The organism is Vibrio sp. VP6, from assembly GCF_028823755.1.
GTDB classification, from domain to species: Bacteria; Pseudomonadota; Gammaproteobacteria; order Enterobacterales; family Vibrionaceae; genus Vibrio; species Vibrio parahaemolyticus.
Genome location: NZ_JAPEID010000030.1, coordinates 1 through 57,671 on the forward strand (window position 1 = coordinate 1; position 57,671 = coordinate 57,671).

Annotated in this window: 44 protein-coding genes; 19 read left to right on the top strand and 25 right to left on the bottom strand. The window is 46.3% G+C overall.

Going from position 1 to position 57,671, the window contains the following annotated elements; genetic code table 11:
* The first annotated feature begins 426 nt into the window (after nucleotides 1-426).
* On the top strand, nucleotides 427-1,791 hold the full coding sequence (locus OU793_RS17440) for a YjiH family protein (protein WP_005462024.1): 1,365 nt from the start codon (nucleotides 427-429) through the stop codon (nucleotides 1,789-1,791).
* Nucleotides 1,792-2,236: 445 nt separating this feature from the next.
* The gene (locus OU793_RS17445) at nucleotides 2,237-4,108 is read left to right on the top strand and encodes a methyl-accepting chemotaxis protein (RefSeq protein WP_020835035.1); all 1,872 of its coding nucleotides are present in this window, start codon (nucleotides 2,237-2,239) and stop codon (nucleotides 4,106-4,108) included.
* Nucleotides 4,109-4,154: 46 nt separating this feature from the next.
* Here the strand turns inward: OU793_RS17445 and OU793_RS17450 are convergent, their stop codons facing one another.
* The 3 genes from OU793_RS17450 to OU793_RS17460 all read right to left on the bottom strand — a co-directional run bounded on the left by OU793_RS17450 (nucleotide 4,155) and on the right by OU793_RS17460 (nucleotide 6,880).
* Nucleotides 4,155-4,484: a hypothetical protein gene (locus tag OU793_RS17450; RefSeq protein ID WP_020835034.1), complete on the bottom strand. Its 330-nt coding sequence runs from the start codon at nucleotides 4,482-4,484 to the stop codon at nucleotides 4,155-4,157.
* A 215-nt stretch (nucleotides 4,485-4,699) separates the two neighbouring features.
* Complete coding sequence (locus OU793_RS17455; protein WP_005462067.1) at nucleotides 4,700-5,857, bottom strand: amino acid permease; 1,158 nt, start codon at nucleotides 5,855-5,857, stop codon at nucleotides 4,700-4,702.
* Nucleotides 5,858-6,568: 711 nt separating this feature from the next.
* Entirely contained in the window at nucleotides 6,569-6,880 is a 312-nt protein-coding gene (locus tag OU793_RS17460) for a hypothetical protein (protein WP_021448112.1), read from the bottom strand.
* A 143-nt stretch (nucleotides 6,881-7,023) separates the two neighbouring features.
* Here OU793_RS17460 and OU793_RS17465 point away from each other — a divergent pair, with 143 nt between their 5' ends.
* Complete coding sequence (locus OU793_RS17465) at nucleotides 7,024-7,359, top strand: helix-turn-helix transcriptional regulator (RefSeq protein ID WP_005462056.1); 336 nt, start codon at nucleotides 7,024-7,026, stop codon at nucleotides 7,357-7,359.
* 65 nt (nucleotides 7,360-7,424) lie between these two features.
* A complete protein-coding gene (locus OU793_RS17470; protein ID WP_029816797.1) occupies nucleotides 7,425-8,171 on the top strand; it encodes a hypothetical protein in 747 nt (248 codons plus the stop codon).
* Nucleotides 8,172-8,247: 76 nt separating this feature from the next.
* Here OU793_RS17470 and OU793_RS17475 read toward each other — a convergent pair whose 3' ends face one another.
* The 7 genes from OU793_RS17475 to OU793_RS17505 form a co-directional block, all read right to left on the bottom strand.
* Nucleotides 8,248-8,994 carry a phosphatase gene (locus tag OU793_RS17475; RefSeq protein WP_025540800.1) on the bottom strand — a complete coding sequence of 249 codons (747 nt, stop codon included), beginning with the start codon at nucleotides 8,992-8,994 and terminating at the stop codon, nucleotides 8,248-8,250.
* Between the two features lie 25 nt (nucleotides 8,995-9,019).
* Nucleotides 9,020-9,754, bottom strand: a complete 735-nt coding sequence (locus OU793_RS17480) for a nucleoside/nucleotide kinase family protein (RefSeq protein ID WP_021487054.1) — start codon at nucleotides 9,752-9,754, stop codon at nucleotides 9,020-9,022.
* A 9-nt stretch (nucleotides 9,755-9,763) separates the two neighbouring features.
* Nucleotides 9,764-10,282 (bottom strand): MltR family transcriptional regulator, encoded by a 519-nt coding sequence (locus OU793_RS17485; RefSeq protein ID WP_021487057.1) that lies wholly within the window; start codon nucleotides 10,280-10,282, stop codon nucleotides 9,764-9,766.
* Between the two features lie 59 nt (nucleotides 10,283-10,341).
* Nucleotides 10,342-11,613, bottom strand: coding sequence for a zinc-binding dehydrogenase (locus tag OU793_RS17490; protein WP_140103740.1), 1,272 nt, complete (start codon nucleotides 11,611-11,613; stop codon nucleotides 10,342-10,344).
* 47 nt (nucleotides 11,614-11,660) lie between these two features.
* On the bottom strand, nucleotides 11,661-13,088 hold the full coding sequence (locus tag OU793_RS17495; protein WP_075110107.1) for a PTS mannitol transporter subunit IICB: 1,428 nt from the start codon (nucleotides 13,086-13,088) through the stop codon (nucleotides 11,661-11,663).
* A gap of 12 nt (nucleotides 13,089-13,100) precedes the next feature.
* Nucleotides 13,101-13,544: a PTS sugar transporter subunit IIA gene (locus tag OU793_RS17500; protein WP_005487743.1), complete on the bottom strand. Its 444-nt coding sequence runs from the start codon at nucleotides 13,542-13,544 to the stop codon at nucleotides 13,101-13,103.
* Nucleotides 13,545-13,943: 399 nt separating this feature from the next.
* Nucleotides 13,944-15,701 carry an SgrR family transcriptional regulator gene (locus OU793_RS17505; protein WP_025507446.1) on the bottom strand — a complete coding sequence of 586 codons (1,758 nt, stop codon included), beginning with the start codon at nucleotides 15,699-15,701 and terminating at the stop codon, nucleotides 13,944-13,946.
* Nucleotides 15,702-16,190: 489 nt separating this feature from the next.
* Between OU793_RS17505 and OU793_RS17510 the strand changes: the two genes are divergently transcribed.
* Entirely contained in the window at nucleotides 16,191-16,532 is a 342-nt protein-coding gene (locus OU793_RS17510) for a helix-turn-helix transcriptional regulator (protein WP_140103741.1), read from the top strand.
* A gap of 84 nt (nucleotides 16,533-16,616) precedes the next feature.
* On the top strand, nucleotides 16,617-17,672 hold the full coding sequence (gene arsB / locus OU793_RS17515; protein WP_140103742.1) for an ACR3 family arsenite efflux transporter: 1,056 nt from the start codon (nucleotides 16,617-16,619) through the stop codon (nucleotides 17,670-17,672).
* A gap of 42 nt (nucleotides 17,673-17,714) precedes the next feature.
* Here the strand turns inward: arsB and OU793_RS17520 are convergent, their stop codons facing one another.
* Together OU793_RS17520 and OU793_RS17525 are read right to left on the bottom strand one after the other, a co-directional pair.
* The gene (locus OU793_RS17520; RefSeq protein ID WP_025791401.1) at nucleotides 17,715-18,494 is read right to left on the bottom strand and encodes a helix-turn-helix transcriptional regulator; all 780 of its coding nucleotides are present in this window, start codon (nucleotides 18,492-18,494) and stop codon (nucleotides 17,715-17,717) included.
* A 21-nt stretch (nucleotides 18,495-18,515) separates the two neighbouring features.
* Nucleotides 18,516-19,049 (bottom strand): YbhB/YbcL family Raf kinase inhibitor-like protein, encoded by a 534-nt coding sequence (locus tag OU793_RS17525; protein WP_025791403.1) that lies wholly within the window; start codon nucleotides 19,047-19,049, stop codon nucleotides 18,516-18,518.
* 188 nt (nucleotides 19,050-19,237) lie between these two features.
* On the opposite strand from OU793_RS17525, the gene OU793_RS17530 reads away from it, so the two are divergent.
* Nucleotides 19,238-20,029 (top strand): PhzF family phenazine biosynthesis protein, encoded by a 792-nt coding sequence (locus OU793_RS17530; RefSeq protein ID WP_020842334.1) that lies wholly within the window; start codon nucleotides 19,238-19,240, stop codon nucleotides 20,027-20,029.
* A gap of 92 nt (nucleotides 20,030-20,121) precedes the next feature.
* On the opposite strand, the gene OU793_RS17535 is transcribed toward OU793_RS17530, so the two are convergent.
* A complete protein-coding gene (locus OU793_RS17535; RefSeq protein WP_159404306.1) occupies nucleotides 20,122-21,150 on the bottom strand; it encodes a lactonase family protein in 1,029 nt (342 codons plus the stop codon).
* 544 nt (nucleotides 21,151-21,694) lie between these two features.
* Here OU793_RS17535 and OU793_RS17540 point away from each other — a divergent pair.
* The 4 genes from OU793_RS17540 (at nucleotide 21,695) to OU793_RS17555 (ending at nucleotide 26,595) form a co-directional block, all read left to right on the top strand.
* On the top strand, nucleotides 21,695-23,326 hold the full coding sequence (locus OU793_RS17540) for a methyl-accepting chemotaxis protein (RefSeq protein ID WP_021821443.1): 1,632 nt from the start codon (nucleotides 21,695-21,697) through the stop codon (nucleotides 23,324-23,326).
* Nucleotides 23,327-23,619: 293 nt separating this feature from the next.
* Nucleotides 23,620-24,567 carry an HlyD family secretion protein gene (locus OU793_RS17545; RefSeq protein WP_017447876.1) on the top strand — a complete coding sequence of 316 codons (948 nt, stop codon included), beginning with the start codon at nucleotides 23,620-23,622 and terminating at the stop codon, nucleotides 24,565-24,567.
* Nucleotides 24,568-24,571: 4 nt separating this feature from the next.
* Nucleotides 24,572-25,498, top strand: a complete 927-nt coding sequence (locus tag OU793_RS17550) for an ABC transporter ATP-binding protein (protein ID WP_005487744.1) — start codon at nucleotides 24,572-24,574, stop codon at nucleotides 25,496-25,498.
* Nucleotides 25,498-26,595, top strand: a complete 1,098-nt coding sequence (locus OU793_RS17555) for an ABC transporter permease (RefSeq protein WP_061529360.1) — start codon at nucleotides 25,498-25,500, stop codon at nucleotides 26,593-26,595. Before OU793_RS17550 ends, OU793_RS17555 begins: the two co-directional genes overlap by 1 nt.
* 109 nt (nucleotides 26,596-26,704) lie before the next feature.
* On the opposite strand, the gene OU793_RS17560 is transcribed toward OU793_RS17555, so the two are convergent.
* From OU793_RS17560 to fdhF, 3 genes are all read right to left on the bottom strand, one after another.
* Nucleotides 26,705-27,076, bottom strand: a complete 372-nt coding sequence (locus tag OU793_RS17560; protein WP_005482732.1) for a hypothetical protein — start codon at nucleotides 27,074-27,076, stop codon at nucleotides 26,705-26,707.
* A gap of 176 nt (nucleotides 27,077-27,252) precedes the next feature.
* On the bottom strand, nucleotides 27,253-28,194 hold the full coding sequence (locus OU793_RS17565) for an endonuclease/exonuclease/phosphatase family protein (RefSeq protein ID WP_193237398.1): 942 nt from the start codon (nucleotides 28,192-28,194) through the stop codon (nucleotides 27,253-27,255).
* Between the two features lie 78 nt (nucleotides 28,195-28,272).
* Nucleotides 28,273-32,541, bottom strand: a complete 4,269-nt coding sequence (gene fdhF / locus OU793_RS17570; RefSeq protein WP_159404304.1) for a formate dehydrogenase subunit alpha — start codon at nucleotides 32,539-32,541, stop codon at nucleotides 28,273-28,275.
* Nucleotides 32,542-32,783: 242 nt separating this feature from the next.
* On the opposite strand from fdhF, the gene OU793_RS17575 reads away from it, so the two are divergent.
* The 5 genes from OU793_RS17575 to OU793_RS17595 all read left to right on the top strand — a co-directional run bounded on the left by OU793_RS17575 (nucleotide 32,784) and on the right by OU793_RS17595 (nucleotide 40,451).
* Nucleotides 32,784-33,203 carry a hypothetical protein gene (locus tag OU793_RS17575; RefSeq protein WP_140103697.1) on the top strand — a complete coding sequence of 140 codons (420 nt, stop codon included), beginning with the start codon at nucleotides 32,784-32,786 and terminating at the stop codon, nucleotides 33,201-33,203.
* A gap of 218 nt (nucleotides 33,204-33,421) precedes the next feature.
* Nucleotides 33,422-34,843, top strand: a complete 1,422-nt coding sequence (locus OU793_RS17580) for a TolC family protein (protein WP_180793907.1) — start codon at nucleotides 33,422-33,424, stop codon at nucleotides 34,841-34,843.
* 103 nt (nucleotides 34,844-34,946) lie between these two features.
* Entirely contained in the window at nucleotides 34,947-36,662 is a 1,716-nt protein-coding gene (locus OU793_RS17585; protein ID WP_140103696.1) for an efflux RND transporter periplasmic adaptor subunit, read from the top strand.
* Between the two features lie 2 nt (nucleotides 36,663-36,664).
* Nucleotides 36,665-39,805 carry an efflux RND transporter permease subunit gene (locus OU793_RS17590; RefSeq protein ID WP_140103695.1) on the top strand — a complete coding sequence of 1,047 codons (3,141 nt, stop codon included), beginning with the start codon at nucleotides 36,665-36,667 and terminating at the stop codon, nucleotides 39,803-39,805.
* Nucleotides 39,806-39,869: 64 nt separating this feature from the next.
* The gene (locus OU793_RS17595) at nucleotides 39,870-40,451 is read left to right on the top strand and encodes a cupredoxin family protein (protein ID WP_021450693.1); all 582 of its coding nucleotides are present in this window, start codon (nucleotides 39,870-39,872) and stop codon (nucleotides 40,449-40,451) included.
* A gap of 119 nt (nucleotides 40,452-40,570) precedes the next feature.
* On the opposite strand, the gene OU793_RS17600 is transcribed toward OU793_RS17595, so the two are convergent.
* Nucleotides 40,571-41,920 carry a ferric reductase-like transmembrane domain-containing protein gene (locus OU793_RS17600; RefSeq protein WP_180772681.1) on the bottom strand — a complete coding sequence of 450 codons (1,350 nt, stop codon included), beginning with the start codon at nucleotides 41,918-41,920 and terminating at the stop codon, nucleotides 40,571-40,573.
* A 242-nt stretch (nucleotides 41,921-42,162) separates the two neighbouring features.
* Between OU793_RS17600 and OU793_RS17605 the strand changes: the two genes are divergently transcribed.
* Both OU793_RS17605 and OU793_RS17610 read left to right on the top strand, forming a co-directional pair.
* A complete protein-coding gene (locus OU793_RS17605) occupies nucleotides 42,163-43,014 on the top strand; it encodes a carbenicillin-hydrolyzing class A beta-lactamase CARB-18 (RefSeq protein ID WP_005459715.1) in 852 nt (283 codons plus the stop codon).
* 302 nt (nucleotides 43,015-43,316) lie between these two features.
* Entirely contained in the window at nucleotides 43,317-44,384 is a 1,068-nt protein-coding gene (locus tag OU793_RS17610) for a sensor domain-containing diguanylate cyclase (RefSeq protein WP_140103693.1), read from the top strand.
* 127 nt (nucleotides 44,385-44,511) lie between these two features.
* On the opposite strand, the gene OU793_RS17615 is transcribed toward OU793_RS17610, so the two are convergent.
* Complete coding sequence (locus OU793_RS17615; protein WP_005459713.1) at nucleotides 44,512-44,664, bottom strand: hypothetical protein; 153 nt, start codon at nucleotides 44,662-44,664, stop codon at nucleotides 44,512-44,514.
* A 273-nt stretch (nucleotides 44,665-44,937) separates the two neighbouring features.
* Here OU793_RS17615 and speG point away from each other — a divergent pair, with 273 nt between their 5' ends.
* Nucleotides 44,938-45,468: a spermidine N1-acetyltransferase gene (gene speG / locus OU793_RS17620; protein WP_005488166.1), complete on the top strand. Its 531-nt coding sequence runs from the start codon at nucleotides 44,938-44,940 to the stop codon at nucleotides 45,466-45,468.
* 182 nt (nucleotides 45,469-45,650) lie between these two features.
* Here speG and OU793_RS17625 read toward each other — a convergent pair whose 3' ends face one another.
* From OU793_RS17625 to OU793_RS17655, 7 genes are all read right to left on the bottom strand, one after another.
* On the bottom strand, nucleotides 45,651-46,448 hold the full coding sequence (locus OU793_RS17625; RefSeq protein ID WP_005459709.1) for a hypothetical protein: 798 nt from the start codon (nucleotides 46,446-46,448) through the stop codon (nucleotides 45,651-45,653).
* Nucleotides 46,449-46,624: 176 nt separating this feature from the next.
* Nucleotides 46,625-47,734, bottom strand: a complete 1,110-nt coding sequence (locus tag OU793_RS17630; RefSeq protein ID WP_069515346.1) for an OmpP1/FadL family transporter — start codon at nucleotides 47,732-47,734, stop codon at nucleotides 46,625-46,627.
* Between the two features lie 120 nt (nucleotides 47,735-47,854).
* The gene (vmeQ, locus tag OU793_RS17635; RefSeq protein ID WP_005459706.1) at nucleotides 47,855-50,995 is read right to left on the bottom strand and encodes an efflux RND transporter permease subunit VmeQ; all 3,141 of its coding nucleotides are present in this window, start codon (nucleotides 50,993-50,995) and stop codon (nucleotides 47,855-47,857) included.
* Between the two features lie 10 nt (nucleotides 50,996-51,005).
* Entirely contained in the window at nucleotides 51,006-52,148 is a 1,143-nt protein-coding gene (gene vmeP / locus OU793_RS17640; protein WP_005391278.1) for an efflux RND transporter periplasmic adaptor subunit VmeP, read from the bottom strand.
* A 90-nt stretch (nucleotides 52,149-52,238) separates the two neighbouring features.
* Nucleotides 52,239-53,030 (bottom strand): hypothetical protein, encoded by a 792-nt coding sequence (locus OU793_RS17645; RefSeq protein WP_005479226.1) that lies wholly within the window; start codon nucleotides 53,028-53,030, stop codon nucleotides 52,239-52,241.
* 530 nt (nucleotides 53,031-53,560) lie between these two features.
* Nucleotides 53,561-55,720, bottom strand: coding sequence for a prolyl oligopeptidase family protein (locus OU793_RS17650; protein ID WP_140104114.1), 2,160 nt, complete (start codon nucleotides 55,718-55,720; stop codon nucleotides 53,561-53,563).
* 206 nt (nucleotides 55,721-55,926) lie between these two features.
* The gene (locus OU793_RS17655) at nucleotides 55,927-57,498 is read right to left on the bottom strand and encodes an ATP-binding cassette domain-containing protein (protein ID WP_140104115.1); all 1,572 of its coding nucleotides are present in this window, start codon (nucleotides 57,496-57,498) and stop codon (nucleotides 55,927-55,929) included.
* Nucleotides 57,499-57,671: the final 173 nt, after the last annotated feature.

Below are 57,671 nucleotides of genomic sequence, written 5' to 3' on the forward strand. Positions count from 1 at the left end.
GACTCTGCTTCATTCCAATCCACCTTCGACTGTCTCAACTTTCTTTATATAACACTCAATACAGCCTTCTATAGCCCTTAGTACTATTAAGGTTAAGCCTAAAAACCAAGGTAATTTACGTGAGATCGTAATCACATTTGCCCGTCTTTTTATTATTCCAGTCACACTGCGCCCCATAAGAATCTGCACAGCACGCCTCTCGTGCTACAATTTTCTAACACACGCAACATTTTCATATACACAATGGCGTTATTTGGCAATTTATCCGATAAATCGGCTGAATAACTACATGTATTTAATGAATAGTATTGCAATGGATGCAGTTTGCGGGTACCCTCCGCATCACTGTGATTAAATACGGATGTTTAGTGAATATTTATGTCATGGAATATGGCGAGTATTGACTAGTAGTAACACGAGAAAACTATGCATAACAACACCAATGCTACTGAAGCACCTAAGGGCAACTTTTGGATGTTCTTCATTCCATCCCTAATCGGTCTTCTGCTGTTTATGGCGCCTATTTCTTACAATGGCGACCTCACTATCCCTGTTGCAGTCATGGCAAAAGTCATTCCTGCCTTACTTGGCGATGCACTTATTGCTATCGTTACCGCTATTATCGCTTTCATGGCTGTCGCTTCTGTTCTTTGTAAAATTTTCAAGCCAGCAGCGATCCTTCGTAACGGTTTCTTAAACGGACTTTTCAACCCGTCTCCACTTTGGCTTGTTGTTCGCCTAATCGGTGGTGCTGCGGTATTGATGACGTTCTTCCAAGTAGGTCCAAAAGCGATTTGGGAAGAAAACACCGGCGGCCTTGTTTTAACTGGTCTTCTACCAACGCTATTCGCAGTATTCATTTTTGCTGGCCTTCTGCTTCCTCTACTACTTAACTTCGGTCTTCTAGAACTATTTGGCGCGCTATTAAGTAAAGTAATGCGTCCGGTATTTAACCTACCTGGCCGTAGTGCGATCGACTGTATGGCATCATGGTTGGGTGATGGCAGTGTGGGTATCCTACTGACAAGCAAGCAGTACGAAAACAAGTTCTACACTCAACGTGAAGCGGCAGTTGTTGGTACAACGTTCTCAGCGGTATCGATCACATTCAGCTTAGTTGTTATTGCTCAGGTTCAACTTGAACACCTGTTCCTACCTTTCTACGGAGCTATCTGTTTAGCAGGTATCGTGGCTGCGGTTATCATTCCTCGTTTGCCGCCTCTAAGCCTGAAAAAAGACCGCTACATTGACGGCAGCAAGCCAGCAGAAGATGTAGATGCAGTGCCAGAAGGTCACACGACATTCTCTTGGGGCATGGACTTAGCTCTAAAACGCGCTGCAGAAGTAAAATCTGTTCAGTCCGTATTCAAAGAAGGTGTGCACAACGCTATCGATATGGTGTTTGGCGTACTGCCTGTGGTTATGGGTTTGGGTACCGTTGCACTAGTGATTGCTGAATACACGTCAGTGTTTGAGATCCTTGGTCAGCCATTCATTCCTTACTTAGAGTTGCTACAAATTCCTGAAGCGGTACAAGCATCGCAAACTATCGTGGTTGGCTTTGCAGATATGTTTATCCCTGCGATTCTAGCGGCATCTATCGACAACGAAATGACTCGTTTTGTTATCGCAGCAATGTCTGTTACTCAGTTGATTTACATGTCAGAAGTTGGTGCACTACTACTAGGTAGCAAGATTCCAGTCAACATCGTAGAACTGTTTGTTATCTTCATTCTGCGTACGCTGATTACACTTCCTGTGATTGCTGGTGTTGCGCATCTGATTTTCTAAAATCAAAGCATACACAAAGGCTCCGCTCTGTCGGGGCCTTTTTTACAACTAAAATTTGGCTTACTTCCCCACTTAACTTCGCTCCCAACGTAAACTCTATAATTTACAAAGAAAAAACCTCAATAAATGCTTATTTATAATAAATAAAACTTTACTAAACTCCTCAATCAAACCTGTTAGCAACAGTACTCTTTAAGCAATTCCTTTCATTATGACGCTTTCATTAAGATGGCTCACTAATCAGATCAAACTCACAAGTTTTAACTCAAATCACCGTTTTGTTTAATTTTGGTTAAAAAAGACAACAAATGGATTCATGTTTTTGATAAAGATGTCGATAAGAAAGTAATCAAACACAACAGGTTTCTTTTTCTGCCGAATTCACCCGAACCCAAAAAGAGGTGGAAGCAGAAGAAAACTATCCGGGAGACTTAGAGGAAAACTCATGAAATTCAGACATAAGGTTGTCACCGCCTCTTCAATTTTGCTGCTAATTACTGTGTCGCTACTATCGACGCAACAAGTTATGACGATTCGTTCTCAAACTCAGGAGCACATCAGTTCAAGCGTTAAAGAGATTTTGACCAGTGTGAGCAACACCGTTCAATCCGAAATGAACGCGAAGAAAGATCTCGCACGCTCGATCACAGAGATCATAGAACTATCACCAAACGACCGCACATACGTAAAAGACATTCTTGAAAAGCCAACTCCGAAATCGAGCTTCCTAGCGATTGGTTTTGGTTATGAAAGTAATGGCTTCGTGATTGAAAACGACGACGGTTGGGATGCAGGGCCTGATTATGATCCTCGCCAACGCCCTTGGTTTATCGCAGCCAAAAACAAAGGCGATTTGGTGGTTACCGACCCTTATGTTGATGCTTCATCTAAGAATGTGATCATCTCTGTTGGTACGCCAGTAAAACAAAACGGTCAGTTCTTAGCGGGCATGTTTTACGACCTAGAGCTAACTACCCTTTCCGACCTAGTTAACCAAGTGAACCTGTTTGATGCTGGTTACTTGTTCTTAGTCACTGACGATGGCACGACGATTGCGCACCCGCAAAGTAAGTACAACGGTGAAAAGCTCAATAGTTACCTACCGCAAGTTGACTTAAATAAGGCGACTCAACACATCGAAGTTGATAACAATCCTTACATGGTTAGCCTTACTCATATCCCAAGTGAGAACTGGTACGTGGGTGCAATCATTGATGAAACGGCAGCTTACTCAGTGGTTGGAGAGCTACGTAATAGCGCGATCATTTACTCAATCATCGCTGTACTTGCTTCAGTTATCGCATTAACACTTCTGATCAGAACCCTAATGCGCCCGCTAGATACACTAAACACGGCAATTAAAGACGTCGCATCTGGCAAAGGTGATTTAACGCAACGCCTAGAAACCGACACCGATCAGGAGTTTTCTGAGCTAGCGAAAAACTTCAACACCTTCATGGAAAATCTTCAGCAGCAGATCATTGAATCGAAATCGATCTCTGATCAGATTCTTACTGGCACTCAAATCACGGCAGAAGGCGCACGCGACTCCGCTGGTGCCATTCAAACTCAGCTTCAAGAATTGGAGCAACTGGCAACCGCAATGCACGAAATGTCTGTCACCGCGACAGAAGTTGCGAACAACGCACAAGGCGCCGCAAGCGCTGCGAAAGAAGCCGATCAAGCAACCATTGAAGGCTCATCAGTGGTGAGCGAATCAACACAAACCATTAATATGCTCTCAGACAGCATCGATTTGGCTGTTGAAGAAGTTCAAGTGTTAGAGTCAGCAACAGCAAACATCGAAACGATTCTTAAAGTTATCAACGATATTGCAGACCAAACCAACCTACTTGCATTGAATGCTGCAATCGAGGCTGCACGTGCAGGTGAATCTGGTCGTGGTTTTGCTGTAGTGGCCGATGAAGTTCGCACACTGGCACAACGTACACAGGAATCGACAACAGAAATTCGCAGCATGATTGAGCAGCTACAATCTGGTGCTTCTTCAGTGGCAAGCGCAATGCATCAAAGCAAAGGCAGTGCTGTAGAAGCGGTAGAAAAAGCTGATTTGGCGAATGATGCGCTACAACGCATTCGTGATGCGATTCAACGCATCTCAGACATGAACTTGCAAATCGCCTCTGCGGCAGAAGAGCAAAGCCTTGTCGCGGAAGAAATCAACAACAACACGGTCAATATTAAAGACCTATCCACTCAAGTTGCTGATTCTGCAAACCGCACTAACGAAGCGATGCAATCTCAACACGACAATGTACGCAAGCAGGATGAAATCCTAAATCGCTTTACGGTTTAGACCTTTCATCAACAAAAACAGCGAGCCTAGCTCGCTGTTTTTGTATCTATAGTTTTACATGGATGTATCGGTCACTTGAACGACGATAATAATGGTCATCCACTTTTAAATACGTAAAGTTACCAATTTGAATGTAAGTGCTATTACGAGGAATGCGGTCGTAATAGTAGTATTGGTGCCTTGGCGGCCTTGGGTTCACCACAATCACATCATGATGTCGGTGTTTATGCTTGTGCTTACGTTTATGGTGGTGATGGTCATGATGATGCTCGTGTTTATGACCATGTCTGTGTTTTGGATCTGCCATCGCTTCCGCACTGAACACACCCAAAGACAGCATAACGCCAACCATGGCAACAGATAATTGCTTTGACACAACGATTCCCCTTATCGATATAACTATCACCATATTAGTCAGCATCTGCTTACCACATGTCAGTCGTTCGCTAATGAGTATCACCTCTCGGTCAGAGCTTATGAACAAATATCAGCACGACGTCAAAGCCGTCATCTCTCGTAAAACTTATGTCATTGCCATTAAAAAAGCCGCTCGTTTTTCAACGGGCGGCTCATGTATTCAATGTGCTTGTATTAGACAGCTTGCGCAAATAGTAGGAAGCAGCCAAACAGGAAGATCATACTCATGCCCATCACACCGCCACCAGCTTCATAAACGCTGTTATCTTCGACAGGAACACGGCGCACTTTCATTGTCATCGACAGTGGAACAAAAACCGCCAAGAACACAAGAATAATGCCTGCGTAGCTTAAAATTGCTAAGAAATGTTCCGGAGCAAATACAGCACCAAGTAGCGGCAGAATAAATGTGGTGACGAATACCACTGGCTTGCTGGTTTTGAGCAAGTCCGCGTTTTGGTCGTAAAGCGCCATTGCCACACCCAAGAATGAAGTTAGCAATGCCAAACCAGTAAACATGGACAGAATAAACTCCAAGCCATTGTACTGTTGACCAAGAACCGAGATAAGTTCAGTGACGTTTGAGTACTGCACCAACTCATGTGGCGGCAAGTTACCCACAACCGCAAACAACCACAATAGGTAACAAACCAAAGGAATCGTAGAGCCGACAACGATCATGTTGCGCAGCTGAGTTTTGCTCGCTTCTTTGTTGTAAGTCACCAACGAAGGAATGACGACCATAAAGCCAAAACTGGTGAATAGCACAGAACTGGTTTTGATCAGTGCCATTTTGTCGCTACTCACGACTTCGTTTAGGCCTTCGAATGAAACACTAGGAGCAAGAGCAAACAGCGTTAAAACAAGCGCAACAATCATACCGATAAACAGACCACGGTTCAGCTTGTCGACCACACCAGTGCCAGCAGAAACAATCAGACCCACTAAGATAGTAAAGCCAACTTGGCTAGAAACAGTGGAAACAGAAAGGCCGACTGATGCCGTGATTTTTTGCACTAGATCGCCAGCGCCAATGATGTAAGCCATCAATAGACAAACAAGCAACGCGTAAAGCAGACCATTGGTCACTAACTGACCGCCTTTACCCAGTGTTTCGCGGGCGATTGCGTTCATACTTACGCCACCACCGACTTTGCAACTCGCTTCAAGTAGAAGCAAAGCGGCATAAGTGGTTCCAGCCCAGATGAACAACATAAGAAGAGTGCCCCAAAGGAGGCCAAATTGAGCAAGCACCATAGGTATGGCAAGCATACCGGCGCCAAGAGCAGTACCTGCAACGATCAGGGAGCTGCCGACAAGTTTTAGGTTCACGGTTAATACCTCTAAATTCAATCCGTTTATCTCTCGCCTGCTGTGCAGCATCCAGAGCACAGACACAAAACGACCCTACTTCTCTCTTAGCCAGAAAATGGATACAAGAACCCCTGTCACAAGAAACATGCAGCAAAAGGTGGTTAGTTCAATTGCACATGAATGAATCGGGAGTCGTTTTGGGCGATGTTAATGGCTGATGAGATGTGACAACTTTGGGTTCGAAGCAAAATCGTTCATCTGGAATCATCAACCCCATTCTTTATGAATGGATTTGGTTCAAAAAAGATTGTAAGGCATAACTAGGACGATTGAAAAGCAAAAGGTCAGTCTTACAGCGATATATTTTAACAACCCTTTGCTAGAGCAATAGATATGTTGCTATTTTCATCGCTAGTTAGTCTTTTATCGCTTAATGAGAAAAAGAACGTGCTGGAGCGCTCAATTATTGGCGTGTGTACAAATTAATTTACAGTTTAGATTAAGGTATTAGATTCCAAGGACGTAGCCTAGATCAGACAATATCGCTATTATTCGCTGCGTACCGACTCGCTTCGGTTCACATACCTCTAAACACTGATTTACGGTTCGAAAATTTAGGTAAATGAGTGTCCGAATGCTGGGTGTGGTTCCCCAGCATTTGCATCCCTTCTTTGTTTATTATTCCCTTTATTCAACACAATCCAATCGTTGACGATATTGTGCAATGCGTTAGCACGCTCTATCTAGCGCTTCAATGGCATAAGTTAGTTCTGATAGCCCCATATCAGCTATCTGTTTCTCGGTATCACTCATGCTTTCATACGCCAACAGCAATTCACTTTCGGCTATAGCCTCACGGTGAAGATAAAGCTCTTTATAGCTCATCAGACGATGCTGTGACTGCCGAGTCAATGTCACAACATTCTCTTTTGAAGCGCGGTGTTTCTCATCAATTTCATTCAGCAGCTGATCTAAAATGCGTTGCATTTTGCGAATAGAGACTTTTGCTGTAATTGATTTATATGACTGATGCTTTTCCATTTTTATAAGAACTGACTGAAATAATTGCACATTTAATTAGAACGCCATTCTTATACCCTTTTTAAAATCGGGTAAAGATAGGGTGGTTAAAGTGGTCCACTTCTTGCGTTGATTAGGTCAAAACTGTCCTATCTGGAGAAGCCATGCACGTAGACCCTATCGTTGAAGCGCTCATTATTAGACGAAAAGAGCACGGTTTGTCGCGTGAACAAATGGCAAATATCGCGGGGATGAGCGTCAAAACCTACCAACGCATCGAGCGAGGTGAATCGGATCTCAAACTTTCGCAATACCGCTCTATTTTGCGCTCTCTAAATCTGACTGACCTCGATATCGCGCTCGATATTAGAGGGATAGAACACGTGACCGCAGAAGATTTGGTGACGGTTGCTCGGCTGCTATCACCTGAAGCACAGTCCCTACTGGTGCGCCTCTTATCTCTAGTACTTGAACAACGCTCAGATCCTAACGCTTCCTAATTGTTTCGCTCTGTTATACTTATGTTTTGAGCACCCTACTCTCCAATATCAAGGGGAGGCGTTTTATGAACTACATATCAATTTTCAGAGGGCTTGCGACCAGTGTGTTTGTCATGATACTTGGCACAACAACATTACAGGCAAAACCTCATCCGCAACATTCGGTGAAACCCATTACTCAACCGGGCAATAAGCACCACAGTCATCCTGTAAATCGTCCGGAGCGACCGATTCGGCCGCCGCATCGCCCTTCACACGACTACAGACCGCCTTACTACCATCGTCCACCCGTCGTAATAAGACCGCCGCGATACCATTCCTCTTTCATTTATGTGCGACCTGGTTATTGGTATCCACCTTATCGTGGTCGTTATTACTATTACCATAACGATCTGGTTGGCATCGCTACGTTTGCGATTTTCGCTGGGGTGACCTACGCCATTGTGCAAGACGCCTATTATCAACAGCGCGGCAGTCGTTACGTGTATGTCCAAAATCCACCAGCCGGAAATTACACAGTCATCAGTGGTAGTGATGTTTTACCTAACTCAGCGTCAACAACAACGAACTTAAGTACTGTGACAACCTCACCTGCCTCTCCTAACCAAGTGAGTACCACGACAACAGAGACAAGCAAAACGATCACTAAGAAAGCCTCAAGTCCTTATAAGCTTGGCGAAATTGTTGACTCACTTCCCCACACCAAGCAGACGGTAGTGATAGACGGGCAAAGCTATTTCAAATACCAAGACACATGGTTTGCGCCACTTAGGGCAGATCGTAAATATGTAGTCGTTGAGTCACCTTTGTAAGTAAGCAAGTTTGTACATAACTAATACAAACCCCGCCGATTGGCGGGGTCTACTTTTGATTATTCATGCACATACATCAGTAAAACGCGTCGAACTCAGGAATGCGTGGTTTACCTCTGAGTAGTAAGAACTTCAAGAAACGACAGGTTGAAGTCGTTAGGATTTTGTCCTTCTCCACGCCATGTTTTTCCAGCAATTCGATGGCGAGATCCAGTTTTGAAATCTCTTCGCAAAAGTGCGCATCAGAGCCGGTACTGAAATACACGCCAATCTCTTTTCCTAAGGCAACAATTTGATCACAGCGCGCATCACTGCCCTTTCGGCTCTTGCCTGTGAGAGACGTATTGTTCACCTCAATCGCCACATTGTGTGATTTAGCGCAACGCAACACTTGCTCCATATCAAATGGGTAATTGGGATTACCTAAGTGCCCTAACACGTCCACTCTGCCACTTTTAATGACGTTAATTAACGCGGCAGTGTGCTCCGCTTCGGTTGCGGGTCTAAAAACGGGCTCATGAAAGCTAGCAATTACCCAATCAAGATGTTGATCAGAGGAAAGCGGAAGATCGATCTCGCCTTTGACGTTTAAAGTGTTGGCTTCAACGCCACGGAGAATACCGACCTCATGCAAAAAGCGGGGCAAAATTCTTTGATTATTGAAGTGCCAGTAGTGAGGGGCTCCTGGCATTTCGGGAGCATGATCGGTGGTACAAAGAAGTTTTAACCCCTTATTCTTGGCTGCCAATGCGTTCTCTAAAATGGTGCTGTAGGCATGTCCACTGGCAATAGTATGGGTGTGGCTATCAACGACGATATCCATGGTGACCTCCTAAATTGTGGACAAATTATCGAATTTCGAACGAACCGTTTTGATTGAGAAACAGCGTGAGATCCGCTGGAATTGAGTGATTTAAAACCTTATCTACATTTACGGCATCTGAGTTTAAATAAAACGCTAATGCGGCTTCTGGTGCGGTGCCACCACGAATCTTACGGTTTACTAAGCGTTCTTGCAGAAACTCAGGCTGTGTATCGACGAAGACGGTAAAATCTGCCAAACGATGCAGTTCATTCCACACCGGTTCATTAAGCAGTAACCAATTCCCCTCAACGACAACAACATTGCGATTCACTAAAATGGCGTCGTCGACTGGATCATGCAAATTGCGGTCGTAGTAAGGCCATTTCGGATCTTTCACTTTGAGCTGTTTGAGCTTGTCGATAAGCTCCGTCAGATTAAATGTTTGATAGGCTCCCTTAATACTGCGCAGAGACACGAGCTCGCCATCTCGTTCAATCGTATTGTTGTCGAGGATCTCATTTGGATAATGGAAACCATCAAACGGCAGCACTTGTATAGGCTCTTGGCTTTCATCTTGTTCCGACAAGTATTCCCAGAACGCAGCGAGTGTCGACTTACCGCTGCCCGGAGGGGCACACAAGAACACCACTATGCGTTCCTGCTTCTCATGATAGAGGCGAGTAAATTTTTCGATAAGAGGCTGATGGATTAGTTTTACGTCAGCATCGGGAAAGGTTGCTTCGGTTTCAAAGCCACTGACGTTTAAATTCACTTTCATGGTGAACCCTTACTGATTGATTTCCTCTTCGATTCTTTCTATCAACATTTCACACGACAGCTTGAGCACTGTTTTGATGAGAGATTCGTATCTCATTTGCGAAAAGGACTCAAACGAAGAGAACTTTAGCTGATTGATCGACTCAAGATAAAAGCAGTCTTGCTGAGAAGAGAGTACCGCTTGGTTTTTGATGAAGTCATAAATCACATCATCTGTAAACGCGATCTTTTCAGGCTGAGTAACCACATACTCCAATACCTGATCGTACAAGCCAATGTCTGCATAAGTTTGTAATGAGATTTTCCCCATCGCAAACATCAACTTGGAGACAACATCGGTCGTGACCAATGGCCCATCTTCTCTCAATAAAGGATCCACAGCATACTCCTTCACTAAGTCGTCTTGGACGAACACACTCGGAAGTAATGCTTTTAACTTGAGGTTAATTATTTTGTTAGAAACCTGAAGAAACGCAGTGGCATTTTCACACTCTTCCAATTTCTCCAGTAATTCGTCTTCACGTGACAACGTCTTATGACCTCTCCATTATGTGGCAGCGCAAAGGCTACCACACATGTTCGTTGCAACTAAACCGTTAAGCTCACGTCATAAAACTCAAGTAACGCTTTTTCTGCATGCGCGTTCCACACATAGTTGTTCGCGCACAAAATCGCATCGAGTTCCGCAAAGAACGGGTCTTGGTCTGCCAGCGATAAAAAGTCATCAATCGCCGTCAATGGCAGGTCAACATGTGGGTAAATCAACTTCTTACCGCCCGGAATATCCAACTGATTCAGAATCGTATGGGGTGCAGCTTGTAAGCCACCGACATGAGTGATCATGAAAGACGGGTTGATCTTGCCTTGCGAGGAAAGCTCAATAGATTCCACCATGTCACCCTTTGAACCACCAGACGTTCCTACAATATGGGTTGATTCGTAATGCACGTTGTAGAAGTTAAACGGCACTTTGAAATTCTTATCCGTTGGGCCAGCAAAGAAGTTGAGGCAGCCATCATTGCCAAGTAGCTCATCGGCTTGTTCTAGCACTTGAGCAACCGCCGCATAGACCATTACATCATCATAACCATCGCCACCGTTGAGTGCTTTGAGATACGCGACCGGATCGTCGATTTGAGCGCTATTCACGTAGTGCAGTTCTACACCCTGCTCTTTAGCTTTTGCAACGGGAATGAGACTTTCAGCTCGGTCTAAACGCGCAGCGTCGATGTCCGTCACCACGATCAGTTTTGGCTTTACAGGGCCGTTAATCGCGTAGTCAATTGCACCAATCCCCATTGGGCCAGCACAAGCGAGTAGCGCTAACGCACCACCTTCTTTAATGCCCATATCGTGCTCGTACACGTATTGCGTGGTGTGGTAGCTCGCGTGGTACGCACCAATAATGCAAGACATTGGCTCAGCCAGAGACGCATCAGCAAAGTAATCGCCGTGGTAAGGCAGTACACAGCCTAGGTCGATAGCGATTTTAGGAATAATGGAATACGTCGCGTTGCCACCAAATGTCTCATAGCTGTAGCCCGCTGAGTAGCCTGTTGGCAAGCCCATGGCAGGTTGCAAAACAAAGTAGTCACCAGCTTTGAATTGATCTTTTAGATTCTCACCGACTTCAACAATCACACCTGCGTATTCATGACCTGTCATCACTGGCACTTCGTCAATGTTTTCAGGAACGCGTTTGTGTTTGCTACCTAACAATGCTGCTTTGTAAGTGGATAGACAAATGCTGTTTGAAATGTTTTTAACCAGAAGTTCGTCGGCTGAAATGTTTGGTAAATCAAAGGTTCTTAATTGAACGTTTTTCTCACCACAGATAACCGCTGCCGTTGTTTTTACCATGATTTTTCTCCTAATTGGGGCGATACCTGCCGCCCCAAACTGCATTGTTAGGCAGGTTGCTCAGTCGCGACCGTTTGTTGCTTAATCTTATCCATCAGCTCGTCAAGCGCTGGGTCGTTGAGGAAGTTCTTGATCGTTACGACTGGTAAACCTGTCGCGTTGACTGCGCGGCTTTCTAAGCTCTCGTGTGTCACGACGATATCGGCTTCACTCGGGACTTTCTCGATGGCAAAGTTCTTCACTTCAATCTCTATCCCAGCTTGTACCAGCTTGCGTTTGAAGGTCGATGCGCCCATTGCACTAGAGCCCATACCCGCATCACATGCGAATGCGACAAATGAAATTGGCTTGCTCGGTTCTTGCGTCGTCGCAGCTGCCGCAACTGGCTTAACTGCGCCTTCTGCTTTCATCTCTTTCATGTCAGAAACTGATTTCTCAAACTCGCTTTCTTTTTCTTCTGATTTGCTCACTTTCAAAATCGCACTTGCTACCAAGAAAGAGACAATCGTTGCACTTGTCACACCTGCGATGGTCGCGATGAAGCTACCTTTCGGAGTAAGAGCAAGGTAAGAGAAGATAGAGCCTGGACTTGGACCCGCGACCAAACCGGCATCGAATAGGTTGAAGGTTGCGATGCCTGTCGCCGCACCAGCAATCATTGCCACAATCATGATTGGTTTCATGAGTACGTATGGGAAGTACAACTCATGAATACCACCAAAGAAGTGAATGATGATGGCACTTGGCGCAGAACGTTTAGACAAACCCTGACCAAACTTCGCGTAGGCCAGCAGCATACCAAGACCAGGGCCTGGGTTAGACGCCACCATAAAGAAGATGGACTTGCCCGTTTCTGCTGCCGCTTGCAGGCCTAGTGGGTAGTAAATGCCTTGGTCAATGGCATTATTGAGGAACAACACTTTTGCTGGTTCGTTAATGATCGCTAACAAAGGCAGGAAACCCGTTGCAACCAACGCTTCGATGCCTGATTTCACAAACAAGTTTGCTGCGGTGACTGAAGGGCCAACAATCTCGTAGGCGAACAAACACAACAACATACCGACGATACCCAACGAGAAGTTGTTGACCACCATTTCAAAACCAGAAGGTATGCGGTGTTGAATACGTTTATCCACTTGCACCACAACCCAAGCGCTCAGTGGGCCCATGATCATTGCGCCAACAAACATCGGTATGTCAGCCCCGACAATCACGCCCATCGTACCGATAGCCCCCGCTACCGCGCCGCGTTTTTCACCAACAATCTGACCACCAGTGTAACCAATCAAAAGTGGCAGCAAGTAAGTGATCATTGGCCCCACGAGTTCGCCAAAGGCTTCGTTTGGCATCCAGCCCGTAGGAATAAAGAGTGCAGTAATAAAACCCCAAGCGATAAAGGCTCCGATATTTGGCAGCACCATGGCGGTCAAATGACCTCCGAAGGCTTGCACATTGGCTCGCATGTTTGCTTTCACGTTATGTTCCTTTTAGTATGCTTTTATTATGTCTAGCACTTGTTCTTTGGAAGAGGCCTGTGCCAGTTTTGCAATGTTCTCTTCATCCACAAACATCTCGCTCAACGCTTGAATCACCTCAATGTGGGTATCAGAGTCTTTCGCAGCTAAGGTAATAAGAATATTGGCCGGACCGAGCTCCGATCCAAAATCAACAGGTGATGGGAAAATATGGATGCCTAAGCCTGTTTTTAAAACGCCAGTTTCAGGTCGGGCATGAGGCATAGCCAATCCAGGGCATAACACATAGTAAGGACCGTTTTCTTCCGTTGAACGGATGATCGCATCAGCATAGTGCTGGGAGACGTAACCTTTATTTTCTAGGTATTGAGTGGTCTTTTTAACCGCATCTTGCCATTGGTAAGCGCGATCATTAATTACATCTACTAGTTCGTGGTCGATTAACTCGTACAGCATATTTAACCCTATCAACAGTTCGTCATCTGATGGGTTAATTATCAATAACAGAGTCCCAACCGCGCAACCGAGCTACTTTTGTGCTTCGAATCACACTTTAAAGCCTGTCAATTTGTTTAAATGGATAGAGCTCAAAAATCTCACACGTAAAAAATCTACAAATTTTATTTGAGCAACAAGTCAATAGACGAATTTTGAATGCAATCACTTTCTCGACAATATTCTTAAAGTTACATTATTTAAATCAGATCACATTAGACCTATTGACTCGATATAATTCGTGATTAATTTCAAAGTTCATTTCGGGCCATTTATTGATAGCTCACGCTCAAACGTAGATAAACATCACATTTGTTGGCTAGAAGAAATAAAAACAACCCGCCACTCAGGCGGTTTTGATCAGTCCGCAGACCAAACGGATCGTATGTCTGGCCATCCCCAGTTTGTGAGTGCGACATCTTCCAAGACCCCTTGAAAACGTAGCGTCTGAGTATGGTGGAACATCGGTGCAATCCAATATTCGCTAATCAAAGTGGACGCAATCGGCTCTAACGCGCTCAGGTAATCTTCAAGCGGTGAAAATGCGCGGACGTTTTCCATTTGAGCATCCAACCACGCCGCATTTTGCGCCCCTAAGGTGTGGTAAAGCACTGCATTGCTAAAGAAGTTGCTAAACGCAGACGCATGACGGTTATCGTCCAAGTTGATATTGGTGACGACCAGAGTCTCATCTAGCGTGCCGTTTTTGGCTTTCTCGCTCAGTTCTCGGTAGGAGTACATAACGATCTCCACTCGGCTGCCCGCACGCTCTAAACGCGAAGAAATCGCTCGCGCGCACCGGCGTAGCGCCGTGTAATTGTACCCTGCGATGGTGATCAGCTTTGGTAACTTGACCGCATCTCCAAATGGGCGCAACACCGGCTTCCAGTTTGGCAACAAGTTATAAGCAGCGACGCTACCGAAATTGATCTTTTCGCTCTTCATCACTTCGGCTAACTGCTCCGGTCGAATCAAATCACTGATGTATCGGCGCTGAGCCTGAGACAAAGCGTGCTTCGCATGATGGTTAAACAGTGCGAACAAACAACCGTCTTCCGTTCGACTGCGTTTGCTCGCTGGGGACGTTTCACTGTTCGGTGTCGACATGTAGTGACCGCACATGTCATCAACAAGGACTGGCTGTGGTTGCAGAGTATTCGCAGCGAGCGATGGGTTCTCCATCTTTTCATCGTTGACGATCCAGATCGTCACCAAATCCGTTAATACTCGACACGCGTAATAGCCATCAAACGCTTGCAGTTTCAATCGGTTTTCACTGTGCTCAACGACGGAAAATGGACCACTCCCCACCACCAACTTGTTGTTCGCAACGTTCACCTGACTCACGGGCTGAATGCCATATTTCACGCCAGAAATAAGCCCAGCAAAACCCAAGTCAGGTCGGTTAAGTGTAAACACCACTTTGAGAGGGTTTGGCGCAGTCACGTTTGCCACATGCGCGAGTTCTTTCTCGTAGTATTCTAGTGAGCTCAATTTGGCAAACAAACTCACCACCGTGTCGGCATCGATTGGGTTGCCATTATGGAAGGTAAGCCCGGGGCGAAGGTAAAACGTCCATTCGAATTTTTGCTCATCGTATCGCCAATGGTGCGCCAGCTCTGGTTTTACGCGCCCGTAATAATCACTTGATACCAAACAGCAATAAATTTGGCGTAGCAAAAAGCGCTCACTGCTTCGCTGCAATTGATGAGGAACAACACGCTCGAACATGCGTTTGTAGGTCAGCTGAATATTGAGCCGCCCCTCTTTTACCGATGCGCCCGACGTTGTTTTGAGGAGTCGCCCAAATGCAGCTTCATCTTCATCCAGAATCGACAGCGCTTTCTCGTACTTACCAAGCTTGATCCGCTCTAGTGCAAGGCTTTCTTTTAGCGCGCTGAGTTCAACATTTAACAACAATGTTGAACGTTGGTTCCGTCCCGGTTTTGGTCGCCAACTTAACCACGCTATCTCTTGCATCTGCGCCAGCAAACTGCGCGCATGACGAGGCGAAGTAAACAACAAATCGGCGATTTCTTGCAGCGTAGTTTTTGCTTCATTACCAACACCAAAAGAGAGCAAGCGTTGGTAATAACGAAATAAGTTGAGATCAGACACCGCACGTACCTTAACTCTAGGAGGTCATTGAATAGGCGTATTTTACTGAACTTGGCGGCAATAAAATAAGAAAACTTCCAAACACTTTGTTCCCCTTTTACTAGCATTTCGTCCCTATATTGTAGGAAAAACCCTCCTATTTGGTCTTATCAGGAATAAAGCGAAGAAATCTACTCTCTTTTTTACCTCCCCTTTTTTCACCATACTGATTTGGCTCGCAGGAAATATAGAAAATTGCTCACAACCTAACCCCCAAGCAGAACTTAGCTCCTGATACCACACCCCCAATTCGTCGTATCTTTAAGTTCTGCTGTTTTACTTGCTGCCATTTGACCGAATTCTTTGTTAGTCCACCAAATATTTGCGGGACATCATCCCTTCCCATTTTTTGACGTCGATTATCTTCAATTCTCCTTTCAACAGTTGCGCCTTAGAAAAAGCACACGTACACTTAATCGTAATTCGACGATTAACTATAAAGGTCTGCTCATGAGCAACAAATGCAGCGAAACGTGCCAAACTGCTTTTGAAACCACGCAACAACAACTCGATAAAGAACAAGCACTCGCCGCTCAAGCGAAAGCGCTGTCTCATCCAGCTCGCTTACGCATTCTGCATATTCTTCACACTTTAGACACCATGGGTGGCTGCTTAAATAGCGATTTAGTCTCTGAGTTAGGTTTAGCGCAATCGACTGTATCAGAACACTTACGCATTCTAAAACAGGCCGGGTTTATCAGTGCAGAACCCAACCCGCCAAAGGTTTGTTACCGTATTCAACGTGAAAAACTGAACGCGTTTAACGCTCAGTTTTCCGGTTTATTTAGCTAAGACACGTTGCGCGCTTTCCACGCGCGCAAAGATAAACTATAACTTAATACATCGCCTTTCGACGATAAACGAATAGAGACCACTATGACGACTGAAGTTTTAAATAGTGCCAGTGAAAAAATGAGCTTTCTTGACCGCTACTTAACGGTCTGGATTTTTGTCGCAATGGCCATCGGCGTGGGGATAGGCGCGGCCTACCCGCAAGTAGCAGAATGGAACGAAGCAATGTCCGTTGGTAGTACGAACGTACCGCTCGCCATTGGTTTGATTTTGATGATGTACCCACCACTCGCCAAGGTGAACTACGGTCTATTGGGAACAGTAACGAGAGATAAAAAGGCCATCACACTGTCTCTGGTTATGAACTGGATCGTCGGTCCAATCCTGATGTTCGTTCTTGCCTTAACCTTTCTTGGTGATCATCCGGGTTACATGGTTGGCATTATTTTGATTGGCCTTGCACGCTGCATCGCTATGGTTTTAGTGTGGAATGATATTGGCGGCGGCAACAAAGAATATGGCGCGGCCTTAGTGGCATTAAATAGCGCATTTCAAATTCTGACTTACAGCGTTATGGCTTGGCTATTCATCACGGTACTTCCACCATTCTTTGGTTACGAAGGTTTTGTGGTTGATATTTCCATGGGTGACATTGCAGAAAGCGTATTGATTTACCTAGGAATTCCTTTCCTTGCTGGTTTTCTCAGTCGTAAGTGGTTAGTCGCTGCAAAGGGTGAGAAGTGGTACAACGATGTGTTTATTCCTCGAATTTCACCCATTACTTTGATCGCTTTGCTCGCCACCATCGTGCTGATGTTCAGCCTCAAAGGAGAGATGATTTTACAACTGCCAATGGATGTATTCCGCGTGGCAGTCCCACTAGCGATCTACTTCGTATTGATGTTTTTTGCCAGCTTCTTTATCGGGAAGAGAATGGGCATCCCCTACGATAAAAATGCCTCCATCGCATTTACGGCAACGGGTAACAACTTTGAGTTGGCCATTGCGGTTTCCATTGCTGTATTTGGTCTGAATTCCGACCAGGCATTCGCTGGCGTAATTGGCCCGTTGATCGAAGTTCCGGTTCTGATTGCTTTGGTTAACGTCGCACTGCGGATGAAAACCAAATACCAAAGCTAAAATGAGAAACATTGAGACCGAGCCAAATAGCAGTGTTAGGTACTAACTGGCAACGGTTTTGATGTACTCGCTGGGCGTTAAACCAAACTTGCCTTTAAAGCGTTGGCTAAAACGCCCTTCCGATTGATAGCCACACAACTGCGCGAGCAACGCAACGTTGTATGAACCATTTTGCATCAGGTAGAGTGCGTGATTTAAGCGCACTTCTGCCAGCACTTCGCGATACTGAGTACCCTCTTGCTTGAGTTTGCGTATCAACGTTGCTCGGCTCATAGCAAAACGCTCAGCCACCCGTTCCAAAGGATGGTCATCGCCCGGAGAGCGTGACAAATAGCGGCTGAGTTTTTCGCTAAATGAGGTATTCGAGCTGGTAAAAAGTCGATGCAACAATCCCCTTTCCGCTAACTGCTGATACAACCCCAACACCCAATAACGTTGCGTCGCTTCACTCAAGCTCTCTTGCTCAAAAGAAAACAGCGCATTCAGCGTTGCTTGCAATGCTTTATCTGTCTCCACCGCAGGTACATTTTCGCCAAGCGCATTGATCATACTCAGCTCCAGCATGTCATCACTCGGCACACAGTGAAAACTGAACATTCGAGAGAGAAAACGCCCTTGCTGAGGAAGGTTTTCAAAATTCAGCGAAGCGTTTGCTTCACAAAGCATGATATTAGGATGAAGAATATCGAACGCTTCGTCTTTCCAAAACAGACGCTTACTCCCTTTAATGATCTGGATAATACTCGGGGAATGAATCCTGACGTTACGCAGCTTTTGCTGCTGCTCCGCACGAAACAACGTGACTTGATATTGGTGGCTCATCTTCTCCCCTTTCTTATTCAATTATCGTGTGTAAGTGGCGGTTAACTTCGCTTTGTCCAATGCGACACTATTCAACGTGAATCCCACAACCGCCGCTGGCGTGTTCTTATCCAAGTTCAACTTGTCACTTGGCAAGGCCCAAACGGTAAACTGGTAGCGGTGCATACCATCTTTTTCTGGAGGACATGCGCCGCCAAAACCAGTAGTACCGTAATCGATACGAGACTCCTTACCGCCGAGCTTGCTGATATCAACGCCACGAGGCAACTCGTTAACTGAGGCTGGAATATCAAACGCTATCCAATGCCAAAAACCACTGCCTGTTGGTGCATCAGGATCGTACGCGGTAATCGCAAAACTTTTCGTACCCTTTGGAACGTCTTTCCACATCAGTTGTGGAGACTGGTTCGCACCATCACATCCCCAACCTGAATATTCAAATGTCTTCGCCATTGGATGACCTTCTTGAATATCTTTGCTCTTTAGTTCAAAAGCATGGGCAGAGCCGATAACCAAAACGCTAAGGGCCAAAACAGACTTGTGAATCGCTTTCATGTGTTTATTCCTTTCAATGAGTTCAATTCAAGTTTATTCATCAACACAGGCCAAGGTACATCAATAAGTATCACAAAATATAAAATCATCGTCTATTTTGACACTTTAAGATTCAGGCATAAATTTCTTATTCTCTGAGTTGCATCTGGTTTATGCTAACTAATTGATCAGAGAACAAGGAAGACAAAATGGAACTGGATATCTACGTCGTTGACGCATTTACAGACACGCAATTTAAAGGCAACTCAGCCGCAGTCGTACCCTTGCAAGAGTGGTTAGAACCAGAGCTAATGCAAAACATTGCAGCGGAAAACAACCTCTCTGAAACCGCGTTTGTTAAAACGATTGGGACGAATCAATATGAAATACGCTGGTTTTCACCACTTACAGAAATCGACTTTTGTGGACACGCAACGCTCGCCGCTTCCATGGTGTTGTTCGATCAACTCGGCGTTACAGGAAGTATTGAGTTTCACACATTAAAAGTGGGCACCTTAACCGTAATTAAGAACGCACTTGGCAAGATTGAAATGACATTTCCGACAAGAGCGCCACAACCCGTCAACGCCATTCCTACGCAATTAATTGAGGGATTAAACTGCGAAGTAACACACGTACTGCTTAGCCCGCAAGCTTACTTCGTCATCGTGGAAGATGAGCAAACCGTTTTTGATGTTCAATATCGATCCGACCAACTGAAACAACTCGCCCCTTACGATGTCGTCGTCACATCAAAAGGCAGTCAATACGACTTTGTATCTCGCTACTTTTGGCCAGCGAACGGCGGAGATGAAGACCCTGTCACAGGATCAATCCACGCAGGCTTAGCACCATATTGGGCGCAAGAGCTCGGCAAAGCATCTTTAGTGGCGTATCAAGCATCAGCGCGTGGTGGCGTTCTGTACTGCGAAGTCAAAGAGGATTGCGTCAAAGTATCTGGTGATGGTGTGTTGTATATGAAAGGCAAAATTTACGTCTAACTGTACGTTGAAAATTGGCGTTAACTGTTTTTATCCTGAAAGCCTAGCCGCCCGCTAGGCTTTTCTATTTCCTGTTGTTTCAGCGTTAATCGTTACAAAGGTTGTTCGACAATACACACTGGAGAGCCTATCTCACAGTCATAACCCGTTGCAGTAATTTCCCCTGTTTGAGGATTGCGACGAAAGCTCACCACATTGTTGGAATGTTGATTGGCAACCAACAACCACTTTTGATCACGAGACAACACAAAATCTCGTGGAAAAGCCCCTTCACAGTGAATGGCTGCTCGCCTTTTCGGCGTATCGCCAGACACATCAAACACACTGATTTTGTTCTGAGCTCGGCAAGAGACATACAAAAACGTTTCATCTTGCGAAAGACGAATCGCCGCCGCCGCTTGCTGATTATCTTCCCCTTCTAATAATTCTATTTGATTCGAGATAAGCCATTTATCTTGGTGCTTCACCAGTACAATCAAGGTTTCTGACAGTTCGCAAACCACATACGCTGTCGACTCTTGTTGGTTAAACACCAGATGGCGCGGTCCCGAACCTGCGGGTAAATGAATCACTTGCGACAGTGAAAAATCCGGCGACTGGGAATCGTAATCATAAATAAGGACGCTATCGCTGCCTAAGTCTACGACAACCAATTGATCACTGTGCTTTAAAAACGTGACTTGATGAGCATGAGGAGAAGTTTGGCGCTCTAAATTCGGCCCGCATCCATCAACGTATAAATCCGCCAATAAACCAAGCGGTTTACCATCGCGATCCAATTGAAATACGCTAACATTTCCAGAGCCATAATTAGCAACCGCCAACAACGGTTCTTTGATATCCAAATGACACGGATAATCGCCATTAATCGGCAAAGAGACGGATTCACTACCGCGAAAAAACGCGAGCTCTGCACCTTCATTTCTATCCATTTCGCTAAACGTATACAGCCCGTGTTCGGTGGTCGTGAGATAGGACGGATTACGTTGAACTACAACATCGTCAAGCCGAGTCAGTTCACCCGTTTCAGTGTTCAGCGATAGACGCGCAATGCCCGAGCTCGTACTCGGTGGGTTGGTGTAAGTGCCAATATAAAAATGCACGTGACCAGTTGTTGTCATGGATGGCCTTATATGAGTGATTCGTATTATTCAACACCTTGCCTATTGTCATGGCAGACCGCAATCCATTTTACAAATCAGCCACTTAAAATGTGAAGCAATTGCTCATTTAAAACCGCAACGACATCGCCGTTTGCAGTTAAAGTGGTTTGGCGTTTTAAACAGTATGTCAACCTTGAGTATGAAAGCCTCGACTTACGGTTATTTTCAAGTGTTATATTAAAGACGAAGAATGTATTTTATGTTCAAGATCTAAGTTTCATTAGCAAACGCTATAATAAAAAACAAAAATCGGGGTAAAATAAATAATAATCATGTAACAGTTAATTTCCCTATAAACACCAAATTGAAACACATTATTAATTTCCATTTATTTATAAATTATAATTAATTTTATAAATAACAAGGATTTATTTTAATTATGAACATTTAGATTGCGACTTAATTTTATTCACGATAAATTTATTTGAGACATTAATCACACTATATTTCAAATCTCAGTAATAGACTCCGAGCCTTTCAAACCCCCATTATCAGTGAGTCTATGAAACTTTCTAATTTAAGTATCAAGTATAAAATCAGTGCGCTGATTTTGATCATTTCGTTATCTGTTATCGCTCTCTCCGTTTTCTTTACATCTGAAATCAAGATGATAGAAGGAAAACTTACCGTATTTTCTGAAACCACCGTACCTAGCGTATTGCTCGTGAAAAATACCGAAATTGAACTCGGAATTTTAAGAAAGGATGAATTCTCTTTATTAACCAATGTGAATCACCCTCAATTCATGGAATGGGTAGCCGGATTAGAAAAATCTGAACAGAAAATTGATAAATATCTAGACCAATATGAGAAAGGACTATGGGATCAACGCGACCGAGACGCTTTCAATAAAGTAAAAAGTGCCTGGGTTAAATACAGTGCGTTTAACAATGAATACGCGAAGTTGCTATTGAATAATAAAATCGACGAAGCAAATGAAACATTGTTAAACGGATTTTCTACATTCACACAATTATCCGATGCGATTCGTGATTTAGTGGAACTAAACCAAACCTACGTACAAGAAGATATTGCTAGCGCTCATGAAGCAGTGCGCAGCGCAATCACCTACAGCATTATTGCTATCGTCGCGCTATTGGCATTGAGTTTTACGCTAGGCCTATTCCTAACCAAACAGATCTGCACACCACTAAATTACGTGGTAAACATGGCGTCGAAAATCGCGTCGGGCGACCTAACTTACCAGCTTCCACGTAACAAAATTGGCCATGATGAGCTTGGCACCTTGGCAGATGCCTGCGTTGATATGCAAGCGAAGTTGCTTACTTTGGTCGACAGTATCTCGTCAACCACAGCTCAAGTAGGCACCGCTATTGAAGAAGTGAGCGCGATTTCCGAACAGACTTCAACAGGCATGGATGAACAACAAGTTCAGCTAAACCTTATCGCAACAGCAATGAACGAAATGCAAGCGACAGTAAATGAAGTCGCCAGCAACACCGAAGCCGCGTCAGAAACTGCAAACAGTGCTTCTCACGATGCGAAAGAAGGCCGCAGCGTCGTTCAAGAATGTATTAACCAAATCCACGAAGCGTCATTGGCGATTCAATCAGTTGGCAACATGGTGACAGAACTGGAACAAGATGCGTCTAACATTAGTGTTGTGGTTGACGTTATCCAAGACATCGCGGAACAAACCAACTTGCTTGCGCTTAACGCTGCCATTGAAGCTGCGCGCGCTGGTGAACAAGGCCGTGGTTTTGCCGTCGTAGCGGATGAAGTGAGAACGCTAGCAAGCCGCACTCAAGCTTCAACCGAAGAGATCATCACGATCATCTCTAAACTGCAAAATTGTTCGAAGAGTGCCGTTTCAGCAACAAATAACAGCAGCGATTTGATTCAAGAGTGCGTTGAGCAAGCACAAAAAGCCGGTGCAACCATCGACCAAATCGAAAAAGGCGCAGATAACATTGCTGAAATGAGCATTCAAATTGCGAGTGCTTGCAGCGAGCAAAGCTCGGTAACAGAAGAGCTGCATCGTAACGTGGAACACATCAACCAGTTCTCTAGTGAAGTGGCGACAGGTTCACGCCAAACAGCAATTGCATGTCGCGATTTAAGTGAGCTGGCGGTAGGTCTACAAGAGATCGTCGGTCAGTTCAAAACTGCATAGTCACTCACGTCATTCTTATCTATTCAAGCCCAGCGCTCATCGCTGGGCTTTTTTAATGTCATTTGCCGATAAAAACCGGAGCTTGGTCAAGGTTCTTTAAATTGAGGCCTTCATAGCCCACTTCCAACGCTAAGCCTCTCTATTTAAAAAGAATCGCTTGTAGATAAAATGCTAAGCTCTAAAAAGAAATCGTTATGGATGGCGGTTAGCGACGGGTTAACGAGCTCAATCAACACGCTCCCGTTCGCAAGTTATCTATTCATGCATTACTTCTTCAAAGGAAGCACCGCACTATGAAGCGAATCATTTTTGGCACATTGATTATTGCCCTTTTAAGCGCCTGTTCAAAAGATAACACGCACCAAGCGCTTGGCACCTTAGAGCGTGACCGTGTAACGTTTACCGCCACATCTAATGAGATAATTAGAGCCCTTCCTGTCAAAGAAGGCAGCTTGGTCAGTGAAGGGGAAGTGTTGGTTCAGCTCGATACTAAGAATCAACAAGCAGTTCTTGCACACGCCGTTGCCGAGCAAGCCAAAGCGGGAGCGTATTTGCTTAAATTGACCAATGGTGAACGCCCAGAAGACATTGCTGCCGCATCGGCTCGCGTAGCCCGAGCGGAAGCGCAGCTCACCGAAGCGCAGAAAAACTATCAACGCAAAGCCGAACTGGTGCGTAAAAAACTCATCAGCCAATCCGAAAAAGATTCCGCTCTTGCGGCAAGGGACTCGGCGAGAGCCGAATTAGACTCAGCAAAAGAAGAGTTCAGTAAGCTCACCGCAGGTTCTCGCCTCGAAGACATCGAACAAGCTAAAGCCGCTTTAATGGCGGCAAAAGCCGAAGTAGCGTTGCAAGAGCAAAAACTGGCAGAACTCACCATCACGGCTACGCGTGACGGTACGCTCGATAATTTGCCTTACAATCTTGGCGAACGCGTACCAGTGAACGGTGTGGTTGCCGTGATTCAAGCCAACCGCGTGCCGTATGCGCGAGTGTATGTTCCTGCCGATTATCGAATCGGGTTTATTCCTGGGAAAACCGTGACGGTAAATGTCGATGGCCTTGAGAATCCATTACAAGGCACCGTTCGTTGGGTGGCTAGTGAGCCTTCATTCACGCCCTACTTCGCACTAACCGAAGAAGAACGTTCACGGTTGATGTATCTAGCAGAAGTTGATTTACCTGAGTCTGCAAAAACGTTGCCGTCAGGTGTGCCTGCCCAAGTAGATTTGGTGGAGTAAGCCAATGACCGAGTATGCAATTCAAGCTCAAAATGTGGTCAAAAAGTTCGGCGACTTTACTGCTATCAATAACATCACACTCAACGTGCCCAAAGGCAGCATTTACGGATTTTTGGGGCCAAATGGTTGCGGTAAGTCGACCACCATCCGTGTGCTCACCGGCCTTCTCAGCCCAAGCGAAGGCAGTGTGGATGTGCTTGGATTAGAAATCCCAAAGCAATCCGAACAACTGCGGCTCAAAATTGGTTACATGACACAAAAATTCTCGTTGTACGATGACCTATCCGTTCAAGAGAACCTCGAATTTATTGGGCAAATTTTTGGTTTAAGCAGCAAGTCACTGAAAGAGCGGATAGAAGAGCAACTCACCACTTACGGGTTGGATCAATTGCGCAAACAGCGCGTAAGCGGCATGAGTGGCGGTCAAAAGCAGCGCCTTTCACTGGCCGCGGCGACCATGCACAAACCCGAACTGCTATTTTTGGATGAGCCAACATCCGCTGTTGACCCCGAAAATCGACGCGATTTTTGGGAGCAGTTGTTCGACTTGTGCGATCAAGGTACGACGATTTTGGTCACCACGCATTACATGGACGAAGCGGAACGCTGCCACCGTCTGGCGATCATGGAATCGGGCGAAATTCGTGCCGATGGCGAACCCGAACAGTTAATGGAACAGATGGGCGTTAATATCATTGAGGTGAAAGCCGACAAACTTCGTGAACTCAAAGAAAAGCTGATTCAACGTGACGAAGTTCGCTCTGCGGCGCAGTTGGGGATTCGTTTACGCATCCTTATCCACCAGCATGTCGAGCAGCCGATTGAATGGTTAAAGCAGACGTTTCCTGAACTTCAAAACGCTGAAATGAACCACGCTCGCCCAAGCTTAGAAGATGTTTTTGTCAGCGTGACAGGAAAAGGCCGCCAATGATGAAATCTATCGCTCGCATGAAAGCCGTCATGATCAAAGAGATTCGCCAACTTTCCCGTGACCGAATCACGTTTGGCATGGTGGTGATGATCCCGCTTATCCAGCTTTTGCTGTTCGGCTTCGCAATCAATACGGACATTCGCAACATTCCGGTAGGTGTTGTCGACCAAAGTGGCAGCACCGCCGGGCGGATCATTACCCAGTCCGTCAAAGTCACTCAAGTGGTGGATATCAAAGAAACCTATGCCACCGCGCAAGAGGCTGAACAAGCGATTCAAGATGGTATTGTGCGCGCCGTGCTGATTTTACCAAGCGATCTCACACAACGCATGATGCAAGGTCGAGAGCTTGGCCAATGGATTGTGGATGGGTCAGATACCATGATCAGCTCGGCAATATTGTCGTTGCAAACCATGCCATTGACCGATTTTGATTTCGAAATTCGCCCAGCGCCAAGCAAAACATTCGAAGTCGCACTCTACTACAACCCAAGTCGGCGTTCTGCGGTCAACATCGTACCCGGCTTACTCGGTGTGATTCTCACCATGACGATGATTTTGTTCACCAGTGCCGCGATTGTACGAGAACGTGAACGGGGAAATTTGGAGCTATTGATCACCACGCCCATCCACTCGATAGAGCTAATGGTGGCGAAAATCGTGCCGTATATCTTTGTCGGCTTAATTCAGGTTTTCATCATTCTAGGGTTGGGACATTGGATTTTCGGCGTACCGATTAACGGTGCAATCAGCCAAATTCTGTTTGGAACCTTGTTGTTTATCGCCGCCAGCTTAACTTTAGGATTGGTCATCTCCACCATCGCCACAACACAGCTTCAAGCCATGCAAATGACGGTGTTCATTCTTCTGCCTTCGATTCTACTGTCTGGATTTATGTTCCCTTACGAGGGCATGCCAGTCGCAGCACAGTGGATTTCAGAAGCCCTCCCCGCCACTCACTTTATGCGTATGATTCGAGGCATTGTGTTGCGAGGGGCGGATCTGATGGACTTATGGCGAGATACCCTTTGGTTGCTCGGGTTTACCGTATTTGGATTGGTCGTCGCGTCACTAAGGTTTAAGAAATCGCTCGATTAAAGTTGCTCATTTTTCTCTTCCGTAGAAACAAAAATAGCCTCGACAAAGAGGCTATTTTTGTTTGGAAATTTGAATGTCTTGCAGACAATGCTCAATGGCACGATTCGGTTTAGTAATATTCACCAAAAGAACAATCGCGTAAGTCAGAAATGCTGTAGTTCTTCAACGAGTTAATTTTGAAGTTAAAAACCACTTCTTTACATACCATCCCGTCTCGGTCGGAATAGGTGATGAACCCTTCACTGTAAGCACGTTTGCCATCAGAGGACTTAACATGCGCAGCAAGCTCTAAATGCCCTTTGTGAGCTTCTACGCGGTTCATCATTTCAAACACATCCATCCACTCTTCGCGATTTGCCATTTGTATCAACATGGATTTGGCCTGTGTTTCCAACTGCTGCGGATACACGTAATAACGGTTGTAACCAAAGTATGCGCACATCAGTAATAGAACGAGTGCAAATGAGGTTGTTCTTGTCATGCAAGCTGCCTCTTGTTGTTATAAAAACTCTGCTTCGTTAATTCAGTATAGGAAGCGAGCAAAGTTTAGGTTATAGAACTTGCTCAAATAACAGAGGATCGTCAGAGACAGTCAATTCTATGACAAGCTCAGCACAGGTTTTACTTATGAAACATGACAAATTCTAAGAGCTTGAACTATGGAATATGCACACCGATCTGGGTTGTCACCATGCGGTGATCTGAGCCTTGTGGTAAAGCAGACGATTCACGAGCGCAGATGATTCGCTGTCCTTGCTCAGATTTTAGCCACAAATGATCAATGCTTATCATCATCGGCTCTGGCACGTTGATGCCTTTGATGTTAGTTGGCCAGCTCGTCACTGGCGCGGTTTGAAAACTCGGGAACAGCGTAGAAAAACGAGGGCTAACCGAGGAGAGATTGAAATCCCCCACAACCAACACCTCTGGCTCGGGATAAAGCGCGGTCAGCGTTTCTATGGTTCGCACCAACGCATTTCTTTGATGCCAAAGCTCGCTGGTTCTTGGTGATGGTGGATGAGCTGCAAACAAAGTGATCGGTGCTTGACCTTTAGGCAGCCAAACCGCTCTGATGACTTCTTGTCCATTTGGCGCACGATAAACCGAAACCTCCGTGATGGGGTGTCGGCTAAGAATCATCAAATTTGAAGGGTACCCCACGTCACGTTGTCCACCATAATAATGCGGATAGACATCATCCAACATGTGCAAGAGGCTGCCAACACGCGGCGTCAGCTCTTGCATCACCACCAAATCAGCAGGATGCCTCAATAGATAGTTGATGAACTGATTGATGTCTGAGTTTTCGTAAAAAAGATTGAATTGAATGACGCTCAAAGACTGCGAGCAAGACGCCACATGGCTGCGCTGCGGCGGAACAAGTAACAAGACAAACAAAATAGCGACAAAGGCAGAAAATGCACTTTGCAACCATCGGCGAGCGATAAAAAACGCCGAGGCTAAAACAACGTAAGTGAACACAATGAGGGCGGGAATCGAGGTAAGATTCTCCGCCCACCAAATATGTTCAATTTGCCTGACCACCAGCCAAATAAGAGCGGGTAGGAGCAATATGATCCACTTAAAAACGCTCGACACACGCACTGCTCGTTTCGCTATTACATATCATAAGCTTAAATGCAATTTCTCAACTCGCCAGTGCGTGAAGCGTTGATGTTAGACGTGGTGTACCGCCTCCTCGACAGGCTCTGGTTGAGCGGCCGTTTCACTGATTTCAATCTTAACCGCTGCGACTTTGAATTCAGGAATTTTCGCATGCGGGTCCGTTGCCGTAGTTGTCAAGCGGTTGACTGGCGACTCAACGAAATGGAACGGGATAAACACAACGCCTTTTTGCATTCGCTTAGTCACAAACGCATCAATTTCGATGCTGCCACGACGAGTCGACACTTTTAGGCGCTGACCATTATGGATACCAATTACTTCGGCATCTTCAACACTGATCATCGCTCTTGGCCCAGCAAGGTTATCCAACCCTTTCGTTTTGCGTGTCATCGTACCGGTATGGAACTGTTCTAGCACACGCCCTGTTGTAAGCACCAAAGGATACTCTTCATCAGGCAACTCGGCTGCATAACGGAACGGCACGCCCACCATTTGCCCTTTCCCTCGGGTAAATTGGGTTTGGTGCATAATACGAGTACCGTTTGGATTGTTCTTGTTACTTGGCCATTGAACACCGTTCGGCGTGATCGCGTCCCAACGCAACCCTGCATATTGCGGCGTTACACGCGCGATCTCGCTAGTGATTTCAGAAACACACTGGTAATGCCAATCGCTGCCCATCGCGTTTGCGATCGCTTGAATGATCCTCCAATCTTCTTTCGCCTCACCCGGCGCTTTCACTGCCGCATTAACGCGCTGCACGCGTCGCTCAGTATTGGTGAAGTGACCGGATTTTTCCGCAAATGAACAAGAAGGCAATACCACATCGGCGTACTGCGCCGTCTCGGTGAGGAAGATGTCTTGCACGACCAAGAAGTCGAGTGCTTCTAACCCTTCAATCACGTGTGCTTGGTTTGGATCGCTCAGTACTGGGTTTTCGCCCATGATGTACATCCCGCGAACTTCTCGTTTGCACGCCGCATCGATGATTTCCGTTAGGGTAAGCCCTTGCTCAGAAGGTAAGTTCGGCGCATCCCACTCAATCGCGAATTTCTGACGAACAATCGGGTTATACACTTTTTGGTATCCCGGATAACAGTTCGGCAATGCGCCCATATCACACGCACCTTGTACGTTTGATTGACCGCGCAGTGGGTTAATACCACCACCCTCAATACCGATGTTGCCACACAACAATTGCAGGTTTGCAATCGAACGAACGTTGTCGTGCCCTGTTGTATGCTGGGTAATACCCATTGAGTAATACACCGCCGTGCGTTTTGCCGTACCAATCATTCGTGCCATCGCGAAAATATCGTCCGCTTTTACGCCCGTCACTAACTCAACTTTGTCGAGGTTGTACGCTGGCGACATCACCTCTTGAAGCAAGGTATCAAAGCCGTCGACGCGCTCTTCGATGTATTCTTGATCGTACCAACCATTTTTGATGATTTGCTGCATCACGCCGTTGAGCAACATAACATCCGTGCCCGGACGATGCGCTAAGTACAGCTCTGCATGTTCAGCCATGTCCACTCGTTTCGGGTCTGCCACAATCAAGCGCGCCCCGTGATGACGAATCGCCTGTTTGATGTGCGAAGCGATGATCGGGTGCGCAGATGTGGTGTCAGAACCGATAATAAAGATCACATCGGAATGCTTAATGCTTGGAATGTCGTTGGTCATCGCACCACTCCCCAACGATGCTTCAAGCCCTGTCACACTTGATGCGTGACACAAACGTGCGCAGTGATCAACGTTGTTCGTACCCAGTTCACGACGGATGAATTTTTGAAACGCGTAGTTATCTTCGTTAGTGGTTTTCGCTGAAGAGAATCCGGCCAGTGCGTTGCTACCAAAATCTTGCTTGATGGTCGAAAGCTTCGAAGCCACTAGCTGAATCGCTTCGTCCCAAGTTGCTGGCTGCAACCAACCATCTTTACGAATCAGTGGTGTCGTTAAACGCTCTTCGCTGCTAATGAAATCAAAACCAAAACGGCCTTTCACGCACAGCATACCTTGGTTAACTGGCGAATCCGCACCTTTTACATAGCGGATTTTGTTTTGTCGCTCATCGACAAACATGGTCAACTTACAACCCACACCGCAGTAGGTACAAATGGTATCGACGGCTTTTAGCTGTTCGGTTCTGCCTTGAGAGCGGTCACGGCTGTCCACCATCGCGCCCGTTGGACATGCCTGAACACACGCCCCACATTGCACGCATTTTGAATCGCCCATGAGCGTCAAACCGCTGCAACTTGCGCCTTTTTCATCGGAGCGGAATCGTGGACGATCATCTGGTCGTAAAGCTGGTCGGCCATTTTTATCCGACACAAAACTCAACACACCATGTACCGCTTGCTCACGGCATGCTTGAATACACTGACCACAACTGATGCAGCGGTTAGCATCAAATTCAATGAACTCAGAACTGCGGTCTACTTCGTATTTATGACGAAGATCTTTCGCTCGCAAATCGAGCCAATCTTGATGACCAATCACGCTAGCAGAGGAAACGTCCACGGAAACATCGAAATGTTGCTCGGCATGATATTCCGTTGAGTAATCTCGCAAGGCACAGTCGGTATTCGCTTGACAACCACACTCTAAGCAGCGCGCCGCTTCTTTCATGGCCTCTTCGTTATCAAAGCCCAGTTCCACTTCAGCAAAACTCTGCTCACGCTGCGCTGGGGTCAACTCCGGCATGATTGAACGAGCAACTTTTTGGATATTTTCAAAATGAAGTGGGTCAACCTGCGCCAGTTTTTTCTCTTTACGAGAGTTGAACGCAGGTTTCGGCATATCCGCCATATCGCCATTGAGGAACAGATCAATCGCTTTTGCCGCAACTCGCCCATCTCCCACTGCTTCAACCGCTGTCGCAGGACCACGACGAAAATCACCGATACTGAAGATATTGCCCGTACCCGTGTGCATGGTTTGCGAGTCGGAATCAGATGTGTTCCAACGTGTTAGTGGAATAGACAAATCATCGTTTTCTAAGAAGCTGAGATCCGGCTTTTGCGATACCGCTGCAATCACGGTATCAAATGCTTCAGTAAAGAACTCACCCGTTGGTTTCGGGCTACGACGACCAGACGCATCTGGCTCACCTAACGCCATTCGTTCTAATCGAATTGCCTTCACGCGGCCGTTTTCATCCGCGATGTTTTCCGCCGGATTCGTTAAGAAATGGAACTTCACGCCCTCATGTTCAGCTTCGACGATTTCGTAGTCCTCGGCCGGCATTTCGTCGCGAGTTCGACGATAGATCAAAGTGGTATCGGCCCCCGCACGACGCGCCGTACGCGCACAGTCGATCGCAGTGTTACCACCACCAATCACGGCAACTTTTTTGCCCGTAACGTAGTTTTGTTCTGTAACGTAATCTTTCAGGTAATCAACACCGAGATAACAACCGTCCAAGTCGCTACCAGGATAATTCATTTCTACCGCTTGAGACGCCCCCACTGCCAAACAGACAGCATCGTAGTCTTCACTCAATTGAGACAGGGTGAAATCAACACCAAGCTTTTTGTTGGTTTCAACTTGCATGCCGTTGCGGCACATCAGTTCGATTTCTTTGTCTAGAATGTCTTTGGGTAGGCGATATTCAGGAATGCCGTAGCGTAGCCAACCGCCTGCTTTTGGCATGGACTCAAATACGGTGACGTCATAACCTTCATTCGACAAGTAATAACCTGCCGTTAAGCCACCGGGGCCACTACCAACAACGGCGATCTTGCGATGCTTCGCTGGTTTTTTCTCTAGGACATACGCTTCATGCGCCGCTAGATCTGCATCTGCGGCATGGCGTTTGAGTTGGCGAATGGCAATCGGCTCATCCACCAAAGAACGGCGACACTCACTTTCGCAGAATGCCGGACACACGCGCCCAATAGACAACGGCATTGGCAGTGTGCGTTTAATAACTTCAATCGCTTTTTGATGATCGTTTTGCGAGATATGGTAGAGGTAAGATTGGATGTCTACCCCAGCAGGACACGCCGTTTTGCATGGAGCTTCACAGTCGGCGTAGTGGTCCGTCATGATTCGATTGAGCGCTTTTCTGCGGTGCTCGCTCAGTTGTTCTGATTGTGTGACGACATTGAGACCGCGGTACACTTTGAGGTCACAGGCGCGCTTAGTTCCGCCACTTTCCACTTCGACAACACACAAATCACACGGAATTTTCTCGTTACTTTTGTTCATTCCGCACAGTGAAGGGATTTCGACCCCACACACTTTGGCTGCTTCCAGAAGGGTTAGCCCCTCTTCTACAATTCTATATTTTCCATCGATGACAATTTCTATCATACAACCCCCGAAGCAGGCACGTTAAACCTTACATTCTATAAGGATAACCCCTACCATGGAAAGTTCGTGTGACAAAAAACTCAATAAAGAGATATTTATTGGCGATTAATATGTCTAACCTCTCCCAAGATGCACCAAATATCTCACGCTTACTTGGGGGTGAATGCTTGACTTTCCCCCTAGGGTAACCTTTATTATTAAGCGGTTACTCGTTATTTACACTCATTTTGACTGGACTCCGTATGCGCCTTAAATCACTGCATACAATTTGGCTAACGTTATGTACAACGCTGATACTGCTGGTATCTAGCGTGGTTAACAGCGCGCCTTTAATGAGTATCAAAATGATGTCGAGTGGCGCTATGATGCCTGAACACATGACAGAAATGGCAAGCGCGAACGATCACTGTGGCTCCCCGAGCATGAGCATGGAGATGGCCTCATCGTTGAGCTCCGACTCTACAGAAATGACCATGAGCTGTGTTGATGGCTCCGGCATGATCCACAATTGCTGCACAGCATCTTGTTCATTCGTTTTCGTCCCGTTACCAGCCCCTGCCAGCCAGCTATCCCCACTGGCTTATCGCGCATCCATTGCCTCAGAAATCACCGCTCCAGTGGTACAAGTCACCCATGATTTGTATCGGCCTCCGATAGTTTAATCCATACAAAGCATTCGACCCTGCATCCCTTTGCAGGCAGTTTCTTTGCGCCCAACTGATAGCGTGCTCACCTCAGCTATTCGCTCGTAACTCCATTTGTTACCTACTATTTAGCGATAAAAAAGTACGTCATCCGTTTGGCAAATACCAACGCTCTCCCGCTCGGTTCAATCGTTCCCGAAACGCAAAAGAGCTTGGTATCAATTTGGATGTAAATTATGGAATTCAACCCAAATCGCTTAGTGGCACCAGTATGCTCACTGGCTCTGGTTGCCCTACCGGCTTTCAATGTGGTGGCGCAATCGCCGACCAATACGAAAGCACAACAAGAAGCGCAAGCTCAATCAATCCAAGCCCAATCAACCAATGAGCTAGCAAACCTCATTAGCATTGCCTTGAGCAACGATGGCAACCGCAAGCAGTTCTATGCTCAATCGGAAGCGATGCGTGAAACAGGCGTAGCCAGCGCAACCTTGATGGACCCGAAACTGAAAGTCGGTTTTGGTGGTTTGCCTGTCGATAGCTTCAAATTTGACGAAGATCCGATGACCAATATCTCCGTCGGTTTGATGCAACAGTTCGAACGTGGCTCGACGCTCGACCTTCAACAAAAGAAAGCCAATCAACAAGCCGATGGTTTGTCTCTGCAAGTTCACGCACGGGAGCTTGAAGTGGCAAACAGCATGACTCAGCTTTGGTTGGAGCTAGGCTATCAGCAGAAGGCAGAGCAAATTTTGCTAGAAAACCGTCGGCTCATGACGGAAATGGAAAACTTCATTCAAACCAATTACTCAATCGGCAAAAGCGAAGCGCAAGATTTACTGAATGCACAGCTTCAAGTGAGTAAGTTGGATGAAAAGCTGCAAGCCAACGCACAAATGCAGCGCCGTTTGGTCTCGCAACTCTCAGAATGGTTGGGCTCTGACTGGCTCAATACCTATACCCAAAACGGACGCTCAGCACTTCAAGCCAGCAACACACTGACTTGGGCGTCATTAAACCAAAAGTTGTCTGCAAATAGCGAAACGACCAAGCACTACCAACAGTTGAGTGATCACCCGATGGTGAAAATGGCAGACGTAAGTATTTCTGCCAATGAAACTCAAGTGGACATTGCAGAGCAAGCTTACACGCCTCAATTCGGTGTAGAAGTGATGTACGCCTATCGTCAAGCCAACAATATGAAAGGCGAACCTGCATCGGATTTGGTGAGCGCGTATCTAACAATGGACATTCCCCTGTTCACTGGCAATCGCCAAGACCGCAACTTAGCCGCCGCTCAGTATCAAGTGGGTGCTGCTCGCTCACAAAAAGATACGTTACTGACTCAGATGAACGCGAAGGTCAACACATTGCTGGTTGATCGCGCCAACTTGAGTCAGCGTTTAGAGCGTTATCAATCCACCTTACTTCCCCAAGTTCAAGCTCGTATTCACGCGGTAGAAAGGGGTTATCAAAACAATACCGCACAGTTTAACGACGTGATCATGGCAAGCACAGACGAGCTGGCGCTAAAGCTCGAACAGCAACGTCTTATTACCGATTTAAACATCGTAAACAGCAACTTAGCAGCTTTATTGGGTGGTTTCGAATATCAAGTATCCACACCCAACATCACGCCTGAAGCAAGCGCGAACTAAAACAAAAACATGAAAGAACCCAAGTTTGGGGACGATGGCGAATGCACACCAATAAACAATCAACATCGCTGTCATGCCTCATGGGGAAAATAAGGAATTAGGAATGAATTCAAATTCAATCAAGATAGCAACCATCGCTCTGCTTGTTGGCGGGGCACTAGGGTTTGGCGTTAATCAGTACCTATCTGGTGCAAACCACGACATGAGCGGCACAGGCGGTAGCGCTGCAAGCAGCTCAAACGAGCCACTCTATTGGGTTGCACCAATGGATCCAAATTATAAGCGCGACAAACCGGGCAAATCGCCAATGGGTATGGACTTGATCCCAGTGTACGCCGAAGACCTCGCAGGTGAACAAGACAAACCCGGCACGGTAAAAATTGACCCATCGGTTGAAAACAACTTAGGTGTAAAAACCGCTCAAGTCTCTTTAGAGCAACTTTCACCTCGGATTGAAACTGTCGGCTATATCGCGTTTGACGAAAGCCATTTGTGGCAAACCAACGTTCGCGTGGCGGGCTGGGTTGAAAAGCTTTACATCAATGCCGTGGGTGAAAAGGTCAACAAAGGCGATGTGCTGTTCACGCTGTATTCTCCTGAGCTAGTCAAAGCACAAGAAGAGCTGCTGAACGCCTACCGAACTGGGCGTAGTGGCCTAGTGAAAGGCGCGACAGAACGTTTGGTGACACTGGGTGTTGATCGCTCTCAAATCAGAGCCATCACTCAACGTGGGAAAGCATCACAAACTATTGAAATTAAAGCTCCGGAAGATGGCGTCATCGCGAGTTTGAACGTTCGTGAAGGTGGTTACCTATCCCCTGCTCAAGCGGTGATCAGCGCGGGCCCACTTGAAAACGTATGGGTGGATGCCGAAGTGTTTGAGCGCCAAGCTCACTGGATGAAAGCAGGCAGCGACGCCACTATGACGTTGGATGCGATTCCGGGTAAAGAGTGGCAAGGCAGCGTCGATTATGTGTATCCAATTTTGGATCCTAAAACGCGCACGCTTCGTGTTCGTCTTAAATTCTCTAATCCCAATGGCGAGCTGAAACCGAACATGTTCGCCAATATTGCCTTACAACCTGTCAGCGACAACGCGGTGTTAACCATTCCAAAGTCTTCCGTTATCCGCTCGGGGGGTATGACTCGCGTCGTGCTGTCTGAGGGAGACGGCAAATACCGCTCAACGCGCATCGAAGTCGGGCGTGAAGCTGACGACAAAATCGAGGTACTACAAGGCCTGACTCAAGACGATCGCATCGTAACCTCAGCTCACTTTATGTTGGATTCAGAATCGAGCCAAACGGCTGATCTATCGCGCATTTCATCACCGACCGAAGCCACTGCACAAACGGCTTGGACGAAGGGCGAGATCACTGATGTGATGAAAGACCATCGCATGTTGACCATCAACCACCAGCCCGTAACAGAGTGGGATTGGCCGGGGATGGTTATGAACTTTACCCTCGCTGACGGCGTCGATATGGGCTCGCTGCAAAAGGGCCAAGCTATTGAGTTCGAAATTCAAAAAGCCGCATCGGGTCAATACGAAATCGTCGATTACAAAGCCGATGACACCGTTCTCGCGACTGACGTTTGGGTAACGGGAGACATCAGCATGCTAATGGCGGATTTTGGCATGATCACGCTCAATCACCTTCCGGTTTCAGAATGGAACTGGGATGCCGGTGAAATGAACTTCTCTGTGGGTGATGAAGTGGATTTATCCGGTTTCAAGGAAGGTCAGAAAGTCCGATTTCTAGTTGAAAAACAAGGTTCTGACTACGTTTTGAGACAAATTGAAGCGATCGAGGGCTAACTATGATTGGAGCAATTATCCGCTGGTCACTCAATAACCGCTTTATGGTTTTGATCGCGACCTTAATGCTTGTTTTAGCAGGACTTTACAGTGTAAAGAATACGCCTGTTGACGCAATTCCGGATCTTTCTGATGTTCAGGTGATCATCAAAACCAGCTACCCGGGTCAAGCACCTCAAGTGGTGGAAGATCAAGTGACTTATCCGCTAACCACCGCGATGCTCGCCGTACCGGGTGCAGAAACCGTTCGTGGGTATTCGTTCTTCGGGGATTCGTACGTTTACATCATTTTCAACGACAATACCGACATGTACTGGGCACGTTCACGTGTTTTGGAATACCTAAGCCAAGTTGCACCTAAATTACCACCAAGTGCAAAACCAACCTTAGGCCCAGATGCTACGGGTGTGGGCTGGGTCTACAGCTATGTATTGCAAGACAAAACGGGTCAACATGACCTTGCCGAGCTGCGCAGTTTGCAAGATTGGTTCTTAAAATACGAACTGCAAACCGTCGATGGCGTTTCTGAAGTCGCAACCGTAGGCGGTATGGTTAAGCAGTATCAAGTCCAGATTGATCCGGCGAAGCTGCGTGCTTACAACTTAACGCTGCAACAAGTAAACATGGCGATTCAAAACGGCAACCAAGAAACGGGGGCATCCGTAGTTGAAGTTGCTGAAGCTGAGCACATGGTTCGCACCACCGGTTACTTGACCAGCATCGAAGACATTAAATCGCTGCCGCTTAAAGTGACCGACAAAGGTACACCGCTCTTATTGGGTGACATTGCTGACATCAACTTAGGTCCACAAATGCGTCGCGGTATCTCTGAGCTTAACGGCGAAGGTGAAACGGTGGGTGGCGTGATCGTGATGCGCTATGGCGAAAACGCAAGTGAAGTGATCAGCAAAGTTAAAGACAAGTTAGAAGATTTACAGCGTAGCTTGCCGGATGGCGTTGAAATCGTCACCACCTACGACCGTTCTACGCTGATCAATGCAGCTGTCGATAACCTTTGGAAGAAATTAGCGGAAGAGTTCATCGTCGTAGCCATCGTCTGTGCGCTGTTCTTGTTCCATATTCGCTCTTCATTGGTTATCGCCCTGAGCTTGCCTGTAGGCATCCTTGCAGCGTTTATCGTGATGCATTCTCAAGGCATTAATGCCAACATCATGTCGCTCGGGGGGATTGCCATCGCCATCGGTGCAATGGTGGATGGTGCCATCGTAATGATAGAAAACGTCCACAAGCACATTGAGCGAACGCCACTCACGGATAAGAACCGCTGGCAAGTGATTGGTAAAGCCGCTGAAGAAGTGGGTGCGCCCCTATTCTTCTCGCTGCTTATCATCACGTTAAGCTTTGTTCCAGTGTTTGCACTGGAAGGTCAAGAAGGCAAGATGTTCTCTCCTCTCGCCTTTACCAAGACGTATGCCATGGCATCAGCGGCAGCACTTGCGATCACGCTCGTGCCAGTTCTAATGGGCTACTTTATTCGCGGTAAAATACTGCCAGAACATAAGAACCCTGTTAACCGTGGTCTGGTTGCGCTGTATCGTCCATTGCTTAATCTGAGCTTGAAATATCCGAAAGCGATGATCGTACTGGCGCTCGGCCTATTGGCATCGGCGTACTACCCAACTAGCCAACTAGGCAGCGAATTCATCCCACCATTGGATGAAGGCGATTTGATGTACATGCCGACCACCTACCCGGGCATTTCCATCGGTAAAGCACGTGAGTTGGTTCAGCAAACCAACAAGCTGATCAAAACCGTACCGGAAGTTAAAACGGTTTGGGGCAAGATTGGCCGTGCAGAAACCGCCACCGACCCTGCACCACTCACCATGATTGAAACGGTAATTCAGCTCAAACCTCATGACCAATGGCGTGAAGGCGTGACCACAGAGTCATTGCGCAAAGAGTTCGACAATCTCGTGCAGTTCCCGGGGCTAACCAACGCATGGGTAATGCCGATAAAAACGCGTATCGACATGCTTGCGACGGGCATTAAGACGCCAATCGGGATCAAAATCGCAGGCCCAGACCTGAAAGAGATCGAAAAGATTGGTGCACAGTTAGAACCTATCTTGAACAACGTTCGCGGCACTTCATCGGTTTATGCCGAGCGTGTAGCCGGTGGCCGTTACGTAACAATCGACATTAAACGCCGCGCTGCCGCGAGATATGGATTGAGCATCAAAGACGTTCAGCAAGTCATCTCAACCGCTGTCGGTGGTATGAATGTTGGAGAAACCATTGAAGGCTTGGAACGCTACCCGATTAACGTTCGCTACCCGCAAGACTACCGTGACTCTGTGGTTAAGCTGCAAAACTTACCGCTAGTGACACCAAATGGAGCGCGTATTGCACTCGCTGATGTCGCTGACATTCGTTACGAAGACGGTCCGCCGATGATCAAAACTGAAAACGCACGTCCTAACGGCTGGGTGTTTGTGGACATTGATGGCCGCGACCTTGGTTCTTACGTGGTGGAAGCGCAGCAAGCAGTGGCTGACCAACTGGTGCTCCCTGCTGGATATTCGCTCGCTTGGTCTGGTCAATACGAATACATGGAACGCGCGAAAGACCGCTTGAGTGTGGTCGTGCCGATAACCTTGGTGATCATCATGATGTTGCTTTACTTCAGCTTCCGCCGTGTGGGTGAAGTGCTGATCATTATGCTGACTCTGCCTTTAGCGATGGTTGGTGGCTTGTGGTTGATGCACTACCTCAACTACAACTTCTCCATCGCTGTGGGGGTCGGATTTATCGCTCTCGCCGGCGTTGCGGTGGAGATAGGCGTCATCATGCTGGTGTATCTCAACCAAGCGTGGCACCACAAAAAACTTCACTCAGAAGAAAACCAACAAGCTCTGCAAATTGGTGATTTAACCGATGCCATTCGAGAAGGTGCGGGGCTGCGTGTACGTCCGGTCATGATGACGGTTCTCACGGTCATCATTGGCCTTATCCCTATCATGTATGGCTCAGGTACTGGCTCTCAAGTCATGCAGCGTATTGCTGCACCAATGATTGGCGGCATGGCCTCTGCCCTACTACTGACTCTGCTGGTGTTACCAGCAATCTTCAAACTGTGGAAGCAGCGAGAAGTCAACAAAACTCAAAACCCAGAGAAATAAACAACAAGCGCCATTGTACAAACTGCAATGGCGCACTACCTCATTGACAGTAAAGGAAATCAACATGAAAAAGACCCTTATCACTCTTGCTCTAACTATGGTATCAGCAGGCGCATTCGCGCAAATGGATAACTCGAACATGAACCACGACAACATGGATCACGGCAAAATGGACCATGGTTCGATGTCGATGGATAACATGAACATGGGCGAGATGCCGATGGATCATTCAAAAATGGATCACTCCAACATGCAAGGCATGGCAGGAATGTCAGCAGTGGGTATGCCAGCGAATGGGGCGAAACCGGATAAAGTCGTCCATGTAATTTTGAGCGATGACATGAAAATCACCTTCAAGAAAGACGTAAAAATCGAACCGAACGACGTCGTGCAGTTCGTGGTGATGAACACGGGCAAAATCGATCATGAGTTCACCATCGGTTCTGCAGCAGAGCAACTTGAGCACCGTGAGATGATGAAAAACATGTCAGGTAATCACATGCACGACTCAGGCAATGCTGTCACCGTAGAACCGGGTAAAGCAAAACAGATTTTGTGGCACTTCCACGGAGACAACAACGTAGAGTTTGCTTGTAACATTCCAGGCCACGCAGAAGCTGGCATGGTCAAAAAAGTGAAGTTGTAAGGTTATAAGTAGGCTTCGGCTTAAACAAGATAATCTAACGATGACAATACGTTAGACATGAATACAACAAGACAAAAGGAGCTGCACTCAGCTCCTTTTTGTTTCGTTCATCCTTGTCACTATCGCATGACGAACAGCTCTTCATGGTAATGACGTTCGGTATCGACGCGATAAGCATTCAACTCTTTTTTCAGTGTTTGCGAAAAAGCTTCAGGCCCGCAGAAATAGAACTCATAACGCGCTAAATCGCCACATTCGCTCGCGATACGCTCTACGTTAAGTCGAGGAGACACCGCCGTATCAATCACGTTCAGCTTCACTTGCGCAAGACGTGCCATTTTCCACAACTCGTCCACTAAATGACTGTCCAAACCTCGCGTGCAGTAAAACAAATGTACAGGAGGATGCGTTTTTAGCGATTTGAGTGACGCTAAGATGGCAAAGAACGACGCGACCCCAACACCACCCGCAATCCAAATCTGGGGCTTATTGACGTCAAACGCCAAGCGTCCGTAAGGACCTTCAACCATCACTTCTTCACCAATTTTAACCCTGTGGTACAAATCCGTAGTGAAGTCACCCAACTCTTTGATCAAAAAGCGTACCTCTGCTTCATGCTCACCTGAAACAATCGTAAACGGATGCGGATCTTCATTACCAAAACGCACATAAGCAAACTGCCCAGCTTTGTGTCCTTGCCAAGGTTTTCCTTGACCGTTATTGCTTGGCGCCAAAACCAACTCCATCACTCGCGCTTGAGGGAAGTAGCGAGTCGACACCACTTTGGCGGGGTGGCGATTCGCTCGTCCGACAAAACCAAGCAAGCTATAAACGGCAGCTGCAGAGCCCATCAAGGCAAAGCCCAAGGCAGCAAAATGAATTGGCTCACCCCAGTACGCGTGCTTGATCAACAAAACGGAGTGAACAGCAATCATCAAATACACTGCCGCCATTAAACGATGCGACAACTTAAATGGCTTGTATTTAACAACCGTCCACAATGACACCACGAGCAATGCTAAGAGCAGGTAAAAACCCCACTCCCCCAAACCAAGCCCCACATCGCGCAGCTCTTTGACCCAGAGTTCTAAACCGACAAAGTTGTTCCCAGAAGGCCCAACCCCGGTGTGTTTGATTGGTTTTTCGAGCACTCCTGCCGACACTAGCCATTTTGGCACTTTATACGTCAACCAATGCACGACTCCGAGGCTAACCCCCGCAATGCCGAGCCATTTATGCACACGATAGGCCTTATCCATCCCGTGAACCCATTGTTCGATCGCAGGTAAGCGCAGCGCAAGCACCATCGCAATAGACATCAAAGCTAACGACAAAACACCAGAATATTGAATAAGCGCGGAACGCCATTGGAAGAATTGGGTCGAGGACAGCAGCTGTGGTTCACTCATCCACCACAACACAGACACGGCGGCAATTATCATCCATACAAAATTTCGTACAGTTTTCATGAACATCACTCTCAAATTGACGACAACTCTAGTTTAGTTTTTCTAGCGTAATGCAACGTCAATATTCGTAAAGTTGAGTAAACCCACAATATACCCAAGGTCAATAACAAACTTGGAGGTATTGCGCAGAATCCTACAGAAAATCGACAGGGATTTAACAGTGGTTAGAGTATTCACTCGTTATAGTTTGCTTAACATCGCCAAAGTGCGAATCAAAACCAAAAGAACGAAGAACACCACGCATGAAAAAGTTATTCCTGTTGGTTGGGCTGATGGTTTGCTCAACTGTTAGTTACGCCTCCAAATTAAACGAAGACATCTCCCTCATCGAGAAACAAACATCTGGGCGAATTGGAGTGTCAGTCTGGGATACACAAACGGACGAGCGTTGGGATTATCGCGGAGACGAACGTTTCCCATTAATGAGCACATTCAAAACGTTAGCGTGTGCCACCATGCTAAGCGACATGGACAGCGGCAAACTCAACAAAAATGCCACAGCGAAAATCGATGAACGCAATATTGTGGTTTGGTCTCCGGTGATGGATAAACTGGCTGGACAAAGCACACGTATCGAACACGCTTGTGAAGCCGCCATGTTGATGAGCGACAACACCGCCGCGAACTTAGTGCTAAATGAAATTGGTGGTCCTAAAGCGGTCACACTGTTTTTGCGCTCTATTGGCGACAAAGCAACGCGACTTGACCGATTGGAACCCCGTTTGAATGAAGCGAAACCGGGCGACAAGCGAGACACCACAACGCCTAACGCCATGGTAAACACCCTACATACCTTGATGGAAGATAACGCCCTATCTTACGAGTCACGCACACAGCTGAAAATCTGGATGCAAGACAACAAAGTATCGGATTCTCTCATGCGCTCTGTTCTACCAAAAGGCTGGTCGATTGCAGACCGCTCTGGCGCAGGTAACTACGGTTCACGCGGCATTAGCGCGATGATTTGGAAAGACAACTACAAGCCGGTTTACATCAGTATTTACGTCACAGACACTGACCTTTCGCTTCAAGCTCGCGATCAGCTGATCGCGCAAATCAGCCAACTGATTTTAGAGCACTACAAAGAAAGTTAAGCTCGAACTCGAGCAACCAAGCCCTTCTAATTCAGAGGGGCTTTTTCTTACCTGTTCTCTCAAATGCTTAACAAACCTCTCTTATTCTTGCTGTCTTCGTTACGCTTTACCGAATGGTCACCTCTTGCTAATTAGGCATAAAAATTATCGGTTTAGACATGAGTTCAAGCTCACATTAAGCAACCTGACACTCACAAGTGGCGAGAAATAAACCATACTCTGTTAAAGGAACGTATTTTTCTTGAAAATAGCTGCGTGTTACTTATTGTTTACATTTAGAGGAATGTCTAGGGAGATGGCTATTGAGACTTGAAAGAACTTTTGACCCAAATGACTTGTCGACGCAAAACATGGAAAGCCCAATATGTTTACCGATCGGCTTCGTTCACTTTTTGGCTCAATCACAGACGTTACAGCAGGTGCTCGATACTGTCGCAGAATGGATCAATCGGATTTTTGAATCTGACCGCACCAGCATTACGCTGTACGAAAACAGTGACTACCTCAAGGTCTACTCTTTTTCCGGCAACAAAGCGATTCCTGCCGATTTTCTCGTGCCGATTGATCAAGCCTTCGTCGGGCGTGTGTTCAAAAACCAACAACTGATCATTTGTGACGACGTTTCTCAATCCGACGAGCTAGATTGCGTCATGTTGACCTCCAGCGGTATGGGCACGTGTATGGATGCGCCGCTGATGCATGGTCAAATGTGCTTGGGTACGCTTAACGTCGCGCATCATCAAGCCCATTTTTATACCAAGGAACAAGCCGCACAGTTGCAATGCATTGCCAACTGGATAGCATTAAACATTGCGCTGCATATTCAGATCATGAAAATGGAGCACCTCGCCACCACAGACGATCTTACTGGCATTCCAAACCGCAGAGAATTCATGCGTCAAATTGAGCATCGTCTTTCTGAATTTCGCACGCAAGGGATCAAATTCCACGTCGCGATTTTGGATTTAGATAACTTTAAAAAACTGAATGACAAGTTCGGGCACGACGCTGGCGACAAATCTCTCATCCATGCTGCCAATACCATTAAAGGGCATTTACGAGAATGCGACCTGCTTGCTCGTGTCGGTGGTGAAGAGTTTGCTTTCGTCCTGAGAAGCCGCTCTTCTCAAGAAGCAATGGATACGTTAGAAACCATCCGAAATGCCTTAGAAACCACGACGATTCGATATTCAGGGCGTGATATGACATTCACCGCCAGTATTGGGGTAACTCAAGTGTGTGGCTTGGATGACTCTTTTGAGCCGTTAGTGAAACGTGCTGATTTAGCGTTATACAAAGCGAAAGAAACCGGGAGAAATCGCGTAGAAATCAACCACAGCGAGCATCAAGGCGTATCGAATGAGCAATGAGTGAGATGATGAATCAACAATAAAAAAGGTAGCGACTGATGCGCTACCTTTGCGATTCCCAAGTAAATTCAAGATGAGGAGTGAATCACCTTGCGCTGACTTGGGATTAAGAAGTCAGCAAATTGAATTATGCTTTCTTAAGATCTTTAGCAGGGTAAGTTAGCGTCTTTTCGCCAGCTTTAACGTGAGCGTAAAAACCGCCGCTGCTTAAACCTGTAACAACCATTTCGCCTTGCTCGACACCTTTAGTCGCTACTACTACGTCACCGATTGAAAACATATTGAATACCTTGTTTGTTTAGATTAAGACACGAAGTCGTTGCGCGGTATTTAATATGAAATCAGCCTCCCTTACTAATCAGCTTTTTTATCGTCTGGATTAACGAGTATTATTAATGATTTTAGCAACTTACAAAGTTTGACGCAGGTCAAATATCCGTTGATACAAATGACAAGGTTGATGAAAATATGCGAGGTGTTTTCCCTAAGATACGTTAAGATTTTCTAGCATCAACCGGGGAGGATTTGCCCTCCCACTCATTGGAGAAACAGGATGAAAAAAGGCCTAAAAATGCGTGCATTAGAACGCTCTGATTTGCGTTTTATCCACGAACTCAACAACAATCGCAATATCATGGCCTACTGGTTTGAAGAACCTTACGAGTCCTATGACGAGCTCGAAGAACTTTACCGCAAACACATTCACGATGACGCAGAACGACGCTTTGTCGTTGAAGACGCTGACGGCATTTTGATTGGTTTGGTGGAGCTGATTGAAATCAACTACATCCACCGCAGTGCGGAATTTCAAATCATCATCGCGCCAGACCATCAAGGCCGTGGTTATGCGATGGAAATGATTCATCGCGCATTGGATTACTCTTTCTCCATCCTTAACTTACGCAAAATCTACTTATTGGTTGCGGTTGAGAACGAAGTTGCCATCCATCTGTATAAAAAGTGCGGCTTTATTGAGGAAGGCCATCTTATCGAAGAGTACTTCATTAATGGCAGCTATCGTGACGTGAAGCGCATGTACGTTTTGAAACATCAATACCAGAAGAGTATTGAAGAACAATCGTAAACCGATTGAACGTTATCACTGGCGTTAATTCATGCTGTACTATCTCTCGCATTGCTGCTTGAGAATTTCCTCAGTATTCATCGCTGAGCAAGGGCTGAAATAATGTCAGTGACACGCTCGAATCACAGGCTTGCTTGTGTTGACGGACTAGACGTCACAAACGCATTAGCGCTGTGTTTCCATTATTCAAATTGATATTGGTACGATACCGCAACACGCTTGTCTGCTTCATCCAGATAGGTGTTGTTGTCCATGACAAACGTCATTACGTTAAACGAGTGGCGTTTGTTCACAAGGTAACCAAGGCCGATACCACCAAAGAAGCCTTTGTAGTTCTCTCCTTCACTGTTTTCTGAGCCGTAAGTGCCCGCGGCGAAGCTGATTAACGTCAGTTCTTTGGTAAACGATTTCAGCGCAAATGCACCAACGTAACCGCTACTGCCTGAAGAGCTCATCATATTGAAGCCATTCTCTGCACTTGGAGTGCCCGTAAAGTTAGGCTCGCTACAGTGGCTACTTTCTGCACCGTCACAAACAGGAACATCACCAGTGTTGTACGTATAGCCTGCCATTGGGAAAATTTGGAAGCCTGCTGGCTCAATCCCGAAATAACTTAGCGGCATAAAGGTACCAACGCTATAGTTGGTTTGATCCGCGCCGTTTACGTATTCATTTTTACCGAAGTTGAAGTTCACGATACCGACCGGAAACAACCACGAGCCACCAATACGCCACTCGCTCGCATCATCATTGATACGCAGGTTGATTTTGCGCGCTTGGTCAAGCGCAAGTGAGCCCGAGAATGAGATGTTTTGATCATCAAAATCGTAGTTGTTTGCGTACGACGCGCCAAATTTCGTGATGACTTTTGTTGGGTCATCCGCCAACTTGTTTTTATTGTCTTTTACTCGGTGCTCGGCACCATGAGCCAGCGTACTGACCAACAAAGTCGTACACACTAACGCTAGTTTATTTTTCATTTTTTAGTCCTTTGAGATGTTGAATACCCGCACTTAGCTGCGCAGATACTTTTTGAATCATCACTCACTGGATGTGACAGAAGCGCCCTAACTACCTTAGATGGCATGACAGCATCCAGTGCAGGTAGTTAGGGTAGAATGGCCTGTAAGGAAGGCGTTTTAGCGATTAGGAATGATTAGTTTTTCCAGTTGTAGCTCATGCTCATGAAGTACAGAGCAGGCTCATCAAAACCAGCTTGTAAGCGTGGCGTTTCTGTTTCTGAAGACTCCATCAAGATCGCTTCAAACGCGAAACCAATTGAGTTTTCTGAATCCAATTTGTAATCAATGCCTGTGCCAATGCGGTACGCCTTGCCAGTAGGAACGGTAATGTCACCGTTTGATTGGCTTTCATACATGCTGGTATCGAATGCAAAACCTGCATTCCACATCATTTTTTCATTCAGTTTGTACTGAGTACCCAATGCGATTTGGTAAGTGTCTTGTGTCTCTACATCGACCAAATCTGCAGCCTTAAGCGTGGTTGTGTATTCGCTCCAGTCTTGCCAGTTCACGTTCCACATCACTGCTAGGTCATCATTCACTTCGTGGTAAGCACTGAAGATCAGTTGTTGCGGAGCAATGGAGTTGCTATTGTCGAATTCAAATTCGGTTTCAGAAGAGTAAGACAGGCCAAGACGCGTGCCTGGTGTTGCCTCATAAAGTACACCTACTCGGCCGTTGAGCTGAGTATCTTGGTCTTCGTCATTGAAGTTCAAGGCTCCCTTCGTTTCCACTTCATACATACCGTACTGAATGCCAAGCGCCGCACCCACAGACCAGTGATCATTGATGCGGTAAGAAGCGGAAGGTTGAATGGTTAAGGCTTGCGTCGTTGCTGTAGGAATATCTAAATGATTATTCAAAAGACCTTCGTACTCGAGGCCAAGACCGTAGTTGCCATACAGACCAATACCCAGCGTCCATTTGTCGTTTACTTGTTGGCTGTAAAATGCCGACGCCATAGGAACAAAACCAATCACGTTGCCCGCATCGCCAGTCATCGTGTCTAGTTGCGCGTCACCGTAAAGGCCAATCAGGTTACCAGAGAAAGATTTACCAGAAACATTCGCCAGACCAGCCGGGTTTGCTGCCATTACTGAGGCATCTTGCGCACGAGCCGCCATACCAGCGGATGCCAAACCAATATCCGATGCTGTAGTTTCGTAAAGGTATAACCCACCCGCTTGCGCAGCAGCACACGTCAGTAGAGAGCTCACTACGACGATTTTTGAAAGATTTTTCATGTTAAAACCTATTATTGTTAGGGGAACCCACGCTGCGACGATGGTTGTATATCAATGAAAGGCATTGGCCAATCGCACACAGCGTGGGGGTGTTGTGGAGTCAGTCGGTTGAAATCAGCGTTATTGCTCGCTCACTTCAAGTTCAGTGGGTTTCTTTCGCTTAAACTTCTCGCGCAGAGATTGCATCATCACGAAGAACACCGGCGTCAGCAACGTGCCTACAAACGTAGAGAGAATCATGCCGCCGAATACCGCAAAGCCCAGTGAGTGACGAGATGCCGCACCAGCACCCGATGCAATCACCAACGGGAATACCCCCCAGATGAAGGCGAACGCAGTCATCTGTACTGCACGGAAACGGATTCGAGCAGCTTCTTTGGCAGCATCAATGATGGATAAGCCCTTTTCTTCTCGCAGAACTTTGGCAAATTCCACGATAAGAATCGCCACTTTGGCGGACATACCGATCAAGATGACCACACCAATCTGCACGTACAAATCGAACGGTTGTCCCACCAGCAGTAGCGTGCCCATTGCGCCGAGAATCGCGACTGGAACCGCCATCATTACCGCAGCAGGAATAGTCCAACTTTCATACTGAGCCACCAAGAACAAGTAGGTGAACAGCAAAGACAATGCGAACGCGATTGGCGCCATGTTGCCTGCTTTCATCTCTTGGTAAGTCATGCCTGACCACTCGTACGAATAACCACTTGGCAAAGATTCCGCAGCCAGTTTTTCAATGGCTTTTACAACATCACCCGAGCTGTAACCTGGCGCTGGCGCACCGTTCACGGTTGCAGAACTGAACATGTTGTAGTTCGATAAGGTATCAGGGCCGAAGATCGGCTTCACTTTCACTAGCGTTGCCAGTGACACCATTTTTCCAGAGCTTGAGCGAACAAACAGATGGTCGATGTCGTCGATGTTGTCACGGTATTGCTCTTCTGCTTGCACTTTCACTTGGTACGAACGACCAAACAAGTTGAAGTCAGAAATGTATGCACCGCCCAACTGTGCTTGCAGTGTGCTGAAGATTTCATTCAACGGTACGCCCATCGAAATCGCTTTATCGCGGTCAATATCGATGTAACGTTGCGGAATGTTCGCACGGAAAATCGAGAACGCACGCGCCACTTCAGGCAGTTGATTGATTTGGGCAACAAAATCAGCGGTTGTTTTTGCCAACTCTTGTGGAGAACGGCCCAAGTTGTCTTGCAGCACAAGGTTGAAACCATCCACCGCACCCATGCCTTTGATTGCCGGCGTCGCGAAAACGAACGAAGCGGCATCTGGCGTTGAGTTCAGCATTTGGTTAACTTTGTTCATCAACGCACGTTGGTGTAGCTCAGGGTCTTTACGTTTGCTCCAGTTATCCAGTTTGATGATCAACATGCCCGAGTTTGGAATCGACGCCATGTTAATTACCGAGAAGCCCGCAACCGAAACCACGTTCTCCACACCTTCCATCTGTTTTAGTTCATCAACGTACTTCTTCATTAATGGTGCAGTACGCTGCAATGCTGCTGCGTCTGGCAAACGCATTTCGACCATGAACACGCCTTTATCTTCGTTTGGTACGAAAGAAGAAGGTACGGTCATGAACGCAAACGCCAGCACCGCAATAAGCGCGCCATACACACCGATACTCAGCACAATGCGGCGGCTCAAGAAGCCAACTAAACCTTGGTATTTGCGCGTTATTGCTTCAAAACCGCGGTTAAACGCACGCAAAGGCGCAATAGGTTGCGAGTGAGTAGATTTCAACATCAACGCACAAAGTGCTGGCGTTAACGTTAATGCGTTGATCGCAGAGATCAGCACCGACACACAGATGGTGACCGCGAACTGGTTGAACATTCGACCAGAAATACCCGGCAATAGCGCAACCGGTACGAATACCGCCAACAAAATAAGCGTTGTTGCCAATACTGGCCCCGTCACTTCTTTCATAGCTTGGATCGTGGCCGGAATCGGGTCTAAATGCTCTTCATGGATAACCCGCTCCACGTTCTCTACCACGATGATCGCATCGTCCACCACGATACCGATGGCGAGGATCAAGCCAAACAACGAGATGGTGTTAATGGTCATGCCCATCACGCCCATGATTGCGAACGTCGCAATGATGGAAACCGGAATCGCTAAGGTTGGTATGATGGTCGCTCGCCAGTTCTGCAAGAAAACGTACACAACGAAGGTTACAAGAAGTACCGCAATCACTAGCGTCTCGTACACTTCATCAATCGATGTCTCTACGTATTCGGTAGAGTCATACGCGATGTCGTAGACCAAATCATCTGGGAACGATTTCTCGTACTCTTTCATGGCCTCTTTCACGCGTTCCATCACGTCTAGCGCGTTCGCTGTCGGCAACTGGTACAAGGCCAGAACGGCGGCTGGTTCGTTATTCATACGACCATCAGCTTCGTAACCTTGTGCGCCAACTTCCACACGAGCCACATCTTTCAAGCGAATCAAAGAACCTTTCTTGCTCGCGCGGATGATGATGTTCTCGAACTCTTCCGCAGAAGTAAGGCGACCTTTGGTTTGCAAAACATATTGATATTGCTGGTCACCCGGAGCTGGCATACCACCGATCTTACCCGCCGCCACTTGGATATTTTGCGTTTTAATTGCGCCAATAACATCGCTAGCAGAAAGCTTCAAGGTAGCCAGTTTATTTGGGTTCAACCAAATACGCATTGAGTAGTCTTTCTTACCCAGCAGCGTAATGTCACTCATACCTTCGATACGTTTTAGACGCTCAACGATATTGAGATCCGCGTAGTTAGAAAGGTAGATACTGTCGTAAGACTGTTTCGGGGAACGCAGTGTGATAACGCCCAGCATGTCGGAAGATTTCTTCTTAACCGTCACACCGATTTGGTTTACTTCTTGTGGTAGAGACGACGTCGCCTGTGCCACCAAGTTGTTCACACGAACCTGCGCCATATCGCCATCTGCGCCCACTCGGAAGTAAATACGCAATGTGTATGAGCCATCGTTACCAATCACAGAAGACATGTAAATCATGTCTTCAACGCCATTGACTTTGGCTTCTATCGGTTGTGCTACCGTCTTTTTAACCACGTCCGCGTTTGCACCCGGATACATGGTGCTCACCGTAATTACCGTTGGAGAGATTTGAGGATACTCAGAAATTGGCAAGACTTTCAGGGCGATCATACCCATCAATGTCATCGCCAGTGAGATCACCAAAGCAAACTTCGGCCGGTGAATGAAAAATTTACTTAACATAAGTACTCACTCAGCCTTGTTCACTCTGTAGTTCAACGTCTTTCACCGTTGCACCCGGACGCACTTTTTGTAGACCATTGACGATGACTTTTTCGTTAGCCGCCAAGCCAGTCAGCACAGCACGTTTCACACCGTAGGTCTGACCGAGTTCAACGTTACGACGTGACACCACGTGATCATCACCAACCACCATGACGTAGTCACCCGCTTGGTCTTGCTGAACAGCCGCCGATGGGATAAGCAAACCATCAATGGTTTTGTTGCGCAACTTGATGGTCAAGTTGCCATATTCACCCGGCATAAGCGCGTAAGTTGGGTTATCGAATTGTGCTTCTGCTCGAATTGAGCCTGTTTCTAAATCGATCTTATTGCCAACGGCGTAGATCTTGCCATCAAGTGGATACAATGAACCGTCTGAAAGCGTCAGTGTTAAATCAACATCCAGTTTGTCATCGTTACGATGAGCCACATCAATGGCACTTCTTACTCGGCGGTAGAGCTTCTCATCCACATCAAAGCCAAAGCGAATTGGGTCGATTTGAGTGATCGAAACAAGAGGAACGAGTTGAATTTTCGAAATACGGTCACCCACTCGGAAGTTGCTGAAACCCACGCGGCCAGAGAAAGGAGCACGCACAGAGCTAAATTCAAGATCGAGCCTTGCTGAAACCAGCGTCGCTTTCGCCTCTTCTACCGAAGCAATCGCTGCGGCGTGCGCAGCAATGGCATCATCGTATTGCTGCTCACTGATGCTTTTATCTTTGATGAGTTTCTTCACACGTTCTGCATCACGCGTAGTTTGAACGAGTTGTGCTTTGGCTTTTTGCAACGACGCTTTTGCATACGCCAGTGCCGCTTTGTAAGGACGGTCGTCGATTTCAAACAGCAATTGGCCTTTTTCGACCATATCGCCATCTTTAAAATGAATCGCGGTTAATTCGCCACCGACTCGAGGCATAATATCAACGTCATTTACCGCTTCAGTTCGACCGATAAAAGTATGATAAGGAGTGATTTTTGTTTCGGTTAGAGTAACGGTTTCAACAGAGGGTGCTTGGGCAGTTTTCGTTGCGATATCGCCAGTTTTGCATCCTGATAGTAATGCAGAAGATATAGCAATAGATACCAACGCAAATTTATATTTGGCTTTCATGATAAACCTACTTTATGTAGAAAGTGCCCTATCCTAAATATTTAAATATATGGATAAACACACTTTCTATTCTGGAAATAAACGAGGGAGTTAGAATTGGTAGTTAAATTCGATACGGTGATCACCATCACCGAAATTAACGTGCTCATTCCAGTTTGCAAAGTAGCGAATATTTGCGCGAGGATTAATTTGATAAGACAACGCAAACTCATGAGTTAAGATATTATCTTCACCCGCGTAATAAGTATCTTTATATTGACTAGACCCTGACAATGTATGCATATACATTGGGTTGTAGTTAATCCAGATTTTATCGGTTAATTCAATTTTTGAGTACATACCGACAACGGTGAAAGTACCTGGAATTTCATAACCTTTGTCATCACCACTAAAATCATTAGCAATAGTGACACCCGCACCAGCCAAAGGAAATAACTGCAACATGCCAAACTTAGGTAGGCCTTGAATAAAGCTATAAGATGCATCTAATTTATCGTTATCAACATCGTAGTTTACATCCAATTGACGGCCTAGACCTTTTGCGACTTCTACTTGGAAATTACGTAGTCGGAAAGAGTCAATGCTGTCATCAACATTGGCATACATTGGATCGTCATTGTCGCGAATGCCAAATAGCTCACCACCAATGCCTTTCATTTCGATGATGTTCATCGCCATGGTGCCAGGCTGGCTAGATTGGTAAGTTTGACCGATTTTGATGTTCGCGCCTTTGTCAGTAATACCAAAGCCCGCTTGGGTGTAAACCGCAAGTGGGTCAGACATATCTTGTAGTTCTTCGTCATTATTTGTCTGAGCATAAGCAGAAGACGCGAGTTGAAGGGCTGCTGCCATGATAACAACAGACGGTTTCACTAAATTCATAAAACTGTATCCATTTTAATGATTATAAAATTATTCACGTCATGAGGTCATCATAAATAGCAAGCAACACAACTCGCTTTGGATAATATAAATTATCAAAGCAAATTTAATAATGACGAAACATTAGACGTTTTAATTAAAATAAAATAAAGCGTCGTAAAAGTTCAATCACTGCTACTTATATCTTATATAACTTGAAATTTGGTAAGCTTTACGAAGAAGGGAATATTAAAACTTATGAAAATTCAATTATCATTAGAACAAATGATTAATTAAATTTACCATATAAATAAGGAGTGCAATGGTGTTAGGTGATCGCGATCAAGTTTTATTTGTATCGTATATTACTCTTCAGGTAAAGAAGAGAGTTGTAATAAATTGCAAATACCTTAATTTAATTAGCCTTGCGGTCAATTTAGAATAGTTACTCCACAATAAATTGAAAGGAAATCACACTCTGTGATCTCCTTTTATTTTCGAGTGCAAAAGCACCAATGCATTTCGTTAACTAAAAACGCAAACGATTCGCACTATTGCAGTTTCTCTATCCCCATATTGAACAGTGCAAAGCTATAAATATCTGCATTTGTCTCAATTATTTTACGCGTTGGTGTGCCAGCACCATGCCCTGCATTGGTTTCGATGCGAATCAAGGTCGGATTTGAACCCGCCTGTTTTGACTGCAACTCAGCAGCAAATTTGTAAGAGTGAGCAGGAACAACACGATCATCATGATCACCCGTTGTAATCAATGTCGCTGGGTATTCCACCCCCGCTTTTACATTGTGCACTGGCGAATAACCTTTCAGATATTGGAACATCTCTTTACTTTGCTCTGCCGTACCGTAGTCATACGCCCAACCAGCACCTGCGGTAAAAGTATGATAACGCAGCATGTCCAGTACGCCGACTGCTGGCAGCGCCACTTTAAACAGCTCTGGACGTTGCGTCATAACAGCCCCCACTAACAAGCCACCATTCGATCCACCGTTAATGGCTAACTTGTTTGATGACGTTACCTTTTCATCAATTAGAAATTCAGCCGCCGCAATAAAGTCATCAAACACATTTTGCTTTTGCATTTGAATGCCAGCGTTGTGCCACTCTTTACCATACTCCCCACCGCCACGAATGTTCGCTACCGCGTAAACACCACCAAGCTCCAGCCAAGCCGCACGTGTCGGGCTAAAAGATGGTGTGAGGCTAATGTTGAAGCCGCCATAACCATATAGGATGGTTGGTGCGCTGCCGTCCATCGGTGTCCCTTTTTTATAGGTGATGATCATCGGCACTTTTGTTCCGTCTTTTGAGGTGTAAAACACCTGGCGAGAGTCATACAAAGCTGGATCAAATGGCGCTTTAGATTTGTAGTACACCTCGCTATTACCATCTTTGATGTTCAGACGATACGTAGTGCTGGGCATCTTGTAGTTGGTGAAAGAATAGTAGACTTCGGTTTCTTCTTTTTTACCCGAGAAACCGTATGCGCTGCCAATATCAGGCAATTTGATTTCTCGAATGAGTTTGCCGTTCATGTCGTATTGCTTCACCATCGAGATCGCATCAACAATATAGCTCGCAAACAAGTTGCCACCCGCGGTAGAAACACGTAACACGTTCTTTGTTTCAGGGATCAAATCTTTCCAGTTTTTGGGCTGCGGCTGACTCGCATCCACCGTCACGACGCGTTTGTTCGGCGCATTAAGGTTCGTAACCAAGTACAGCTTCGTGCCTTGGTTGTCTATCACCCAAGTATCAGAACTGGTGTTATCTAAAATGGTTTTAAGCGGGCTGTTTGGCTTACTCAGATCTTTAAAGAACAGTTTGTTACCCGATGTCGATACGCTGGCTGAGATAAACAAGTAGCGTTCATCATCTGACGTATAGCCGCCAACATAACGGTATTTCTCTTCGTCAAAGCCGCCGAAAATCAACTGGTCTTCACTTTGCTTCGTTCCAAGTTTATGAAAGTAGAGCTTGTGTTGATCTGTCTTCGCGGAGAGTTCACTCCCCTGTGGCTTGTCATAACTTGAGTAATAGAAACCTTGATTGCCGAGCCAACTGATGCCGCTGAACTTAATATCCACCAGCGTTTCACCGACGGGCTTTTTGGTTTCTGTGTCTAACACAATGACTTTGCGCCAATCGCTACCGCCTTCCGAAATGCTGTATGCGACCAAAGAACCGTCTCGTGAAAAGCTCACTCCCGCTAACGATGTGGTGCCATCCTCACTAAAAGTATTTGGATCGAGGAAAATTTCTGCTTCACCATCACCTAACTGCCGATAAAGCACATCTTGGTTTTGTAACCCGTCATTTTTATAGAAATAAGTGAACTTACCCTCTTTGAACGGTTGGCTTTGCTTTTCGTAGTCCATGAGCTTAGTGATGCGCTCTTCAATCTGCTCGCGGTAAGGGATTTTCGACAGATAATCAAACGTCACTGCATTTTGTGCCTTCACCCATTCTGCGGTTTCTGGGCTGAGATCGTCTTCCAACCAACGATACGGATCACTCACTTTTGTACCAAAGTAGTCATCGACAACATTCACTTTTTGTGTGGTTGGGTACGTGATGGCTTTCAGGGTTACCTGTTCAACCGACGACTGCGCCGCTTCATTTGCATGCGCCACAGACAACACACTTCCGAGTGCGAGAGCCGTTGCGAGTGCTAGGGTGTTCTTTTTCATGAAATTCCTTTTTATTTTTCTGTTGTCTTTTTGTGCAATACATCAGAACTCTACTATATATCGACAAAATGAATCTAATTTCATTAAACGAGTTGTGAAAGCCATCCTAACTCCCTCATTTCCTGCCAGTTCTACAAACTAGTAAGTGGAAGTGTAGAACTTGGAAACAACACTGAAGAGCTACGATGGCGTTTACTCTCTTTCGTCTAAGTCAGCTCGATTTGGCGCAAAACCCCAGACTCAGAAGCGAAATCTTGGTCGTGACTAATCAGAACAAATCCACCTTTGTATACATTTAACGCCTGACTAAGCATTATTTTTGACTCGAGATCGAGATGATTATCTGGTTCATCAAGCAGCAGCAAAGGCTGGGAGTGTTGATGGCTGACGATCAGCATTGCGAGCTTCATCTTCTCGCCACCGCTTAGTACGCATCCCAACCGAAACACAGCGTCTCGACGAAAACCGATCCCCGCCAGTAAGGTTCTCGCTTCACTTTCCGTCATCTCTTGGCAGGTCTCCATTGCGTTCTCAAGTAACGAAAGATTTGGATTCACTGCGCCAAAGTGTTGGTCGAGATAATACAAGGGTGTATTCACTTGCAGCTCACCGCTCAGCAACGACAACTCGCCAAGCAACGTCTTTAACAAGGTTGACTTTCCGCAGCCATTTTTCCCTTTGAGATGGACTTTATCGTTCGCAAAAATCTGCAAATTGATAGGAGTAGAATCCCCAAAAGGCAATATACCTTCTTGTATCGACAACACTTTTCTCGAACGGTTCGGATTATCTGCAAGATAAAACTTTTGCGCTTTGAGCTGCTCATGTCGCGATTGCAACGCCCGCTCTTTGGCTTGTAAATGCACTTGTCTGAGTTGCTCATTCTTATTGCGATTTGAGGCGCTGGCGGTCGCGCTATCCTTTTTGCCATCAAGCAAAATTTTGGGCTGACTGCCGTCTTTGCGCAGTTTGTTCCCTTGCGCGGCGCGTTGGTCTGCTTTTTCGCGATTTTTCTGGGCTTGCTCAGCTAACCGTTTTTTGTGTTTATCGACCTGCGCTAACTGCCTTTCGACCGCTTGTAGCTCAGTGCGTTTTTGCTCGGCATACACATCGTAATTTCCACCAAAAACCTGTAAGCCTAGGCCCGAGAGTTCCCAAATTTCCTCCATTGCTCGCAGCAGCTCACGATCGTGACTGATGAGTAAAATCGCGCCGCCGAAATGCGTCATAGACTCTATCAGCCATTGTTTCGCCTCGGTATCGAGGTGATTGGATGGCTCATCGAGAATCAAAAGCTCCGTTTCGTTTTCAAACAACTGCCATAACTGCAAACGCGCCAACTGCCCCCCACTGAGCCGAGCACAAGAGAAATCAGGGTCTTGCGGCAAGCCCATCGCAGCAAGCTGCTGTTTGAGTTTCTGTTCAATATCCCACTGTTCGCCAACCAGTTCGAACCAATGCTCAGAAACATCACCTTGTTCAATCTGCTTCAAAGCATGTAAGACCGAGTCTGTTCCCAGAAACTGGACGATCGATTGCTGACCTGAAAGCAGATCAGACGGCTGCTGGCGATACATCATGAAAGAAGAGGGAGAAGTCACAACACCGCTGGCAGGCTGAGTTTCGCCCGCCAAAATGGAAGCCAAAAGCGACTTCCCGATGCCATTGCGCCCAACCAAACCAACACGTCGTTTAGTCATGGAACAAGAAATAGACTGAAATAGCGTCTCGCCATTATCAAACTGATGGCTAACATTAAAAGCTTGTAATACTGGCATAATTTGCCTCCTGTATGACAGGGACAACAGCCGTAGCTATGATTTGAGATTGCAACAAAACGCGTGCACAAACGCATTAAGCTTTATGTAAAGCTCGACGATAAACGTCAAATAAAAAATTTGTCTTGTTGCAAAGGAATATCGGAAAGTGAGCTACGCCTACTAACCCTGCA

Excerpts from the sequence above, each read along its gene's own strand:
- OU793_RS17440 (WP_005462024.1), top strand. The coding sequence starts at position 427 with ATGCATAACAACACCAATGCTACTGAAGCACCTAAGGGCAACTTTTGG.
- OU793_RS17445 (WP_020835035.1), top strand. The coding sequence starts at position 2,237 with ATGAAATTCAGACATAAGGTTGTCACCGCCTCTTCAATTTTGCTGCTA.
- OU793_RS17460 (WP_021448112.1), bottom strand. The coding sequence starts at position 6,880 with ATGGAAAAGCATCAGTCATATAAATCAATTACAGCAAAAGTCTCTATT.
- OU793_RS17465 (WP_005462056.1), top strand. The coding sequence starts at position 7,024 with ATGCACGTAGACCCTATCGTTGAAGCGCTCATTATTAGACGAAAAGAG.
- OU793_RS17470 (WP_029816797.1), top strand. The coding sequence starts at position 7,425 with ATGAACTACATATCAATTTTCAGAGGGCTTGCGACCAGTGTGTTTGTC.
- OU793_RS17475 (WP_025540800.1), bottom strand. The coding sequence starts at position 8,994 with ATGGATATCGTCGTTGATAGCCACACCCATACTATTGCCAGTGGACAT.
- OU793_RS17480 (WP_021487054.1), bottom strand. The coding sequence starts at position 9,754 with ATGAAAGTGAATTTAAACGTCAGTGGCTTTGAAACCGAAGCAACCTTT.
- OU793_RS17490 (WP_140103740.1), bottom strand. The coding sequence starts at position 11,613 with ATGGTAAAAACAACGGCAGCGGTTATCTGTGGTGAGAAAAACGTTCAA.
- OU793_RS17500 (WP_005487743.1), bottom strand. The coding sequence starts at position 13,544 with ATGCTGTACGAGTTAATCGACCACGAACTAGTAGATGTAATTAATGAT.
- OU793_RS17510 (WP_140103741.1), top strand. The coding sequence starts at position 16,191 with ATGAGCAACAAATGCAGCGAAACGTGCCAAACTGCTTTTGAAACCACG.
- arsB (WP_140103742.1), top strand. The coding sequence starts at position 16,617 with ATGACGACTGAAGTTTTAAATAGTGCCAGTGAAAAAATGAGCTTTCTT.
- OU793_RS17520 (WP_025791401.1), bottom strand. The coding sequence starts at position 18,494 with ATGAGCCACCAATATCAAGTCACGTTGTTTCGTGCGGAGCAGCAGCAA.
- OU793_RS17525 (WP_025791403.1), bottom strand. The coding sequence starts at position 19,049 with ATGAAAGCGATTCACAAGTCTGTTTTGGCCCTTAGCGTTTTGGTTATC.
- OU793_RS17530 (WP_020842334.1), top strand. The coding sequence starts at position 19,238 with ATGGAACTGGATATCTACGTCGTTGACGCATTTACAGACACGCAATTT.
- OU793_RS17535 (WP_159404306.1), bottom strand. The coding sequence starts at position 21,150 with ATGACAACAACTGGTCACGTGCATTTTTATATTGGCACTTACACCAAC.
- OU793_RS17540 (WP_021821443.1), top strand. The coding sequence starts at position 21,695 with ATGAAACTTTCTAATTTAAGTATCAAGTATAAAATCAGTGCGCTGATT.
- OU793_RS17545 (WP_017447876.1), top strand. The coding sequence starts at position 23,620 with ATGAAGCGAATCATTTTTGGCACATTGATTATTGCCCTTTTAAGCGCC.
- OU793_RS17550 (WP_005487744.1), top strand. The coding sequence starts at position 24,572 with ATGACCGAGTATGCAATTCAAGCTCAAAATGTGGTCAAAAAGTTCGGC.
- OU793_RS17555 (WP_061529360.1), top strand. The coding sequence starts at position 25,498 with ATGAAATCTATCGCTCGCATGAAAGCCGTCATGATCAAAGAGATTCGC.
- OU793_RS17560 (WP_005482732.1), bottom strand. The coding sequence starts at position 27,076 with ATGACAAGAACAACCTCATTTGCACTCGTTCTATTACTGATGTGCGCA.
- fdhF (WP_159404304.1), bottom strand. The coding sequence starts at position 32,541 with ATGATAGAAATTGTCATCGATGGAAAATATAGAATTGTAGAAGAGGGG.
- OU793_RS17575 (WP_140103697.1), top strand. The coding sequence starts at position 32,784 with ATGCGCCTTAAATCACTGCATACAATTTGGCTAACGTTATGTACAACG.
- OU793_RS17580 (WP_180793907.1), top strand. The coding sequence starts at position 33,422 with ATGGAATTCAACCCAAATCGCTTAGTGGCACCAGTATGCTCACTGGCT.
- OU793_RS17585 (WP_140103696.1), top strand. The coding sequence starts at position 34,947 with ATGAATTCAAATTCAATCAAGATAGCAACCATCGCTCTGCTTGTTGGC.
- OU793_RS17590 (WP_140103695.1), top strand. The coding sequence starts at position 36,665 with ATGATTGGAGCAATTATCCGCTGGTCACTCAATAACCGCTTTATGGTT.
- OU793_RS17595 (WP_021450693.1), top strand. The coding sequence starts at position 39,870 with ATGAAAAAGACCCTTATCACTCTTGCTCTAACTATGGTATCAGCAGGC.
- OU793_RS17600 (WP_180772681.1), bottom strand. The coding sequence starts at position 41,920 with ATGAAAACTGTACGAAATTTTGTATGGATGATAATTGCCGCCGTGTCT.
- OU793_RS17605 (WP_005459715.1), top strand. The coding sequence starts at position 42,163 with ATGAAAAAGTTATTCCTGTTGGTTGGGCTGATGGTTTGCTCAACTGTT.
- OU793_RS17615 (WP_005459713.1), bottom strand. The coding sequence starts at position 44,664 with ATGTTTTCAATCGGTGACGTAGTAGTAGCGACTAAAGGTGTCGAGCAA.
- speG (WP_005488166.1), top strand. The coding sequence starts at position 44,938 with ATGAAAAAAGGCCTAAAAATGCGTGCATTAGAACGCTCTGATTTGCGT.
- OU793_RS17625 (WP_005459709.1), bottom strand. The coding sequence starts at position 46,448 with ATGAAAAATAAACTAGCGTTAGTGTGTACGACTTTGTTGGTCAGTACG.
- OU793_RS17630 (WP_069515346.1), bottom strand. The coding sequence starts at position 47,734 with ATGAAAAATCTTTCAAAAATCGTCGTAGTGAGCTCTCTACTGACGTGT.
- vmeQ (WP_005459706.1), bottom strand. The coding sequence starts at position 50,995 with ATGTTAAGTAAATTTTTCATTCACCGGCCGAAGTTTGCTTTGGTGATC.
- vmeP (WP_005391278.1), bottom strand. The coding sequence starts at position 52,148 with ATGAAAGCCAAATATAAATTTGCGTTGGTATCTATTGCTATATCTTCT.
- OU793_RS17645 (WP_005479226.1), bottom strand. The coding sequence starts at position 53,030 with ATGAATTTAGTGAAACCGTCTGTTGTTATCATGGCAGCAGCCCTTCAA.
- OU793_RS17650 (WP_140104114.1), bottom strand. The coding sequence starts at position 55,720 with ATGAAAAAGAACACCCTAGCACTCGCAACGGCTCTCGCACTCGGAAGT.
- OU793_RS17655 (WP_140104115.1), bottom strand. The coding sequence starts at position 57,498 with ATGCCAGTATTACAAGCTTTTAATGTTAGCCATCAGTTTGATAATGGC.